Here is a 56,027-nt window from a genome sequence, read left to right on the forward strand (position 1 = left end):
GACGAGGCGACCGGCCAGTTCTACCTGCACATCTTCTTCAAGGAACAGCCCGACCTGAACTGGGAGAACGAGAAGGTTCGCGAGGACCTGTACTCCATGGTCCGCTGGTGGCTGGACAAGGGCGTTGACGGCTTCCGTCTGGACGCTATCAACATCATCTCCAAGCCCGAGGGCTTCCCGGATGACCCCTCCACCGACTTTGAGAAGCACACCTCCTCGATTCCGTTCGTCATCTCCAACGGCACCATGGTGCACCCGTGGATGAAGGAGCTCACCCGCGAGACCTTCAGCCGCTACGATGTGATGACCGTGGGCGAGACCAGCGCAACCAGCCCCGAGGACGCTAAGCTGTGGGCTGGCTACCACACCGGTGAGCTGAACATGATCTTCCACTTCGATCACATGGGCGTGGATAACGACCCGAACGGCAAGCTGGGCGGCAAGTGGTCCTACGCGCCGTACAAGCTGACCGAGCTCAAGCGCATCCTGAACGACTGGCAGACCACCCTGGAGGGTAACGCCTGGGGTTCGCTGTACTGGAACAACCACGACCAGCCGCGCGTTGTCTCCCGCTTCGGTAACGATTCGGATGAGTTCCGTACCCTGTCCGCTAAGCAGCTGGCGACCACCCTGCACTTCATGCAGGGCACCCCGTACATTTACCAGGGTGAAGAGCTGGGCATGACCAACGTGAAGTTTGATTCGATTGAGGATTACCGCGATGGTGACTCGATCCGCTTCTACGAGGACATGCACGTTGACCACAAGCGTCTGAGCCACGAAGAGGCGATGCAGGCTATCTACGTCAAGGGCCGCGACAACGCTCGTACCCCGGTTCAGTGGGATGCCTCCGCTAACGGCGGTTTCAGCCCCGAGGGTGTGACCCCGTGGATTGCTGTGAACCCGAACTACCCGACGATTAACGCTGAGGCTGTTCTGGCTGATGAGGATTCGATCTTCTACCACTACCAGCAGCTGGTGGCTCTGCGCCGCGGCAAGCTGAAGGACCTGATGGTTTACGCATCCTTCGCTCCGGTGGATTCGGTTCAGGTTCCGCACAACGAGGACGAGGCTGTGTACGCGTACACCCGTACCGGTGGTGCGGATGGCAGCCCCGCGAACGAGTCTTTGCTGGTTGTTTCGAACTTCACCGCTGAGGAGCAGGAGCGCGACTTTGCTGTGCTTTCTGAGACTCGTGAGGCTGGTGCTCGTGTTGAGCTGGTGAGCTCGAACTACAAGGACGACGCGGGTTCGACCCTGCGCCCCTACGAGGCGAAGGTGTACCACATCGTTCGCTAAGCGCTGTAGCTCGTTGAGTGCTACCGCGTGCCGATAAGGTGATAGACAGCAGAAGGAGGGTGAGGCTTATGCCCCGCCCTCCTTTTGTGTTGTCTCCTGTGTTCTCCCGGCGTGCTTTCTTGGCTCTGTTTAGCTGGCGAATACGAGCTGCAGAATCGGTACGGCGAGCGCAATCATTCCCACGCTGACGACCGCCCCGGCGGCAATGACGGGGGCCGCGGTTCCTTCGTGCCGGTAGTGGGTTTCTAAGATGACGATGTTGGCGGCTGGCGGCAGGACCGCAAGGATGAAGAGCACCTGCGGATGCGCCAGCAGCTGGTCGAAGTGCACGCCCGCCGTATCGTGTGCCCAGCGGGCGAACGCGAGCACGCCGACGCTGTAGACGCTCACGAGTACAGCGCGGAGGAGAGCCCATCCGGTAGCTCGGGTCAAATCGGTGCGGTGCAGTTTGGCGGCACCGAGCCACATGCCCAGAACGATCATTCCGATAAAGCTGAAAACCCAGGTCAGTACCCGGTAGAAGCCCGCCCCGTGCTGGCTCAGGAAGGGGCCGGCGGGTAGACAGAGCAGACCCACTGCCACGGCGATAACGGGCGGGCTGGTACGCAGACCCCGCAGCACCGTGCGGAGGGTTCCGCCACGGCTCCTAGTGGCTCGTGTATCCGGTGCATTGCCCTCCCCTGCCTCGGCATCTGTCTTGAATCCACTGCGTAGTAGCGAGGTGCCCAGGATATTGCCCATGATGGAGTTGCCGATGTACGCGCCAATGTACACGCGCACGGCTTCTTCACCCCAGAATCCGGCAACCACGGGGATGCCGAAGAGTCCCGCGTTCAGGTAGACGAAGGCGAGCTTCTGCACGGGGTCGCCGGTGATGCGCCCGGCACAGAGCACGCCGAGGAGCATCAGCACCATGGTGGAGGCGGCGACAAAGAACAGCTCGGGGCGGCTAGTGGCGACGGTGTAGATGATGACGGCAGGGATAATCCAGCGGGTCAGCAGGGTTGAGGCGCCTTCTTTGAGGCGGGTGCTCCAGCGTTCGGGCAGCAGTAGCGCAAGTCCCAGGCCTAGACCTAGGTAGATGAGTGGGAGGAGGATTCCCATGCTCGTTCCTTTCGCTGTTGCTCTGCTGTTTTTGCCGCGATGGGGCGTGTCTAATAACCCTACCCTGAACCTTCAAGTTGAGGTTGATTATTTTTTCTCTGCTCTTTTCGGATTTTTCGCGTCATATTGCATCATATTCCGCTAAATCCTCGTTTTTTATGCGGTTCGCTTCTAGTCTTGAAATATAGAAAGAATATGTCCTCACCGTATTCTTTCAATCTATCGCCGACACTCATTTTCTCGCATCATTAGACGCGCTGTTGTTTCTTCTCATGCGAGGTTATACGCTCAGGAGCCCGCAATGCAGCAACCGTATCTTTCTTCTCCTCCCGAATCTGGAGGCGTCCCCCACCGCTCCGCAAAGAACCCCGCGAATGCGCAGGGGCAGCACGCCGGTGTGCATATTCCGTGGCGCTCTTCTGCGGCTCCCTCAGCCTCGAATGTTTCGACCGTGGAAGCTGAACCTGTCGCCGTTGATAATGCGCCTGTAGCGCCTATGAGCGGTCCTGAACGTACGTTTAGGGTCCCGCACCCGGTGCTGAGTGCTATCTCATGGCTGATTGCGGCTGCGAGCGCTGCGTGGCTTGTGATTCTGGGCGTCTCTTTGGCGTTGAATGTCGCCTCGGGGGTGAGCCACGATTCTGAGTTCATGATGCTAACCTACGGCGTGTACATGGCGTGCGCATTTGGATTCTGCTGTTTTGGCACGTTTTTTGCTCTGCATTTTGGGTTGGGGTCGAGCGCTCATTGGCGTGATTCGATTCGTCACCCGAACCACCCGCACTAAAAAGGTTTATATCTGGGCGTAGTTTTTCGGCGTGTTTTTTCGGGTATTTTCGGAATGCATTTCTTTTATTTAGACCCCGCGTTTAAAAAATAAATGAGGATTTTTAATACGCCCCAAAACGCTTCTCCCCTTTTCTACACGACTTGATGCAAGAAGCCGCCCGGCGCATCCACAAACAGGATGCACCGGGCGGCTTACTTTTACAGGCCTTGCCTCCGCTATGTTGCGGGTTCGAAGGGGTTGAGGAGTCTAACCGGGAGGCGCTCAAAATCTTTAACGTTGCGCGTTACAAGGGTAAGGCCATGTGCCAGCGCGGTCGCAGCAATCCAGGCGTCATTCTCGGGTGCTTTATCCGGCACGTGAAGTCCTGCGCAACATTCAGCTACAGCTCCGTCAATCACAAGAGTCCGTTTCTGAAATTTCTCTCGGACTGTTGAAAACCACTCACGCAGATATGCGCCTTGCGCCGGATCCTTACGCTCCTTGGCGAGTACTCCACGCTCCAGCTCCATCAAGGTCACGACGCTAATATGGAGCGGCCTATCGGTGTAAACACGAAACCAAGATTCAAAGACGGGGTCAGCTTTACCTCGAGAGAGTTTCCACAGCTCAGAAATGATATTGGTATCTAGCAGATACATCGTTACCCCTAGAACTCTACGACGGGGCGCTGATGCTTGGAGCGTTCAGCCACAGGAAAATCTTCAGGCAGATCTACGTCCTCAGCAGGTTGAGGGTAGTTAGCGAAGAAGTCATAGAGAGAGGACTCCTCCTGCTGGCTACGCGAATACTCTTCGTAGGTCATGAGGACATACGTAGGTTCACCACGCTTAGTGATAATAACGGGTGATTGCTGGGCCTGCTTCTGAGCTTTGGCGAGATTCTGGTTGAACTCGCGGCTCGTCATAACGGTCATGTTTCCCCCTTCTGCTCAGGACGCAGAAAACATAAAGAATGTAACTACGTAGCTACATTATATTTTCCATCTGGTACTACGACAACCCCTCCATCTTCAGACCCGCTATATATCGTTAAGAAGATACAAAGAAGCCGCCCGGTGCATCCACAATCGGATGCACCGGGCGGCTCCTTCACAGGCTCCCAGCTACAAAGCTATGTAGCCCAACGCGGGATTACTCCCACTCAATGGTTCCCGGGGGCTTGGAGGTAACGTCCAGCACCACTCGGTTAACGTCCTTGACCTCGTTCGTAATACGGTTCGAAATCTTAGCCAGCAGGTCGTACGGCAGGCGCGACCAGTCAGCGGTCATTGCGTCTTCCGAAGAGACCGGGCGCAGAACAATCGGGTGGCCGTAGGTACGGCCGTCACCCTGAACACCCACGGAGCGAACGCCAGCCAGCAGAACCACGGGGCACTGCCAGATGTGCTCGTCCTGGCCAGCTGCGGTCAGCTCTTCACGCACGATAGCGTCAGCGGCACGCAGGGTCTCCAGGTTCTCACGGTTAACCTCGCCGACAATGCGGATGCCCAGGCCGGGGCCGGGGAAGGGCTGACGTGCCACGATCTTCTCGGGAACGCCGAGCTCACGACCGATAGCGCGAACCTCGTCCTTGAACAGGGTGCGCAGCGGCTCAACCAGTTCGAAGGTCAGGTCGTCGGGAAGGCCGCCAACGTTGTGGTGGCTCTTAATGTTTGCGGTGCCGTCGCCGCCGCCGGACTCGACAACGTCCGGGTACAGGGTGCCCTGAACCAGGAACTTGATGTCTGCGCCCTCTTCGCCAGCTTCGGCGATCAGCTTACGCTGTGCCTCTTCGAAGGAGCGGATGAACTCGCGGCCGATAGCCTTACGCTTCGCCTCAGGCTCGGTGACACCCTCGAGTGCGGAGAGGAAACGCTCCGACTCGTCAATGGTGATGACCTTAATGCCCATGGATGCTGCGTAGTCCTGCTCGACCTGTTCGCGCTCGCCTTCACGGAGCAGACCGTGGTCGATGAAGAAGCAGGTGAGCTGGTCTCCGACAGCCTTGTGCACGAGTGCAGCTGCCACGGAGGAGTCAACGCCGCCGGAGAGCGCGCAGATGACGCGGTCGCTACCGACCTGCTCGCGGATCTTTGCGACCTGCTCCTCAATAATGTTGTTGGTGGACCAGGTGGGCTTCAGGCCTGCCACATTGTAGAGGAAGTTCTCCAGGGCGACCTGGCCGTAGTCGGAGTGCTTCACCTCGGGGTGCCACTGCACGCCGCCGAGCTTACGGGACTCGTCCACGAATGCTGCCACGGATGCGCCGGGGGTCTTTGCCAGCACCTCGAAGCCTTCGGGGGCTTCGGTCACGGAGTCACCGTGAGACATCCACACGTTCTGGGTGGTGGGGGTGCCGGTGAGGAAGGAGGAGTTCTCAGCGCAGACCACAGCGTCGGTTGCGCCGTATTCGCGCAGACCGGTCTGGGCGACGGTGCCGCCGAGGGTCTGGGCCATCACCTGGAAGCCGTAGCAGATACCGAAGATCGGCACGCCAGCTTCGAAGAGGGCCTTGTCGCCCTTGGGTGCACCATCGGCGTAGACCGAGGAGGGGCCACCGGAGAGCACGATGGCTGCCGGGTTCTTGGCGAGCATCTTCTCGGTGCTCATGGAGTGGGGGACGATTTCGGAGTAGATGCCGGCTTCACGCACGCGACGAGCGATGAGCTGCGCATACTGTGCACCGTAATCTACCACCAGGACGGGACGCTCTTCGAGCTGGTCCAGGTTCACAGAGTTGGTCACGAAAATTACCTCAACGTGTTGGTACTAATCCGCGCACTTGCGCGGGGATATATCTATTTTACGCTATCGCTGTACGCCGCCGACGGCGCGTAGCCGCTCCCCCATCCGGAGGTGCCGCTACATGCTCTAACGAGGGTAGAGCGTGCGTATAGAAAGCACCGCCCGGCGACCGGCAGACCACAACCTGCCAACCGCCAAGCGGTGATTCATGAAGCTACATTAGCCGCGGTACGCGGGAACCACGGTCAGGTCCGCCTTCTGGAACTTCTTCAGGTCCAGGTAACCGCAGTTAGCCATTGCACGCTTGAGCGCACCGACAATGTTGCTGGTGCCGTTCACGTGGTGCGAAGGACCGTACAGGACCTCCTCCAGGGAGCCGACAACACCCAGCGGGGTGCGTACGCCGCGCGGGAAGTCCAGCGAGTGCGCCTCGTTGCCCCAGTACCAGCCCTGGCCGGGAGCCTCGGATGCGCGAGCCAGCGGAGCGCCCAGCATGACAGCGTCAGCGCCCAGTGCGAGCGCCTTCACCATGTCACCGGAGCGGCCCAGGGAGCCGTCAGCGATCACGTGTACGTAGCGGCCGCCGGACTCGTCCAGGTAGTCGGAACGTGCCGCAGCCACGTCGGCGATAGCGGTTGCCATGGGTGCGGAGATGCCCAGGCCCTGGCGGGTGGTCTGTGCGGAACCGCCGCCGAAGCCCACCAGCACGCCGGCTGCGCCGGTACGCATCAGGTGCTTAGCCTGCGAGTAGCCAGCAACGCCACCAACGATGACCGGAACGTCGAGCTCGTAGATGAACTTCTTCAGGTTCAGCGGCTCGTGCGAGGTGGAAATGTGCTCAGCAGAGACGGACGCACCGCGGATGACGAACAGCTCAACGCCCGCCTTCACTACGGTCTCGTAGTGCTCCTGGGTGTTCTGCGGGCTCAGGGAGCCTGCAACGACCACGCCGGAGTCACGGATCTCTTCCAAGCGTGCAGTGATCAGTTCCGGCTTAATCGGCTCGGAGTAAATCTGCTGCATGCGGGTGGTTGCGGAGGCGGGGTCCGCCTCGGGCAGCTCAACAATCTCGTCGAGCAGCGGCTGCGGGTCCTCGTAGCGGGTCCACAGGCCCTCGAGGTTCAGCACGCCCAGGCCACCCAGCTTACCCAGTGCAATGGCGGTCGCCGGGGACATGACCGAGTCCATGGGCGCACCAATGATGGGGGTGTCGAACTTGAAGGCGTCAATCTGCCAGGAGGTGTCGACGTCGCGGCGGTCGCGGGTACGGCGGGTAGGCACCAGCGCCACATCGTCCAGGGAGTAGGTGGGGCGGGCGTTCTTGGAGAGGCCAATCTGAATTTCAGACATGGGGTGAATCCTTTCGAATTCGGTTTGAGGGGTGCCGCTGGGCGTTATTCGCGCCGATGCCCGCCCGATACCTGAACGGGTATAGGGCGGGCTCAACGGCGCATGGTGTGCACACCATGCGGCGAATCATCGTTGGTGAGGCGTTTTAGCGGCGGTAGTTCGGTGCCTCAACGGTCATCATGATGTCGTGCGGGTGCGATTCCTTCAGACCTGCGGGGGTGATGCGCACGAACTGACCCTTGTACTTGAGCTCCTCGATGGTGCGGGAACCGACGTAGAACATGGTCTGGCGCAGGCCGCCTTCGAGCTGGTGAATCACTGCGGAGAGCGGGCCGCGGAAGGGAACCTGACCCTCAATACCCTCGGGGATCAGCTTCTCTTCGCTGGAGACGTCAGCCTGGAAGTAGCGGTCCTTGGAGAAGGACTTGTGGCGGCCGCGGGTCTGCATTGCGCCCAGCGAACCCATGCCGCGGTATGCCTTGTACTGCTTACCGTTCATGAAGATCAGCTCACCGGGGGACTCGGTGGTACCGGCCAGCAGGGAGCCGAGCATCACGGAGTCAGCGCCTGCAACCAGTGCCTTGCCGATCTCGCCGGAGTGCTGCATACCGCCGTCAGCGATCAGCGGCACACCTGCCGGGATTGCTGCCTTAGCGGACTCGTTGATAGCGGTCACCTGGGGAACACCAACACCGGCGATAATGCGGGTGGTGCAGATGGAGCCGGGGCCAACGCCGACCTTCACGCCGTCAGCGCCGGCGTCGATGATTGCCTGTGCACCCAGGCGGGTTGCAGCCTGGCCACCGATGACGTCCACGTGTGCTGCGGCGGGGTCCTTCTTCAGGCGGGCAATCATGTCGAGCACGCCCTGGGAGTGGCCGTTTGCGGTGTCCACGAACAGTGCGTCGACGCCTGCCTCAACCAGGGTCATTGCGCGCTCGTAGCCGTCGCCGAAGAAGCCGATAGCAGCGCCGGCACGCAGGCGGCCGTCCTCGTCCTTGGTGGCCTTGGGGTACTGCTCAGTCTTGACGAAGTCCTTGAGGGTAATCAGACCGGCGAGCTTGCCTGCGTCGTCGATCAGGGGCAGACGCTCAATCTTGTTGTGGGACAGCAGCGCGAATGCTTCGTCCTTGGTGACGCTGGGGTGCGCGGTGACCAGCGGCATGGGGGTCATGATGTCGCGGACGCGAATGCCCTCGTAGTCGGAGCGGGAGATGTAACGGATATCGCGGTTGGTGATGATACCTTCCAGCACGCCCTCTTCACTGACGACGGGCAGACCGGAGACCTTGTAGTAGCCACAGACCTCGTCGTATTCGGCGATGGTTGCGTCAGCACCAATGGTGACGGGGTTGATAATCATGCCGGACTCGGAGCGCTTGACGCGGTCCACGTGTGCAGCCTGGTCCTCGATGGAGAGGTTGCGGTGGATAACGCCCATACCGCCCAGACGTGCCATAGCAATTGCCATAGCGGAGTCGGTCACGGTGTCCATTGCGGCGGAGATGATGGGGGTGTTCAGGGTGATGCGCTTGGACAGGCGGGTGGAGGTGTCCGCATCGGAGGGGATGACGTCGGTGTTGCCGGGCAGCAGCAGCACGTCATCGTAGGTCAGGCCGGTGAAGCCGAAGGGATCCTCGGACAGAGCGGTGGGAATGGTCATTGTCTACCTTTCGGATGCTGGCTTCATCGGTGAGAAGCTCAGCCTATACGTTGCGTATGTCAAGATGCGGTACGACCCGTCTGCTCGCACCCCACAAGGTGGTTTGAGCGCAAACGGGAACAGCTTACCTTCTATAGTAAACCGCTAAAGGTTTCTTTGCTGAGAAGCACTCATAGTAAGCGCCCCCCAGCGGGAGGCTGTCGGCAGGTTCTAACGTCCCCACGAACGCGAGCGCATCCGAGCCTACCGACAGCGAGTGCCCGGTACCGCCTCCATGGTGGAGGGGGGGCGGCACCGGGCACACACACTATTTAGGCTTCTTCAGTTTCTTCGGGCTTCTCAACCACCAGGGTCTCGGTGGTCAGCACCAGAGCCGCGATGGAGGATGCGTTCTGCAGAGCCGAACGGGTCACCTTCACCGGGTCAATCACGCCGGCTTCGATGAGGTCCACGTACTCGCCGGTCTTGGCGTTGAAGCCGTGACCCACGGGCAACTCGGAGACCTTGGAGACGATGACGTAGCCGTCTTCGCCAGCGTTCTCAGCGATCCAGCGCAGCGGCTGAACCAGGGCTCGGCGAACGATCTGTACACCCACGTTTGCGTCGTGGTTGCCCAGGTCCATGCCGTCCAGTGCCTTCAGCGCGTGAACCAGTGCGGAACCGCCACCGGAGACGATGCCCTCTTCCAGAGCGGCACGGGTGGAGGACACAGCGTCCTCGATGCGGTGCTTGCGTTCCTTCGCCTCAACCTCGGTTGCGGCACCGACCTTGATGACGCCCACGCCGCCGGCGAGCTTAGCCAGGCGCTCCTTGAGCTTCTCGCGGTCCCATTCGGAATCCACGCGCTCAATTTCGCGGCGCAGCTGCTGCACGCGGTCCTCGATTGCCTCGGGGTCGCCGCCGTCCACGATGGTGGTGTGGGACTTGGTGACGGTCACGCGGCGTGCCGAGCCCAGGTGCTCCAGGGTGACCTGCGGCAGGTCGATGCCGAGCTCACCGGTCACGACGGTGCCGCCGGTCAGAATTGCCAGGTCCTGCATGATTGCCTTGCGGCGGTCACCGAAACCGGGAGCCTTCAGAGCGACCACGTTGATGGTGCCGCGTAGCTTGTTCACGACCAGTGCGGAGAGCGCCTCACCGTCAACGTCTTCTGCGATGATGGTCAGCGGCTTCTTCGCCTGAACGATCTTCTCGAGCACGGGCATGATTTCTGCGATGGTGGAAATCTTGCCCTGGTAGAGCAGCACGAGGCTGTTCTCCAGCACTGCTTCGCCGCGCTCAGCGTCGGTGACGAAGGATGGCGAGAGGTAGCCCTTGTCGAACTGCATACCTTCGGTGATGTCCAGTTCGATTTCGGTGGAGGAGCCGTCTTCGATGGTGATGACGCCGTCCTGGCCGACCTTCTCGAAGGCGCGAGCCAGCAGCTCACCGATCTGCTCGGACTGGGCGGAGATAGCGGCAACGTGCGCCACCTCGGGGCCCTGCACGGGGCGTGCGTTCTCGAGCAGGCGTGCGGAGACAGCCTCCACAGCAGCCTCAATGCCGCGCTTGACGTCGGCAGGTGCCGCGCCGCTGGTAACGTTGCGCAGGCCCTCGTTGACCAGTGCCTGTGCGAGCACGGTTGCGGTAGTGGTACCGTCACCGGCTACGTCGTTGGTCTTGGTGGCGACTTCCTTCGCCAGCTGGGCGCCCAGGTTCTCGTACGGGTCGTCCAGTTCAATTTCGCGGGCAATGGACACGCCGTCATTGGTGATGACGGGTGCGCCCCACTGCTTGTCGAGCACAACGTTGCGCCCGCGCGGGCCGAGGGTTACCTTGACCGCGTTTGCCAGCTTATCGACGCCAGCCTGCAGGGACTTGCGGGCGGCATCGTTGAATTCAAGCTGCTTAGCCATGTGTTCGCTACTCCTAGTGCGTCACAGAAAGGAAAATTTGAGGGGCAGATGATAGCTCATGCGCCGTACCGGATGAGCGGTACGGCGCATGAGCATCTGAAAGTATTAGTCGACGATTGCCAGAACGTCGCGTGCGGAGAGAATCAGGTACTCTTCGCCCTGGTACTTGACCTCGGTGCCACCGTAGCGGGAGAACACGACAACGTCGCCTTCCTTGATGTCTACGGGAATGCGGTTGCCCTTCTCATCCACGCGGCCCGGGCCAACGGCGACAACGCGTGCTTCCTGCGGCTTTTCCTTCGCAGTTTCGGGGATGACCAGACCGGATGCGGTGGTCTGCTCAGCCTGCTCGATCTTGATAACGACGCGGTCTTCCAGGGGCTTGATAGCCATAATCGGTTCCTCCGGGTTGTGGATTTACGTTTGATGCGAGACAGCGGCGCAGTGGCGCGCCCGATGACTGTCTCGAGTGCTACCTCAACTCTAGTTTCACCTGTGCTTTCGGTCAAGAAAAGCGCCCCTCTGCCGGGGTGTTTCACCGCAAGGCGAACGCTGAGCAAAAAGCTGGGCAAATCGGGCTCCTCACCTCTCAAAACCGGCACCCCGTAAAATGAGGAGCATGCCTATTCCCGCATCCCCTTTTACACCCGTCGCCGAGCTTCCGTTCAGCGCCGAAGCGCTCGCGGCAGCCGACGAGCTCTACCCGCTGGGCTCGGATACGCTCAGCGCCGTTACTTCTTTGCGTTCGCGAGGTTTTAGCCCCGAGGAGTCTGCACAGATTATTTCGCTGGCGCAGGCTCGTACCCGTGCGCGTGCCAAGTTCGGCGAGCGCGCCCGCACGCTCATGCTGACTCAGGAGGCTGCGGAGCAGGCGACCCGCCCGGTGATTGCGCACTATCGCGCTCAGCGTCTGCGCCCGGTTGCCGGCACGGTGGCTGATTTGGGTTGCGGTATCGCCTCGGATTCTGCCGTGTATGCGGCGGATCGCGGTGCCGTGGTCGCGGTGGAGCTGGACCCGTTGACCGCTTCTTTTGCGGCGAAGAACCTTGAGTTTTGCCCGCAGGCGCGCGTGTATTCGGGGGATGTGACCGATTATGTGCACGGTGAGCTTCTGGACGCTGCCGGTGAGCCGGTGGGCATTGTGTGGATGGACCCGGCACGCCGCGAGTTGCGCGGCGCTAAGAAGGCTCAGACGGAGCGTCTTTTTGATCCGGAGGCGTTCTCTCCCCCGTTCTCGTTCGTACTGAATCTGGCTCGTACGGGCGTGCCGATGGGCGTGAAGTTGGGCCCCGGTTTTCCGCATGAGGGCATCCCCTCCCCCGAGGATATTGCTTCGGAGGCGAACCCCACCCCGCGTGTTGAGGCGGAGTGGATCCAGTCGGAGGGTTCTCTCGCCGAGTTGGTGCTCTGGTTTAACGCGCTGGCTCAGGAGGGGGTGGCTCGCACGGCAACCTCTGTGCATGAAACCCCTGCGCGCGAGCTGCCCGCGGAAGAGGCTACCCCTAACGAAGGCTCCCACGGAGGCTCTGCCGAAACCAGCGCCCTGTTGCCGCCCTACGAGGCGGTGAGCTTCCGTAGCCCCCTGACGGCGGAAGAGGCGCAGCAGAGCGTTGAAGTTCCGGCGTCCTTGCCGCAGCCGGGTGAATACCTGTTGGAGCCTGCCCCGGCGATTGTGCGCTCGCATCTGGTCGCTGAGTTTGCGCAGAGTATTGGCGCGCATCTGCTGGATGAGCACCTGGCGTACCTATGTTCTGCCGAGCCGGTGGAGCATCCGCTGGTTGCCTGCTACGAGGTGCTGGAGGAGATTCCCCTGCAGGAGAAGCAGCTGAAGCGTTGGGTGCGTGAGCAGGGCTTTACGGCGCTGACGATTAAGAAGCGTGGCGTGGATATTGTTCCGGAGCAATTGCGTGCGCGTCTGCTGGGTTCTGCGGGTTCTAAGCCTTCCAAGAAGAAACAGAAAAAGAACGCTAATTCTTCTTTGAGTGCACAGGAGGGTACGCAGGAATCCTCGTACCGTCCGGCAACGCTGGTCTTTACCCGTATCGGTTCGGGTAGGGATTCACGCCGCGTCGGCTGGCATGTGCGCCCGCTCTAACCTCGCCAGCCCCGGCCACCCATCCCTAACTACCCAGCACTGACGGCCCAGACCCGACTGCCCAGACCCGAGGACGGGTTACCGTTCGTGACGATTCATGACGTTTCCCGTTCCGGATTCTGCACTCGACAGAGCACCGGGCACCGCAAGACCGTACACTAGATACGGTGCTTAGTAGAGGTACTCCCCCAAGGAGCTAGCTCTCACCGGCTAGCGCACAGCCGGGTAGAGCCCACCGATAATAACTTCCATAGTCGGCACCATGCACGACCCTATTTCCAGACGCAGGAAAGGCAATATGATCGACTTTGCTACCTCCCCGCAGTCCACTCTCGGCGTGGAATGGGAGATTGCGCTCATCGACCGTGAAAGCGGCGCACTGACCCAGCGCGCCAGCGAGGTGCTATCCATCCTGCGCGAGCGCCGCCCCGAACTGCTTGAGCCCGCCTCCGACCGGGCGCACGTGACCGGCGAATTCCTGGAGAACACCGTCGAGGTGGTGACCGGCATCTGCCGCACCGTCGCTGAGGCGTGCCGTCAGCTGCAGGATTTGACGGATACCCTGCGCGACATCACCGATGAGCTCGGCATTGAGTTCTACCCCGCCGGCACTCACCCCTTCTCCCACTGGGCTGACCAGCCGGTTGTGGCGAAGGAACGCTACCAGCGCGTGGTCGAGCGCGCCCAGTATTGGGGCCGCCACATGGTCATTTACGGTGTGCACGTGCACGTGGGTGTTGACTCCCGCGATAAGGTTCTGCCGCTTATTGACGCGCTGACCAACTATGGACCGCATCTGCTGGCGCTTTCGTGCTCTTCCCCGTACTGGGATGGAGTCGATACCGGTTACGCTTCGCACCGCACCCAGCTTTACCAGCAGCTGCCCACGAACGGTCTGCCCTTCCACTTTGACACCTGGGAGCAGTACAGCGAGTACCTGGAGTCGCTCGTGGCGACCGACGTGATCAACGACCCGAGCGAGGACCGTTGGGATGTTCGCCCGGTTCCGCGTTACGGCACTATTGAGATGCGCTATTGCGATGGCCTCGCGTCCCTGCCGGATGTTGCGGCAATCGTGGCGTTCACGCAGTGCCTGGTGGAGTACTTCTCCCGCCAGATTGAGGCGGGTGAAAGCATTGAGGTGCTCGCCCCATGGCATGCTCAGGAGAATAAGTGGCGCGTCGCCCGCTACGGCCTGGACGCTAAGATCGTGGTCTCTAACGAGCCGGCACAGCGTACCCTGCGTGAAGATTTTGAGCTGCTTCTGCCCAAGCTGGAGCCGGTAGCACGCGACCTTGACTGCGAGGTAGAGCTGGCGCAGGTACGCCGCATCCTCGCCGAGGGTACAGGTGCGGATCGTCAGCGTGCAGTCTTTGAGAAGGCCGGCTCTCTGCGTGAGGTAGTGCTGGATGTTGCCGCGCAGTCCCGTGCGCGAGCACTGCGTTAGAGCCGCTCCCCCGCCCCCCCCGTAGCTAAAGTTTGAATACAGAAAATGCCTCGGCGCAGTCCTTTGTGAGACTGTGCCGAGGCATTTCTATGAGCATTTTCGAGGCAAGCCGCATCAACGCGCTCGCGCTAGTGACCCCTGTAGAGGCAGCCTGTTTAGAAGTAGCCCGCTTAGAAACAAACCGTGGTCACCGGCAGCGAGGAGTCCGTCGTGAAGTCCACACCCGAGGGCTCACGACCGGCAGCGACCAGGCGGGCACCCAGCGCCGCAACCATCGCGCCGTTATCGGTGCACAGGGTGAACTTCGGGATAATCAGGCGCACCCCCTCGGAGGCGCATCGGGCGGCAAGCAGCTCACGCAGGCGCGAGTTAGCCGCCACGCCACCACCGAGCAACAGGGTCTTCATGCCCTGCTCACGGCAAGCCAGCATCGCCTTCTTGGTGATGACGTCCACGACAGCCTCCTGGAAGGACGCGGCGATATCGGCAACCGGGACCTCTTCACCGGCGGCCTCAAAGCTCTCAATCACGCGCGCCACGGCGGTCTTCAGGCCCGAGAAGGAGAAATCGTAGCGGTGCGCGCCGGGCTCCTCGGCGGTGCCCATAAACTTGCGGTTCGACAGGCCGCGCGGGAACACGAAGGCGTTGCGGTTACCCTCGGCGGCGGCGCGGTCAATCGCGGGGCCGCCCGGGTAGTCCAGGCCGAGCAGTCGGGCGACCTTGTCGTAGGCCTCGCCTGCGGCATCGTCGAGGGTCGCGCCGAGCAGGCGCACATCGGAGGTAATGTCTCGCACCTGCAGGATTTCGGTGTGACCGCCAGAGACCAGCAGCGCACCCAGACCACCGGAACCGGCATTCGCCAGCAGGTCGGAGCCGTCTTCGGTGCCGTTGTCCTCCAGCAGGCCAACGCCAACGTGGGCGACCAGGTGGTTAATGCCGTAGAGGGGCTTGCCGGTGGCAATAGCGAGCGCCTTCGCCGCGGAGACACCCACCATGAGTGCGCCCGCCAGGCCGGGGCCAGCGGTGACGGCGATAGCGTCCACCTGATCGAGGGTGATGTCCGCTTCGGCAAGTGCCGCTTTGAGGGCGGGAATCATGGCGTCCAGGTGAGCGCGGGAGGCGATTTCGGGGATCACGCCGCCAAAGCGCACGTGCTCTTCCATGGAGGAGGAGATGGTGTTGCTGAGCAGCTGTGCACCGTGCACAATGCCGATTCCGGTCTCGTCGCAGGAGGATTCGATGCCCAGAACGAGGGGTTCGCGAGTGCTCATAGTTCATCTTTCTGTTGCGCTGTCTGCGCGTAGTGCTTCTAGTTGCAGTGATGTAGGGATGCTGTGTTGTAGGGATACTGCGATGTAGAGGGCGGTGGAAGCTTGCCCCTAGTGCGGGGATTGCCGTTTAGCTCCACGGACTATTTAGAACGTGCATTCCATAATGATGGCGTCGGTTCCGTCATCGTAGTAGCCGCGGCGTACGTGAATCGCACGGTAGCCGTTGCGTTCGTAGAGGCGCTGGGCGCGCGGGTTGTCGGCACGCACCTCCAGCAGGATACGCTCGGCTCCCTGCTCGCGGGCGCGCTCGTGCATCTGCTCGAGCATGGCGCGACCGAAGCCGTGACCCTCGTACTCGGGGAGCACGCCGATGGTCTGAACGTCGGCGGTGTCGGCTACGACCATGGTTCCGCAGTAGCCGATGGCGCGCCAGCTGCCCTCGTTATCTTCCGAACCTTCTGCAGGCAGTTCGAGCATGTAGTAGGTTCGGGTCGGGTGGGTCAGCTCTTCGAGGAACATGTCGATGTGCCAGGCGTCGGCGGGGAACAGTGTGGTTTCCATGCGGTGCATGGTCTGCACGTCGGCAAGTTCGGCAATGCGCAGGCGGGCACCCTGTGCTAGGTCGTCTCGCACGATATTTTCGGTAGCGCTCATTTAGTTCTCCTTCTGCGCGGCAGTCTGTGCAGCTGCCTGTGCGCCCTGCTTCTGCTGGCGGGCGAGCATTGCGGCGGGGACCTTTGCGTCCGAGTCGCGCAGGTACTGGGCGGAGGTGTCCTCGCTCAGGTTCTCTACGCCCAGGCGTGCCGCGGCGGCAACCAGGTACTCGGCGTGGGGGTGAACCTGACGGGCAGAATCGACGATGGTCCAGCCGTGCTCTTCGAGGGCCTCGGAGTACAGGCCGGCGCCGTAGCCGTAGGCGTAGGAGGGATCCCCACCGGGCAGAATTTCGGAGGCGGGGCATACGTTCGGTCCGTCCACCAGGCTGTAGCCTTCGGCGTTCACGCGGTAGCGGGCGGAGTAGACTTCGCGGCGGCGCGCATCGGAGAGTACGAGCAGCTCAGCATCTTCGATAAGATCAGCAGAAGCGAACGCTCGTTCTACGTTCTCTTCCTCGGCAACTGCGCCTGCTTCCCCGGCAGCCGCACCGGATACAGCGCGCTCAGCCAGGGCGGTCAAGCTCATCATGCCGTACACCGGCACCGACCAGGCAAAACCCAGAGCGCGCGCAGTAACGATACCGGCACGCAGACCCGTAAAAGGTCCCGGACCGGTACCGGTCAGAATCGCATCCAAGTCTTCGCCGCGCACGCCAGCGTCCTGCAGGGCAGCCCGCGCGTAGGGTCCCATCACCTCGGCATGGGAGCGGGTATCTTCGCTCTCGTAGCGGGCGAGGATTTCGAAGGACGCACCGGCTTCGGAGCCGTGCACACGGGCGAGCGCCACAGATGCGGTGGCGGATGAATCAAGGGCAAGTACTAGCACCCTATCATTCTAACGCGCGGGCTCTAGGCGCTCTGCAGGGCCTCTTTCAGAGCGTCGAAAGCGTGCTCCCAGCGGGGGCCGAAGGCGCGCACCCGCAGCAGGCGAGGTTCGGGGGTGTCCGCGTCCTCGTCACTTTCGTCTTCGTCGTCCCAGCTGAACTCTTCGGCACCCGAGTAGGCAAAGCGCGCATCCGCACCAGTCAGACGGGTGAAGTCCAGCTCCAGGCGGGAATCGCTCAGATGCTCAGCCTTATCGCGGCCCCACTCGATGACGGTCACCGAGCGCGGCAGGGAGAACTCCAGGTCCAGGTCGTCGAGCTCTTCGGCACTGGAGAGGCGGTAGGCGTCCACGTGCACCAGGTCGGGGCCGCCGGGGCGGGGGCCGTCCGGCAGGTTTGGGTGCACGCGCGAGAGCACGAAGGTCGGTGAGATAACACCTTCGCGCACGCCCAGGCCTTCGCCCAGGGAGCGGGTGAACGTGGTCTTGCCCGCGCCGAGCTCGCCCGAGAGGAGTAGTACGTCCCCGGCGTTCAGGTGCTGCGCCAGGGTGAGCGCCAGGCGGCGCGTATGGTCGGGGCCGGTCACGTCCAGGTCGAGGGCGGCAGAAATGTATTCAGCGCTCATTAGCCCTCCTGTTCCTCGCCGGTGCCCCACAGCTCGTTCAGCTCAGCTTCAACCCAGGAGCCGCCGACGTAGAGGCGCTCCACACGGGGAGAAATACGGGTCACGATTTCGTAGTTAATAGTCTGCGCCGCTTCAGCCCACTCCTCTACGGGCGGGTTCTCGCCAGCGCCAAAAAGGATGGCGGGCGCGCCCAGGTACCCCAGGGCGGGATCGCTCAGGCCGGGTTCGCCCAGGTCAACGACCATCTGGTCCATGGCGACGCGGCCAACCACGCGGTAGGTCGTACCCTCCGCGTTATTAGGCACGGAGCCGTTCTCCACGTTCTGCGCGCCCGGGTAGATGCGCACCGGCGCGTTCTCCGCAATGCGCGGCACACCGTCAGCGTAGCCGAGCGGCACAAGCGCCAGGGTGGTTGCCTTGGGAGTGTGGTAGCGCAGACCGTAGGAAACACCCTGACCTGCAGGAACTTCCTTCACGGCGGCAATGTAGCTGCCCACCGTCATGACGGGCTTCAACCCCAGGTCTTCAGCGGTCACCTCCGGCAGCGGGGAAAGACCGTACAGCGCGAGGCCGCAACGCACGCCGTCACCGAGCAGACGCTCCTCAGTGTCCCAGCCCTCCAGCGAGGCGGTCAGGGTCGCCGGGGAGTTCGCCAAATGCACGATCTTCGGGGCCAGGCCAGCCTCACGAGCCTGAGCCACAAAAGTATCCAAAGTATCGACCTGCTGCGCAGTCTCGGCGCGGGTCGGCTCATCCGCAACCGCCAGGTGGCTAAAAATACCCTCAACCGTAATCAGACCGGCATCCTCCAGGGAAGCGGCGCGAGCCACCAGCGCAGGCCAATCCGCCGCGGTGGCACCGTTACGGCCCAGACCGGTATCAGCCTTCAGATGCACGATAGCGCGCTCGCCGGTGCATTCAGCGGCGGCGGCAACCGCCTCCAGGTCCCAACCGGAAACACCCAGACGAATCTTCTCCTGCAGTGCAGCCTCAAAATCGGTGGAGGGGGTGTGCAGCCACGCCATGAGCGGCGCATCAATACCGTCAGCACGCAGTTCCAGCGCCTCGTTCACGTGCACCACACCCAGCAGGTCAGCGCCGGCTGCAATAGCCGAACGTGCCACCGGGTACGCGCCGTGACCGTACGCATCCGCCTTAATCACTGCAATGAGCACGCGGTCGCCAATGAGTTCCTTGAGTCGGCGCACATTATGTTCCAGCGCGTCAAGATCAATCGTGGCGCTACGTTCCACCTGGCCGGGAGCGCAGGGCGGGCAGTAAAGCGGTTCGGCAGGCTGCTGAGGGTGAGTCATGGTCCTTCGTTTCTGACGGGCGGGTACTACAGGCTGTACTTGAGCAGCCTCTCTTCTACTAAATTCTAGACCTCCCGCTGTGCGAAAGTCCTGTCGCGCTACACTAGGTCAGGTACCCCTTTAGAGAGGAAAGCATCGATGAGCACTCTGCCGCCGGTTCGGACGGTTCACGTGTATTCCATGCACACCGACCCTTTTGCGCAGCCCGGTAGCGGAGATGCAGGCGGCATGAACGTCTATATTGCCCGGTCGGTGCATGCCATGCTGGAACTGGATCCGGAGCTGCGGGTTGAGGTTTTCACCCTGGATCGCGGTGAGGCGCTTCCGACCGATTCGCCGTTCCGTCAGCCTCCTCAGCCCGGCGAGCGCCTTGTGCGCCACAGTCTTGATCTGCCCTCCGCCCGTGGTCTTTCGAAGAATGAGCTGGCTGCGGTCACCGATGATTTTGCGCAGGCGTGCGTCGAGCAGGCACTGTACACCCCGGATATTATTCACGCCCACTATTGGCTGTCGGGTCAGGCTGCGGCTCGTGCATCCGACCTGTGGTCGGCTCAGGGCGTTGGCTTCCCGGTTCCTGTTCTTTTTACTCCGCATACGACGGCTGCTGCCAAGGATGCGCGCCGCGGCGAAGGTGAGGCGCCCGAACCCGAGGAGCGCTATGCCGCCGAGCGCCTGATGAGTAGCTCCGCGAGCCGGGTGATTGTGAATACTCCCCTGGAGGCGCAGCAGATGGGCGAGTATTACGGTACGGACGCGCAGAAGCTTGCCACTATCCCGCCGGGTGTTGACACCTCGATTTTCCATACGATTCCTGGCGTGCATCCGCTCAATGACACCTCTGAGACTCGTTGCCGCATTGTTTTTGCCGGTAGGCCTCAGCCGTTGAAGGGCCCGCATCTGCTGGTGGAGGCACTCGCGCTGCTCCCCGATGACTTGCAGGTGGACGTAGATATTATTGGTCGTTCCGATTCGGATTATGAGCGCCGCCTGTTGCAGCGTGCAGCTGAGCTGGGTGTGGCGGATCGGGTGCATTTGAAGGACCCGGTTCCGGCGTCTGAGTTGGCGAACATTTTCCGTGCCGCCGATATTGTGGCGTCCCCGTCCTCATCTGAGACGTTCGGTTTGGTGGCGCTGGAGGCGCAGGCATGCGGCGCGGCGGTGCTCGCTACGGATGCTGACGGTCTGCGCTATGCGGTGGAGAACCACCGTACGGGTCTGCTGGTGGCGCCTCGTACTCCGCAGCGTTGGGCTGCGGCTATTGAGCGTCTGGTGCGTGCCCCGTATCTGCGTCATTCGTTGGGTGCGAACGCCGCGGCGCGTGCCCGCACGATGGGTTGGGATCAGACGGCGCGCCGAACCCTTGAAGCTTATGCCGAGGTACGTCAGGGTATCTCGCAGTAATGTATTTTTCACGTTGTGAGGAGTTTTAATGTCTTTCTCCATGAGCCGCGATGAGTTCGCCGCGTACCTGGATTCGGTGCGTATTACCGGTGAGGTAGCGACCGCCCGAGAGAATAACCTGGACCATATTCAGGGTTTCCTGGATGGTAATGAGCACCTTGAGTTTGGTGTGCAGTGGACCCGCGAGTGGGATTACGATTCGGTGTTTGAGGTGATGGTCCGCCGCGCGGGTCTGAACCCGGACCGTTCGCATACTCACGGTCAGGACACTATTGGTGCCGAGCAGTGCATCAGCGCGCTGGAGGAGTACGCCCGTATCTTTGGCGAGGCGGTGCGTGCGGGTTCTCGTATTCTGTTTGCGACCGGTCACCCGGCGGGTCTGTTCCCCATGTACGCGGTGATGGCTGCGGCGGCGAAGGCTGCTGGTGCTGAGGTTCTTCAGATTGAGGAGGGCGAGCGTTTCCTGGACGGCGACGTCCGCCAGATTATGGATGTCGTGATGTTTGAGCAGTACGGCAACCTGCAGCATACGCATTTCCCCGGCCCGATGCGCATCGCTTTGGATCAGCTGGAGGCGCGTGGCGTGACCCCGGACCTGGTGGTTTCGGATCACGGTATGGGTGGTTATGCGGCGTCTACTCGTAAGCTGCTGACGATTGGCATTGCGGATTGTAATGATCCGGGTCTGTTTGTTGCGGCTGAGCAGGGAGATTTGCCGGTGTGCGTGCCGATGGACGATAACGTTCCGCCGCGCCGTTATGAGCCGATGATTGATTTCATTTTGGATCGTGCGGGGCTTGAGCGTCCTTAATGTCCCTTTTACGCCGTGTGCGTAGGGTTTGTTATTGAGCCTCCGGGGTTTGTCTTTTTATATGCCGGTTATTGTTTTTCTGCAGGTGCGTGAAACATACCGGTAGTTTTGGGAGTTTCTTAGCTCCACTAGGCATTCTTCCCGGAGGCTCTTATTCTCTTCTTTTTCTGTGATTGATTTCATCACACCGGAGCGACTTTGCCTCTTCATTCTTCGAGACGGAAGACCCCCGACCCCGTAGAATAGTTTACGGAACACGTTTATGCGCTCTGTGGGCTCATATAACGCTCCACTAGGCGTCTTACCAGCGCCTTTGCCGTAGTCTCTGCCATTATTTTCACTCAGTAAGATTAAGGGTTCACTCATTCATCAGGACAAAGACTAGGACACGATTCCCTATTCACCGATAATTAGGGGTAAATGTGCCTATTCGCCGCTCTCAGTCCACGACACAGGACAAATTTCCGGGGAAGATTACACCGTTGAAAGTACAAGATCGTCTTAAAAAAATGTGGGGTTCAGACTTCGTCGTCAAGCGAAGCTGGCATCCCAAGGTTCAGCGTGCCCTTTACTTTGGCGATTTTCTCGCCATTGCTATTGCGGTTGTCGCTGCGCATCTGATTCGTTTCGGGTGGGAGAATGCTGACCTGCCCTATGTGAACGTTTGGCCTATTAACGCCTTGGACGGCCGCATTCCCGCTATTGATTACATTTTCCTGGGCGTTGGTATGGTTGTCGGCTGGTGGTTTATCCTCCAGGTGAACGGCTCCCGCAGCCTGCGCATCATGGGGTTCGGCACTGAGGAGTACCGCCTCATTACTCGCGGTACTACTTACTTTTTCTGCCTGCTGATTATTGTGGCGTTCTTCCTTAAGGTTGACGTCACCCGTATGTACCTGCTGATTGCTTACCCGCTGGGTCTGTTCCTTCTGCTCGTTGAGCGTTGGCTGATTCGTCAGGGTCTGGTGCGTTCGCGTACTCGCGGTCGTGCGTTGACTCGCGTCATGATTATTTCTGATGTGACGACTGGTCAGCACCTGTACAAGAACCTGAAGGATGTGGTTGCTTCCGGCCTGTCCCCCGCTGCGTTCTACCTGCCCGGTTTCACCCCGGGTACTACTGTTGCTGGCGCTCCGATTCCGGTCCTTGGTTACAGCACTTCTCCGGCTGACATTATGGAGGCCATCCGCGAGAACGATATTCACATGGTCGCGGTTACGAATGGTCACCACTTGAGCCCGGATCAGGTTCGTCTGCTGGGTTGGAAGCTTGCTGACGCGCATATTTCGCTGATTATGGCTCCTGCGACGACCGATATTGCTGGTCCGCGTATGCACATGCAGCCGCTGAATGGTCTGCCGCTGGTGCACGTGTCGACGCCGCGTATTACCGGTCTGTCGGCGTTCTTCAAGCGCGCTGTGGATGTTGTGTCTTCGGGTCTGGGTTTGATTCTGCTGTCTCCGCTGTTCCTGGTGGTGGCGCTGCTGGTCAAGCGTGATGGCGGTCCGGTCTTCTTCCTGCAGAACCGTGTGGGTCTGAACGGTGAAATGTTCAAGATGGTGAAGTTCCGTTCGATGCGTACTGACGCCGAAGAGGTTAAGAAGCGCCTCCTGGAGCAGAACGAGGGTAATGGTGTGCTCTTCAAGATGAAGGACGACCCGCGTATTACCCCCATCGGCAAGTTCATCCGTAAGTACTCGATTGATGAGTTGCCTCAGCTGTGGAACGTGTTCATTGGCGATATGTCGCTGGTGGGTCCGCGTCCTCCGCTGGTTGAGGAAGTTGAGCAGTACGAGGACATTGCGTACCGCCGTCTGCTGGTGAAGCCCGGTATTACCGGTCTGTGGCAGGTTTCTGGCCGTAGTGACCTTTCTTGGGAAGAGTCGGTTCGTCTGGATCTCTACTATGTTGAGAACTGGTCGCTTACCGGTGACCTCATTATTCTTCTGCGTACTGTCCGTGCGGTTTTCGCTAAGGAAGGCGCGTACTAAGAAGAGTTGGGGGGTCTCTCGCTGGTATGTATGCCGTTTTTGAAGATGCTGTTCCGGCACAGGCAGCTTGGCATCATCCATTGATATAAACGCACAGAAGGGGCGTGAATCCATTTCCGGTGGATTCACGCCCCTTCCTTTGTGCCTTCTGCCTGGTTCATTGAGAGACGCTCTAGAATCTCTGGAGGGCGTTAGGCTGGAGGCGGCGTACTGGGCGCCTCTGCCCTATTCGGCGATGAGTCGCGCAATGACTTCGGGGAGCATCTCCGCGACGCGGGTTGCCGGGGCGGGGCCCAGCAGTGCGTCCTTGACGCTTCCGGTGGCGCTGGCGCGTGCGGCTTCACCGTGCAGGTAGACTGCGAGCGCACCGATGGAGGCGTAGGTGCAGTCTTCCAGGGTTTCTCCGCGGGCTTCGAAGGCGGCTACGGTCTGGGCGAGCAGGGCGCCGTAGATGCCGGTGAGGGTGTCTCCGCTGCCTGCGGTGGCGAGCCAGGGGCTTCCTCCGGCAACGCTGTAGGTGGCGCCGTTGGGTGCCGCAATGAGCGTGTAACCGCCCTTGAGCATGACGGTCGCGCCGGAGAGTTCGGAGGCGGCACGCACCCAGCGGAAGGGCTCTGCGTCAATGTCCTTGCGGCTGGGTACGATGGCTTCGCCCAGGTGCTTCTTCCAGGTTTCGGGGGCGAGCTCGTGTACGACCCGCAGGAATCGTTCGAGTTCTGCCGCGTGCGGGGTGAGAATCTTGTGGGATCCGAGGTGCTTACCGGTTGCCATGTATTCTGCCGCCAGGTCGCAGGCACCAGCGTCGAGGATTGCGGGTTCGGGCGAGTGGAGCAGGTAGCGGTTCTTGTCCAGCGAGTCGTAGCTGGAGCCGGAGCCGCCGGCCCAGACGGTGACCCTCTGCAGGGCGGGTGCGCCGCTGAAGTAGACGGTTTCGGGGTTGTGGGCGATCATGAGCTGGCGGAGCTCGTGGGAGTTGGCACCGAAGCGAACCATACCAACGCCGGTGTTGAGGGCAGCACGCACACTCATGAGGGCTGCGCCGGGGTATTCGAGGCTTCCAGTGAGCATGCCGAGTACGCCGCGAGTGTACTTGTGGGAGTGCTCGTCGGGGATTTCGATGAGTTCGCGGTAGTCTTCGCGGTCGAGAACACGCAGGGCGGGCTTGTGGGCGTCGAGGGCTTCGGGCACGCCCAGGTCGTAGAGTTTGATGTCTCCGGAGTGGACGCTGTGGCTGGTGCCTGCCGGCAGCTTGTGACCGATGAAGGTGACGGTGCGGTCGGCGCGCAGGGAGGGTTCATGCACGGTTCCGCGGTTGTTGTCGACTCCGGAGGGGGTGTCGACGGCGAGGACTGCGCCGAGCTTACCGTCGAGCTGCGCGGCGCGGAGTACGCCCAGGTATTCACCGGCGCTACCGCGTACGGCACCGCTGGAGCCGGTACCCAGGATGCCGTCGATGGTCAGGTCGTAGCCGGCAAGCTGTTCGAGGGCGTGTTCGGGGTCAAGCACGCGGGTGCCTTCGCCGCCTTCGCGGGCGATGAGTTCGAGGTTCTTTTCGCTGGAGTCGAAGATGACTGCATCAACGCTGTGCCCCTTGGCGCTGAGGCGGGCGCCGGCGTAGATGGTGTCTGCACCATTGTTGCCCGGGCCGATGAGCAGCAGGATTTTTGCTTTGTCTTTGCCGTGGAGCAGCTCCTGCGCTTCGGCTGCAACGGCGTCTGCGGCGCGTTGCATGAGGTAGCCGTCGTAGTCGGCGGCTTCAATGTAGGGCTTTTCTGCTTCGCGTACCTGGGAAGCAGTGTAGATGAGCTTCATTGCTGTCTCCTTGGGTGGCACCGTGCGGGCCTTAGGGGGGTCACCGGGGGTGGTGTTGATGTGGCTCTGCGTTTAATCGTCGGTGGCGTTAGTTTTCGTCGGTGTCGTCGCCGGTGATGACGCTGAGTCGGTAGCTTTCGGGGTTGAACTTTTGCAGGTGCGCCAGTTCTGCATCGCTGAGGTATTCGGCGGTTGCGATGGCGATGGCGATGGGTTCATCGTGGGTCAGCGAGAGGTGGATGCGGTTGATGCCGAGTTCTTTAGCACGGCGGGCGATGGTGCCCTGAATGATGAGGTAGGGTTGGCCGCTTTCGGCGGTGGCGACTTCGCAGTCTTGCCAGTTGAGTCCGGCGGGTGCTCCGAGTACTTTTGCGACGGCTTCTTTGGCGGCAAATCGTACGGCTTGGGAGCGTACATTCCGGGTACGTTCGTTGGGGGTGAAGACGCGGCGGACGAAGGCTGGTGTTTCGGTGACGATTCGTTCGAATCGTTCGATGTTGACGGTATCTACGCCGATTCCCATGATCATGAGCTTCACCTTCTGGGCTAGGGGTGGTGCCGCGTCCTGTTTGCGGTTTCTCTTGTTTTAAGTCTAGCGAGATTCGTTTCTTTTAGATGGGATAGCGGCAAATATGACGCATAGTTGATATCTGTTTCACAGCGTCTATTTTTGTTGGATCATCCACGAATAACCGCCTGAGTAAACGACAAGGGCGGTGGTTGAGTTCTTAGAGAACTCAACCACCGCCCTTGTCGTTATCGCCGAGGCGATTTCCGAGGATTACTCCAGAGGATTACCCTAGAGAATTACTCCACGGTCACGGACTTTGCGAGGTTACGCGGCTGGTCAACGTCCAGGCCCTTAGCTTCTGCCAGTGCGCATGCGAAGATCTGCAGGGGCACAGTTGCCAGCAGGGGCTGCAGCAGCGAGGGGCATGCCGGGACGGTGATGAGGCGGTCTGCGTAGGGCTTGACGGCCTCGTCGCCTTCCTCGGCGATGACGATGGTGAAGGCGCCGCGAGCGCGCACTTCCTGGATGTTGGAGACGACCTTGCCGTGCAGGGAGTCGCGACCGTTTGCGGAGGGAACCACTACGATGACCGGCTGGCCTTCATCGATCAGTGCGATGGGGCCGTGCTTGAGCTCGCCTGCTGCGAAGCCTTCAGCGTGGATGTAGGTGATTTCCTTGAGCTTGAGTGCGCCTTCCATTGCGACGGGGAAGCCCACGTGGCGGCCAAGGAAGATCACGGAGGAGGCATCCTTCATTTCGACGCCCAGTTCCTTGACCTGGGTGTCGTTGTCGAGGACCTTCTGGATCTTTGCGGGCATGTTCTGCAGCTCGGCAAGGATCGAAGCAATTTCGTCCTTGTACTTGTTGCCGCGCAGCTGTGCCAGGTACAGGCCAAGCAGGTATGCTGCGGTGATCTGTGCCAGGAATGCCTTGGTGGATGCCACTGCGATTTCGGGGCCTGCGTGGGTGTACAGCGCAGCGTCGGATTCGCGGGGCAGGGTCGAGCCGTGGGTGTTGCAGATGGAGATAACCTTTGCACCCTGTTCGCGTGCGTGGCGCACTGCCATCAGGGTGTCCATGGTTTCGCCGGACTGCGAGAGTGCCACGATGAGGGTCTTCTCGTTCACGATGGGGTCGCGGTAGCGGAACTCATGTGCGAGCTCAACCTCGGTGGGGATGCGGCACCAGTGCTCGATGGCGTAGCGTGCCACCTGGCCTGCGTATGCTGCGGTACCACATGCGACGACGATGATCTTGTCGATGGTGCGCAGCACCGAGTCGTCAATGTTCAGTTCGTCGAGGGTGAGGTTGCCGTTTTCGTCGAGGCGGCCCATGAGGGTCTGCTCAACTGCGGTGGGCTGCTCGTGGATTTCCTTCTCCATGAAGGAGTTGAAGCCGCCCTTTTCAGCTGCTGCGGCGTCCCATTCGATGTGGAAGGGCTTGCCCTCTGCGGGGTTGCCTTCGAAGTCGATGATGGAGTAGTCGCTGCCGGTGATGGTCACGATCTGGTCCTGACCCATTTCGACGGCTTCCTTGGTGTAGTCAATGAACGCGGAGACGTCAGAGCCGAGGAAGTTCTCGTTCTCGCCCAGGCCGATGACCAGCGGGGAGTTGCGGCGGGTTGCCACAACGCGGTCCGGGTGGTCGGCGTGGATAGCCAGGATGGTAAATGCACCTTCGAGGCGGTTGGATGCGACGCGTACTGCCTCGGTGAGGTCACCGGTACCGAGCTTGTTGTAGATGCTTGCAATGGTCGCTGCAGCTACCTCGGTGTCGGTCTGAGATGCGAACTCTACGCCTTCGGCGAGCAGTTCGGCACGCAGTTCGGCGAAGTTTTCGATAATACCGTTGTGAACGACGGCGAGGCGGCCGTTGTCGACAACGTGGGGGTGAGCGTTGTTGTCAGTGGGTCCACCGTGGGTAGCCCAACGGGTGTGACCGATACCAATCTGGGAGTCCGGCAGGGGGTGTTCCTTAACCTCGTTCTCAAGGTTCAGGAGCTTGCCTGCCTTCTTACGGAATACGATGCCGTCGGGGCTTACAACTGCCACGCCAGCAGAGTCATAGCCGCGGTATTCCTGGCGGCGCAGACCTTCGAGGACCACATCGTATGCGTTGTGATCAAACTTGTTACCGTCCGGAGCAGTGTCCAGACCTACATATCCTACGATTCCACACATGCTATAAGTTTATCCCACAAGTATCCAGATATGCGCACGGTGAAATACCGTTATACGTCACGTTTATTGTGGCTTTCCTAGCTTTATTGGGTTTTGTCCTTTTCTTCTCATAAATTTATTTCTTCAAACAAACCGTGAGGGCGGGTATTTTCCCCGCGGGCTGAAAGTTCGTACACTTAGATAAATGAGCACCGCACCGTATTTTTCTAGCGATGACCGCTTCATGCATCTAGACCGTTCCCGTTGGTCGCACCTAGCCGATGAGATTGCTGTTCCCCTCAGCGCTGAGGAAATTGAGTCTCTTCGAGGCCTGGGTGAAACTGTCGACCTTGAAGAGGTGCAGCGTATTTATCTGCCGGTTTCTCGTCTTCTGAATCTGTATGTGACTGCTGCTTCTTCACTGAACCATATGACGAATGATTTTCTACATGTGTCTCAGCGGCGTGTCCCGTTCATTATTGGTGTGGCGGGCTCTGTTGCTGTGGGTAAGTCGACCACGGCGCGTATTTTGCAGGCTCTTTTGAGTCGCTGGCCGTCTACTCCTAATGTTCAGCTAGTGACGACGGATGGTTTCTTGTACCCGAACGCGGAGCTTCAGCGTCGCGGCATTATGCACCGTAAGGGTTTCCCGGAGTCTTATGATCGCCGTGCTCTGTTGAATTTTGTGTCGCAGGTGAAGTCCGGTGCTGAGCGTGTGGTGGCGCCGAAGTATTCGCACCTGTATTACGACATCATGCCGGATGAGCATATTGAGGTCACGGCACCGGATGTGCTGATTCTTGAGGGTTTGAATGTTTTGGCGCCTTCTCAGGCTGAGGGGCCGGAGACTTCTGATCTGACGCTGAGTGATTTCTTTGATTTCTCTATTTATGTGGATGCCCGCACTGAAGATATTGAGCGCTGGTATGTGAATCGTTTCTTGACTCTGCGTTCTTCGGCTTTTGCGAATCCGGAGTCGTATTTCAAGCGTTATGCGGAGCTGAGCGATGAGCAGGCGGTTGAGGTTGCGACCGGCATTTGGAAGAGCGTGAATGAGCCGAATCTGTTGCAGAATGTTTTGCCTACTCGTGCTCGTGCGCATTTGATTCTGCAGAAGGGCGCCGAGCATACCGTGGAGCAGGTTCTTCTGCGTAAGAACTAGAGGTTCTTTAGGTTTTTATCGTTCGTGTGCGGCTTTTAGTTGCCTGTGTAGCGCGTTTGTGGTGCATTCTAGTAGAAGGCGCCGGAGGCTCCACTCCCTCGCGGGGTGGGTTTAGGCTTCTGGCGCTTTTTGTTTGCATCTACGCCATGATGAGGAGTTATTGTGAAGTCTCTGCACCGTACGTCTACCGCTCAGGAGTCTCTTAATAGTTCTGCGCTGAACCGCCGCACTCTCTTGGGTGCCGCTTTGGGGGTTGGCGGTACCGCCTTGTTGGCGGCTTGTGGCTCGCAGGGTCAGGGTGCGTCTTCTTCATCTTCTGCTGCGAGTGCTTCTGAGTCTGCGGCGGCTTCGGCGGCTTCTTCTAGCGCCTCTTCCGCTGCGTCGGCATCTTCTGCCGCGCCCTCCCCTGTTGCTTCTGCTACCAGTGCTTCTGCAAGTGCTTCGGCTTCTGCGAGCGTGTCTTCTTCCCCGTTGGCGCTTGCTCAGCCGAGTGTTGAGTCTCAGCCGGATTCTTTGCGTTGCCTCGTGAATAAGATGCGTCCCTTTGCGCAGCAGGATTGGGAGCCGAATGACCTGGTGGAGTTCTACGGTCATCAATTGCGCGCTGAGGCGGCTAAGGCAGCGGATACGATGATTGATGCGGCTGCTACTGATGGCGTGACTCTGCTTGTTTCTAGCGCGTATCGTTCGTATGCGGTGCAGCAGCAGACCTATCAGTATTGGGTTTCGGTGAACGGTCAACAGGTGGCGGACCAGTTATCGGCTCGTCCCGGCTATTCGGAGCATCAGACGGGCTTGGCGATTGATTTTGCTTCTCCTGAGGGTTGCCGTTTGGAGGAGTGTTATCGCGATACGCTGGCTGGTCAGTGGTTGGCGAAGAACGCTCCGCGTTACGGATATATTTTGCGCTTCCCTGATGGTCGTCAATCGGTGACCGGTTATCGTTTTGAGCCGTGGCATTACCGCTATGTGGGTGTGCAGATTGCCCAGGAGTATGTGTCTTCGGGTGCGAAGACTTTTGAGGAGTTTATCGGTACGGGTGCGGCACCCGATTATGCAAGTGCGAGCTAGGGTCGAGGCTAATCTTTCGGCTTTGGTCGGTGCGCCAAGTGGTGATGTGTATCGTCTTTCAAGCTTCCGTACCGGAGATAAATAGGCACAGTAGATGCATATTTTTTCGCATACACACCCCGTAAATCCGCGGTTTTTCGCAGGTTTTAGAGATTTTTGCTCAGGTTCATGTGAGCTAGACTTTAAGTATCGGGCGCCATAGGACCACTGTGAAGAAAAACACATGCTTTACAATGAAAATTTTCTCAGAATATGGCATTTTCTGAGGTGAAAAGGCGCTATTCTATATCTCATGCTTAAGGGTTTTAAAGATTTTCTGATCCGCGGTAACGTCATCGACCTCGCAGTTGGTCTGATTATGGGTACCGCCTTCACCGCTGTGGTGACCTCGCTTGTCCAGGCCGTCCTGATGCCGGCTATCTCCATGCTGGTTGGCTCCCCCAACTTCGACGAGTTCCTGGTCTTCGGCCAGATCAAGGTTGGCGTGTTCCTAACCGCTATTGTCAACTTCATCCTGATTGCAGCTGCTGTCTACTTCGCAGTTGTTGTGCCCACTCAGAAGCTGACTGAACTCGCACTGGCTAAGAAGAAGGCTGAAGACGAGGCTGCTGAAGAAGAGGAAGAGACCGAGCTTGACCTCCTGAAGGAGATCCGCGACGCTCTGGCAAAGAAGTAATTTCTCTGCTCTCTACCACTAATTTTTTAGACCCCCGTATCCCCTGTGGATACGGGGGTTTTCCGTATCCTCGTCCCCCCCCCCCTCCCCCGCCCAAGATAACGAAGAAGGGCTGGGAAGGTAACACCTTCCCAGCCCTTCTCTATCCTCCACTGCGGTCTTCGCACCGGAAGAATACGTTTAGAGTGCCAGTTCCTTAGCTACAACGTCAGCCAGCTGCTGAGCAACCTCATCAGCCTGCTCCTGGGTTGCAGCTTCAACCATGACGCGAACCAGAGGCTCGGTGCCGGATGCACGCAGCAGCACGCGGCCGCTCTCACCCAGTACACCTTCAGCCTCGCTCACAGCGGTAGCGAGCGCCTCATTGGTCTTCACAGCCGCACGGTCAACGCCCTTGACGTTAATCAGGCGCTGCGGGGTGGGCTGCATACGGGATGCCAGCTCCGAGAGGGTCTGACCGCTACGAGCCACCTCTGCAGCCAGCTGGATGCCGGTCAGAACGCCGTCACCGGTGGTTGCGTAGTCGCTCATGATAACGTGGCCGGACTGCTCGCCGCCAAGGTTGTAGCCGTGCTCGCGCATGGACTCGAGGACGTAACGGTCGCCCACAGCAGTACGGCCCAGGGTAATACCGTGCTCGCGCAGGTACAGTTCCAGACCCAGGCTGCTCATCACGGTTGCGACGAGAGTGTCCTTTGCGAGCTTACCTTCGCGCTTAGCGGCAACAGCCAGGATAGCCATGATCTGGTCGCCGTCTACCAGGTTGCCCTTTTCGTCAACTGCCTGGCAACGGTCGGAGTCGCCGTCGTGGGCGATGCCGAGGTCCGCGCCGTGCTCAACGACAGCCGCCTGCAGCTTCTCGGGGTGGGTGGAGCCCACACCGTCGTTGATGTTGGTGCCGTTGGGCTCTACAGCCAGTGCGATGACCTCTGCACCCAGTGCCTCGAAGGTTGCCGGGGACGCCGCGTAGGCTGCACCGTTTGCGCAGTCCAGAACAATCTTCATGCCGTCGAGGGGCTTGCCTTCGGGCAGGGTGGAGACCAGGTGCTTCACGTAAGCCTCGGTACCGTTCTCCAGGGGCTTGACGGTACCCACAGCACCACCGGTCGGGTAGCTGAAGGACTTCTCGCGGTAAACGCGCTCAATAGCGTCCTCAACGGAGTCTTCCAGCTTCTGGCCGCCACGAGCCAGGAACTTAATACCGTTGTCCGCTGCGGGGTTGTGCGATGCAGAAATCATCACGCCAAAGTCAGCACCGGTGTGTGCCACCAGGTAAGCTGCTGCGGGGGTGGGGACAATGCCGGCATCCAGCACGTCAACACCTGCGCTAGCGAAGCCAGCCTTCATCGCAGAGACAATAAAGTCTGCAGAGGATCGGGAGTCATTTGCAATCACGGCACGGGGGCGTACGCCCTCTTCTACCGTGTCAAAGCCCAGAACAATAGAAGCCGCCTGCGCGAGCTCCATAGCCAGGGCGGGAGTAATTACATCGTTTGCCAGACCGCGTACGCCGTCGGTTCCAAAAAGTCGTTCAGTCACCCTTTTATTTTACGTTGTGCGTAACTCTGCTTAGGCGCATACACCGTAAATTCTTCATAATCAGAAAGTGATTTTCAGCGGCTACATATCTGCTTCATAGCTAATATTTCTGCAGACGCGCAAAGGTGCCTGCTCTCCGTTCCCGGGGTTGGGAAAAGAGAGACAGGCACCTTCATAATGCAAGCTATTTGGCGGCTCTATCGCCGTAGGGTTGAGTTTTTATTCTCCCCTATTTATCCACGCTTACTTGACGACGGGGAAGCCGTCGGGGGAGTCACCGGACTCGTCCTCGAAGACGTGTGATGCGGAGCGAACGATCAGCGAGTCGAGCTCGCCCACGACTGCCTCGTCCTTGGAGGGGTAGTCGAACTGGGAGAGCACGTAACGCATTGCTTCCAGACGTGCGCGCTTCTTGTCGTTGGACTTGATAACGGTCCAGGGGGCGTCACCGGTGTGGGTGTAGAAGAACATTGCTTCCTTTGCCGCGGTGTAGTCGTCCCACTTGTCCAGAGATGCCAGGTCGGTGGGGGAAAGCTTCCACTGGCGGACCGGGTCGGTACGGCGGGAGGTGAAGCGTGCGAGCTGCTCTTCGCGGGTGACGGAGAACCAGAACTTGATGATATGGATACCGGAGTTCACCAGCATGCGCTCCAGGTCCGGAACTTCGCGCATGAACTCGAAGTACTGTGCCTGGGTGCAGTAGCCCATAACGCGCTCAACGCCGGCACGGTTGTACCAGGAGCGGTCCATCAGGACGATTTCGCCGCCGGAGGGCAGGTGCTTGATGTAGCGCTGGAAGTACCACTGGGTCTGCTCGATGTCGGTCGGCTTCTCCAGTGCCACAACGCGAGCGCCACGGGGGTTCAGGTGCTCGGTGAAGCGCTTGATGGAGCCGCCCTTACCTGCTGCGTCACGGCCTTCGAAGATGATGAGAATCTTCTGACCGGTGGACTTAGCCCAGAGCTGCAGCTTCAGCAGCTCAATCTGCAGGGCGCGCTTTTCCTTCTCGTATGCCTTACGGCTGAGCTTGGTGTCGTAGGGGTAACCCTTCTTCCATGCCTGCGAGGTTTCGTCGTCCTTCTTGTCCTTGCCGAGGGCGCGGGTGAGGGAAGCCATTTCGTCCAGCTCTGCCGAGTAGTCTTCAACGACGGAGGTACGGCGTGCCTGGGGCTTCAGGGCTTCCTTGATGGCTTGTTTCTTCTCAGAACCGGTGTGTGCGTGTGCGCCTCCAGCGGCGTGCTGGTGGGCTTCAGTCTGAGGAGCCTCCACTGCCTTCTCTTCGGGCTGGGTGGAGGGATTCTGCTCTGCCATGAGTACTCTTTTCTTCCTGTCTGCTTTGACTCTTTAACTCTACCGGTGTGCTCTTCGATGAACAAACGTAACAGTTATATGCACCCTATAACCTTGTAACGCTCACGGTGAGTAGATACGCAAAACGCCCCGACTCTCCCGAAGGAGAAGCGGGGCGTAACGCTTCGTGAAAACCAGCGATTAACGCTTGGAGAACTGCGAAGCCTTGCGTGCCTTCTTAAGACCAGCCTTCTTACGCTCGATGACGCGTGCGTCACGGGTCAGGTAACCAGCCTTCTTCAGTGCGGGGCGGTTGTTCTCGCGGTCAATCTCGTTCAGTGCACGAGCGATACCCAGGCGCAGAGCACCTGCCTGACCGGAGGGGCCACCACCGTTGATGCGTGCGATGACGTCGTATGCACCCTCGAGCTCCAGGAGCTTGAAGGGCTGGTTGACGTCCTGCTGGTGCAGCTTGTTGGGGAAGTAGTCTTCCAGGCTACGACCGTTGATGGTCCAGTTACCGGAACCGGGCACAACGCGAACGCGTGCCACTGCTTCCTTGCGGCGACCAACTGCTGCGCCTGCAACGGTCAGTGCCGGACGTGCTGCCTTAGCCGCTGCGGGGGCAGCGGACTCCGAGGTGTAGCTGGTCAGCTCTTCCTCGACTACGATCTGCTCTTCGTTCTGAGCCACGATTTCTCCTATTGTTTCTTCGTAGGCCCGAATTACTGGGCGACCTGGTTGAATTCGTAGGTCTTGGGCTGCTGTGCCGCGTGCGGGTGCTCGGGGCCAGCGTAGACCTTCAGCTTCTTGAGCTGCTGTGCAGCAAGCTTGTTCTTGGGCAGCATGCCCTTAACAGCCTTCTCAACCGCGCGAACGGGGTTGGTCTCAAGCAGCTCTGCGTAGTTCACGGACTTCAGACCGCCGGGGTAACCCGAGTGGCGGTATGCACGCTTCTGCTCGAGCTTTGCACCGGTCAGGGCGACCTTCTCAGCGTTCACGATGATAACGAAGTCACCGGTGTCAACGTGGGGAGCAAAAGTCGGCTTGTGCTTACCGCGCAGCAGGATAGCGGTCTGGCTTGCGAGGCGGCCGAGAACAACGTCGGTGGCGTCAATGACGTGCCACTGGCGCTCGACTTCGCCGGGCTTGGGAGTATAAGTGCGCAAAATATTGGCCTTTGTCTCGAAATGTACATACGGCGCTTAGTTGGGTATCGCGCCTTTTACTTACGTGCATGACGAACACCCGGGTGAGGACCGAGCTGCCGCCCGTTCTGCCCGTACTCTATACCGCCTTAACGTCCTGCAACTAGACAGCGATTTAGAGCGCGCTCGGGTAGAACACGCACAACATATCAAGACTATACAGGACGTCGAGTGCTTAATCCACCGCCAAAGCCTTAAAAATAGGGCTTTTTTGTCTTAAACACATTTTTAAATTCCATCCGTGTAATTCACCCTCGACGATTGCGCTCCTCCGTTGAGCCCCTCATCACTTCCGGCGTGTGACGGCGCTCAATATACACAGGGCGTTAAGCACTCTGTGCCTCGTGGTCTTCGCGCTTTGCTCGAGCACGCTCCGCCTGCACACCGTAGAGCTCCGATGCAGGGTAGTAAATCTCAGCCAGGGCGAGCGCATGCGGAGGTGCCAAAGTCAGCGAAGCCTCGCGTCCCGGGTTCTCAATCCGTTCACGCAGCCAGGCGGCGTCTCGCTTACCCGTACCGTAGAGCACCAGCGCACCCACGAGCGAACGCACCATGTGATGGCAGAAGGCGTCAGCCACCACGCGCACCTCAATCAGCCCGTTTTCAGTGCGGGTAACAGTGCGGGTAAAGCTGAGTTCCCGCAGTTCGCGAATCGTAGTCGCCCCTTCGCGCGGCTTGCAGAAGGAGAGGAAATCGCGCAGGCCGAGTAGCTGCTGTGCCGATTCGTTCAGATCAGCACAATCCAGGTGCTCGGGTACCGCCCAGGTGTAGGTACGGTGAAGGGGGTTAAGACCGTCCGCTGCACCATCTGCGATGCGGTAAACATAGCGGCGGCCGGTAGCTGAGAAGCGCGCATCAAAATCGAACGGCACTTCGCTCACGCGATGAATCTGAATAGCGCCCTGCAAAATGCCGCGAACGTTCTTCGGAAGGTTGAGTTGTTCTTCCGCATCGTAAAGGCAGCGTTGCAGAGCCCCGGTGAGGCGGCGCCCCAGGGCAGCCGTCGGGTCATCTTCCCCCGTTCGCCCCTGCAGGCGAGTCCAGTCCTCATCACTCAGATCGCAGTGCAAGGTTTGGGCTTCTGCGTGGACTCCCGCATCCGTTCGACCCGCAACCACCACACGGTGAGGCGCCCGCAGAATCAGCTCGAGGGCGTTCTCGATAACTCCCTGCACGGTGACCAGGTTCGGCTGGGCTGCCCACCCGCTGAAAAGAGAACCGTCGTAAGCACAATCAATTCGCACGCGGTGCGTAGCGGTGAAGGGCTGCTCTTCGTAATTCTCTAAAGAAGTAGCGTTATGCATTGGTGTGCCTTTCAGCGGTAAAGGACGATTGAAGACTACGGGCCGGCTCTTGGATAGCGAATGCGCAAAGAACCGTGTCCTCTTAAGTATGCAGATACACCAATCCGCCGCCCACAATAGTGGACGGCGGATTGACATATTTTAGGTTTAGCCTAAATCAGCTGAGATCCGTATTACTCGGAAACCTTCTGTGCTGCTGCGCCACCTGCGGGGGCGTAACCTGCAGCCTCTGCCGACTCAGCGGAGTCGAACCAGATTTCAGCCTTGGTGCTGGTGTACCAGCGGGAACCGGGCACGTGGTACTTCATGGAATCGGCGTTACCCTTAACCTCGAAGCCCTCGGGAGCCTCGCCGGACTCCAGGGGTGCGTGGGAACCTGCGGGCAGGCCCTCAGCTGCTTCAGCCTTGGGAGCCTCAGCTGCCTTCTCAGCAACCTTGGTTGCCTCAGCAACTGCACCCTGGGTTGCAACGGGCTCCATGACGAGCTCGATGACTGCCATGGGAGCGTTGTCACCCTTGCGGTTACCGATCTTGATGATGCGGGTGTAACCACCGGGGCGCTCTGCCATTGCCGGAGCAATAACGGTGAAGAGCTCGTGCACGACGGACTTGTCGGTGATGGAACGCAGCACGCGACGGCGAGCAGCCAGGTCGCCCTTCTTACCGAAGGTGATGAAGCGCTCTGCCACCGGACGCAGGCGCTTTGCCTTGGTCAGGGTGGTGGTGATGCGCTTGTGCTGGAACAGCTGCGCCGACAGGTTGTTGAGCATGTGGCGCTCGTGGGTCGGGGAACCGCCGAGGCGGGGACCCTTAGTGGGAGTAGGCATAGTTAAATCTCCATAGTTGCGTTCCCTAACGCCCCAGCAGCGGAGCCTCTTAGGGAATCAAGTTTGACTGATCCCGGTGGAACCGGGTGAACTATTCGGTCGAAATTATTCGCCGGAACCGTCTTCGTCATCAAGCGGGCGTGCAGCAGGCTCGAAACCGGGAGGGGAGTCCTTCAGAGACAGGCCGAGCTCGGTGAGCTTTGCCTTGACCTCGTCAATGGACTTAGCACCGAAGTTACGGATGTCCATCAGGTCAGCTTCACTGCGGGTCACGAGCTCACCCACGGTGTGGATGCCCTCGCGCTTGAGGCAGTTGTAGGAGCGGACGGACATGTTCAGGTCCTCGATCGGCAGTGCCAGATCAGCGGCCATGGACTCGTCGGCGGGCGACGGGCCAACTTCGATACCCTCAGCTGCAATGTTCAGCTCACGTGCCAGGCCGAAGAGCTCGACCAGGGTGCTGCCTGCAGAAGCAACAGCGTCACGCGGTGCGATGGCTTCCTTGGTTTCGACGTCCAGGGTCAGGCTGTCGAAGTCGGTGCGCTGCTCAACACGGGTCGCGTTCACGCTGAAGGTAACCTTCAGAACCGGGGAGTAGATGGAGTCAACCGGGATACGGCCAATCTCGCCATCGCCGACCTTGTTCTGAGCTGCAGTCACGTAGCCGCGACCGCGCTCGATAACCAGCTCAGCGTTGAAGTTTGCCGAGGCGTTCAGGGTTGCCAGGTGCAGTTCCGGGTTGTGGATCTCCACGCCAGCGGGAACCTCGATGTCGCCTGCGGTCAGTTCACCTTCGCCCTGCTTGCGCAGGTAGGCCACGACAGGCTCGTCGTTCTCAGAAGAGATGGAGAGCTTCTTGATGTTCAAGATGATCTCAGTGACGTCCTCGGTCACGCCGGGAACGGTGCTGAACTCGTGCAGTACGCCATCAATGCGGACGCTGGTAACAGCGGCGCCGGGGATGGAGGACAGCAGAGTACGGCGGAGGGAGTTACCCATGGTGTAGCCGAAACCGGGCTCCAGAGGCTCGATGGTGAAGCGCGAGCGGTTGGGCGCTACGACCTCTTCAGTCAGAGTGGGGCGCTGTGCAATAAGCACTTTGTTTCCTTTCGGTGAGCTCCGCTATATGAGCCCACAGGTTGGGGAAAACATATCTTAGGAAGCAGACGGGTGTCTGTACTCTCCGGGTACAGCTCCGTGGAGCGTACCCGTCGAGGGATTAGGTCAGGGACCTAATTAGACGCGGCGGCGCTTCGGGGGACGGCAACCGTTGTGTGCAACGGGGGTAACGTCCTGAATCGAACCGACCTCGAGGCCTGCAGCCTGCAGGGAGCGGATTGCGGTTTCGCGACCGGAACCGGGGCCCTTGACGAACACGTCAACCTTGCGGACGCCGTGCTCCTTGGCGCGGTTTGCAGCAGCCTCAGCAGCCAGCTGTGCGGCGTAGGGGGTGGACTTACGGGAGCCCTTGAAGCCCATGTCGCCAGCGGAGGACCAGGAGATCACTGCACCGGTGGGATCGGTGATGGAGACGATGGTGTTGTTGAAGGTCGACTTGATGTGAGCCTGACCAGCAACGATGTTCTTGCTAACCTTGCGGCGGTTGGTCTTACGAGCTGCCGCAGCGCGAGTCTTGGGAGGCATTTTTGATTCTCCTACAAAGGTTTTCTAATACGTTGGTCGGATAGAGATATCCAACAGAGCAACGTTGCTTACTTCTTCTTACCTGCGACGGTACGCTTCGGACCCTTGCGGGTACGTGCGTTAGTCTTGGTGCGCTGACCGTGAACCGGCAGGCCGCGGCGGTGGCGCAGGCCCTGGTAGGAACCGATTTCAACCTTACGGCGGATGTCAGCTGCAACCTCGCGGCGAAGATCACCTTCAACCTTGTAGTTGCCTTCGATGAAGTCACGAAGTGCCACGAGCTCCTGGTCGGTCAGGTCCTTGACGCGGGTGTCAGGGTTGACGCCGGTAGCAGCGAGGGTTTCGTGTGCACGGGTCTTGCCCACGCCGTAGATGTAAGTGAGAGCAACTTCCACGCGCTTTTCGCGGGGAATATCAACTCCAGCGAGACGTGCCATACTGGCTTCTCCTTGTTGTTTTCCAGAGGTCTATAGCATCACTGCCCGAGTTATTCTGGCTCGGTCCCCGGCCTCTGAGTCCGGAGGTATCCGAAGGCGCCTCTTGGGGCGTTGCTTCGGAGCGGTGCCTATGACAATTCCACCCTCTTATAGGGCGGCTATGAAGTCAGCTGCTAGGGATTAGCCCTGGCGCTGCTTGTGGCGCGGGTTTTCGCAGATCACCATGACCACACCGTGACGGCGGATCACCTTGCACTTATCGCAGATCGGCTTAACGCTCGGCTTGACCTTCATCGCATTCCTTTTGATTGCAACTTGATTACTGGCGAGATAAGAGGTTCCCTCACTTACGTTGGGGAACTGCGTTATCCCTTTGAACACGATTTAAACGCCGCCAGAGGCGACGTTTATCTCGGGTTTACTTGTAACGGTAGACGATACGACCTCGGGAAAGGTCGTAGGGGCTCAGTTCCACTACTACTCGGTCCTCAGGCAGGATGCGAATGTAGTGCTGACGCATCTTGCCCGAGATGTGTGCGAGAACCTTGTGGCCGTTATCCAGCTCAACACGGAACATCGCGTTGGGCAGAGCTTCAACCACAGAGCCTTCAATCTCGATGACGCCGTCTTTCTTAGCCATATCCTCCGCTAACGTCGGTGCCCGTCGCAGGTGCGGCGGGCAAATGTATCTTCTGTTTGTGAGCTCACCGCGGTGAGGTGCTGGGGCGTTTTAAGGCGCACTTAACACTGGCACAAACAACCAACTGTTAACTCTACGGCAAAGACCCTGGAAAAACAACCGTGATTTTTATGACATCAGGCACTTAAGGTTTAAAAGGAAGAAGCCCCTCCCCCACGCTCCAGAAAGCCTTGAGGATTTCCATCCGCAGGAAAGGGGCACCGCTTATCGGTCAAAGCTCAGCTACTTAGTCTTCCTTAGCGGCAAGCTGACCGCATGCACCATCAATATCTGAGCCTCGAGTATCACGAATAGTCGTCGGAATACCGTGGGCACGCAGACGCTCCACAAAGTTCTGCTCAACGCCCTTACGGGATGCCGTCCACTTCGAACCCGGGGTCGGGTTCAGCGGAATCGGGTTCACGTGCACCCAACCACGGCCGCGCTGCGCCAGCTTCTTACCGAGCAGATCCGCACGCCAGCCCTGATCGTTAATATCGCGAATCAGCGCGTACTCAATGGAGACGCGGCGGCCGGTCGTACGGTAGTAGTCGTACGCAGCGTCCAGAGTCTCGTCGACCTTCCAGCGCTGGTTAATCGGGATCAGCTCATCACGCAGCTCATCATCCGGAGCGTGCAGAGACAGCGCCAAAGTAATGGGCAGCTTCTCCAGCTCAAACTTACGAATACCCGGCACCAGGCCCACGGTCGACATGGTCAGACCGCGAGCAGAAATACCGAGGCCCTCGGGCGAAGGGTCAATCAGGCGGTGCACAGCACCCATGGTTGCCTTGTAGTTAGCAAGCGCCTCGCCCATACCCATGAAGACAATATTGGAAACACGCAGCGGACGAGTATCCTCAGAACCGCCTTCTGCTTCTTCCAGGCCCTTCATCTGCTTCAGGTAGCGGGCACCGGCAACGACCTGCTCCACAATTTCCGCGGTGGACAGGTTGCGAGTCAAACCCTGCTGACCGGTCGCACAGAAGGGGCAGTTCATACCGCAGCCAGCCTGCGAAGAGATGCACATGGTCACGCGGTTGTCATAACGCATGATGACAGACTCAATGAGCGCACCATCAAAGAGGCGGTGCACAACCTTCAGGGTGTCGCCACCGTCAGCCTCGAGGGTACGGACCGGGGTCAGAAGCTGAGGCATCGCCTGTGCAACCATCTGCTCGCGGTCCTTAGCCGGCAGGTCAGTCATCTCAGCGGGGTCAGTGACCAGACGCTCAAAATAGTGCTTGGACAGCTGGGATGCACGGAACGACTGGTAGCCAAGTTCCTTCAGAAATTCACGGCGGCCAGCCATGTCGAAGTCAGCGATATGCTTGGGCGGCTTCGCACGGCGCGGTGCTTTCAGGGCAATCTGGCCGGGTGCGGGGCGAACGTTCGAGATTTCAACCGGCACCTTGGTCGCAGCGGGTGCGGTTGCCTCGCCGCTATTGAGAGTTTCGCTCATGGAGCTTCTTCCTTGTGATGTGGATGCTTTCGGATGCGCTATCACGCACCGGACCGGATTCGCCGGTTTCTTCGGGTGGAGGTGGGGCAGCTAAAGGTGGATACCCCTCCCCTAGTGGTGGGACTTAGGCGGGGATCGGAACCGGGGTTACGCCAAAGCGAGCAAGTTCGCTTGCACCACCGTCTTCTGCAGTCAGGACCCAGATACCTTCGCTATGCACAGCAACGGAGTGCTCCCACTGGCAGGCATCGGAGCCGTCAACGGTTACAACGGTCCAGTCGTCGGAGAGCACCTTGGTCTCGATGGAACCAGTCACAAGCATCGGCTCAATAGCGAAAGCCATGCCGGGCTTGATCTTCGGCCCCATGTCACGCACTGCGTAGTTCAGTACGTCCGGTGCCATATGCATCTGGGAACCGATGCCGTGGCCCACGTAGTCTTCAATAATGCCGTACTTATCGCCGTATTCTTCGGTCACATATGCTTCGATGGCAAGGCCGATTTCGCCGACCTTCTTTGCGGTTGCCAGAGCGGCGATGCCGTGCCACATTGCCTCGCGAGTGACGGCGGAGAGCTCTGCGCGTGCTTCGCTCACATTGTCACCGACCAGCACAGTACGTGCCGAGTCGCCGTGCCACTGGCGGTTGGTTGCGGGGTCGATAACGTATGCGCCACCGTCGATAGAAAGGATGTCGCCGTCCTTGAGCACGTAGTCGCCGGGGATGCCGTGAACGACCTCATGGTTGACGGAGGTGCATACGGTTGCCGGGTAGTCGTAGTAGCCGTAGAAGTTGGAGGTGCCACCCAGTTCCAGCATGGTGCGTTCAAAAGCGGCGTTCACCTCTGCGGTGGTTGCGCCGGGGCGAGCTGCCGCCACTGCCGCATCGAGCGCGCGGCTGGTGATGACTCCTGCACGAGCCATCTGCTGAAGCTGTGCATTGGTTTTAATTTCGACTCGTGCCATTCTGGCTCCTTAGGTATAGGGGCGGTGCGCCCAAGCTTAGAACTCTACAGACAGCACTGTACCCCCGCAAGTCTTTGTGATGCATCATGCACCTCAAATTGCGGGGGTACAGCAGAAGATTACTTCAGAGCGTCGAGGATGCGCTCGGTGACTTCAGCAATCTCGCCGAGGCCGTTAACTTCCTTGACGATGCCGCGTTCGCGGTAGATTGCGATCAGCGGTGCGGTCTCTTCTTCGTAGACCTTCAGGCGGTGACGAATGACCTCTTCGTTGTCATCGGTACGACCCTGCTCTGCTGCGCGGTTGAGCAGACGCTCAACGAGTTCGTCGTTGTCTGCAACCAGCAGGAGAACTCGATCGATCTTCTCACCCTTGGCTTCGAGGATGGAGTCTAGCTCGTGCACCTGGGAGGTGTTGCGGGGGTAGCCGTCGAGCAGGAAGCCGTTGACGACGTCGCTTTCCTCCAGACGTGCGCGCACCATGTTGTTGGTGACAGAGTCGGGAACCAGGTTGCCGGAGTCGATGTACGACTTCGCTTCCTTGCCCAGCTCGGTCTCTTCCTTGATGTTCTTACGGAAGATATCACCGGTGGAAATCGCGGGAATCTTCAGCGCTTCAGCGATCTTGACGGCCTGGGTGCCCTTACCTGCACCGGGAGGGCCGACGATGAGCAGACGGTTCATCGGAGCAGTCCTTCGTAGTTTCGTTGTTGGAGCTGAGCGTTGATCTGCTTGAGAGTATCAAGACCAACACCCACCACGATCAGCAGCGAGGCGCCGCCGAACGGGAAATTCTGGTTTGCGTTGAATAGGATAAGCGCTACCAGGGGAATCATGGAAATTACACCCAGGTAAAGTGCGCCAGGCAACGTAATTCGGTTGAGTACGTAGCTGAGGTAACGCGCGGTGGGCTTACCCGCACGGATGCCGGGAATGAAGCCACCGTACTTCTTCATATTGTCCGCTACTTCTACCGGGTCGAAGGTGACCGCCACGTAGAAGTACGCGAAGCCAATAATCATGAAGAAGTAGAGAGCAATGTACAGCGGGTGATCGCCGCGCACCAGGTATGCGTTAATCCAGTTGACCCAGTCCGGCGGGGTGGAGCCGTCGGTGGGGGTGTTGAACTGGGCAATCAGGCCGGGCAGGGTCAGCAGGGAGGACGCGAAGATCAGCGGGATCACGCCGGCCATGTTGACCTTCAGCGGGATGTAGGTGCTGGTGCCGCCAATGGTGCGTCGACCAATCATGCGCTTTGCATACTGCACGGGGATACGGCGAACGGACTGTTCCACGTAGACCACGGCAAGCATGACCAGCAGGCCAATACCGCAGACAGCCGCGAAGATACCCCAACCGTGGGTGCGCTGGATGGAGCCCAGAGCGCTCGGGAAGGAGGAAGCGATGGAGGTGAAGATCAGCAGGGACATACCGTTGCCGACGCCACGCTCGGTAATCTGCTCACCCATCCACATGATGACGGTGGTACCTGCACACAGGGTGACGATAATCAGCAGGATGTGCAGTACGTCGTCCTGGGGGATGATGCCCGGGCAGTTACCCAGCAGAACGCCAGAGCGTGCCATCGAGACGATGGTGGTTGCATTCAGCAGAGCAAGAGCGATGGTCAGGTAGCGGGTGTACTGGGTGAGCTTTGCCTGACCCTGCGCGCCCTCATCGTGCAGCTCCTGGAATCGCGGGATGACCACGCGTAGCAGCTGGATGATAATGGACGCGGTAATGTACGGCATCACGCCGAGGGCAAAGATCGAAAGCTGCAGCAGTGCGCCACCACTGAAGAGGTTGACGATATCGTAGACGCCACCGCTTGTAACATTGGCGTTCAGACACTGCTGTACATTTCCGTAGGAAACGCCTGGCGCGGGGATGAAAGTGCCCACGCGGTACAGCACAATCATTGCCAGGGTAAACAGCAGCTTACGCCGCAAATCGGCGGTCTTGACGACTCGCCCGAATGCGCTCAGCACATGTCCTCCTGTAAGTCTATGGGGCGCCCATCCCTCTCAAAGAGTTTTAGGGCGCAGTAAACACATCTTCCAGTCTATCGTGTTTGGAGCGGGTAACGATAACTCCCTAGCAGATTATGTAGCTTTTATATTCTCTTAGCGTGATTTTTGAACGCCAAATGTGGCGCACACCAAGCGTTCAAATATACGAATACAGGAATATATCCCGTTGTGAGTCTTTCCGAGCAGCAAAAAGCCCCCGCCGTACAGTGTACGGACGGGGGCTTTCTCGTCTTGAAGACTACTTAACGGTTACAGAACCGCCAGCGGCCTCGATCTTCTCAATAGCGGAAGCCGATGCCTTGTCAACAACAACGTTCACCTTGACGGAGATTTCGCCGTTGCCCAGAACCTTCACGAGCTCGTTCTTGCGAACGGCACCCTTAGCAACCAGTGCCTCGACGGTGACGTCGCCACCGTTGGGGAACAGTTCCTGGATGCGGTCCAGGTTAACAACCTGGTACTCGGTGCGGAAGGGGTTCTTGAAGCCGCGCAGCTTCGGCAGGCGCATGTGCAGCGGCAGCTGGCCGCCTTCGAAGCCTGCACGAACCTGGTAACGTGCCTTGGTACCCTTGGTACCGCGACCTGCGGTCTTACCCTTGGAGCCTTCACCGCGGCCAACGCGGGTCTTTGCCTTGTGGGCACCCGGTGCCGGGCGCAGATCGTGAATCTTGATAGCTTCTGCCATCTTTACTTGACCTCCTCAACCTTCACCAGGTGAGCAACGGTGTTAACCATGCCAACGGTGACGGGGTCAGCAGTGCGGACTACCTTGTTGCCGGGGCGCTTGAGGCCCAGGGAACGCAGGGTGTCGCGCATGTTCTGCTTCTGACCAACATAGGACTTGACCTGGGTGATTTCCAGCTTTGCGTCGCTGGGCTGAATACGCTTGGCCATTACTACGCACCTGCCTTTTCAGACTTGGTGTTGCGCAGGTAGCTGGGGATAACCTCATCGGTGGGCAGGCCACGGCGGGCTGCCACTGCCAGGGGCTCCTCGAGCTCCTTGAGTGCTGCAACAGTTGCGTGAACGATGTTGATCTGGTTGGAGGAACCGAGCGACTTGGACAGCACGTCGTGAATGCCTGCGCACTCGAGTACTGCACGCACGGGGCCACCTGCGATAACACCGGTACCAGCGGTTGCCGGGCGGAGCATCACAACGCCTGCAGCTGCCTCACCCTGCACACGGTGCGGGATGGTGCGGCCTTCGATGCGGGGAACGCGGAAGAAGTTCTTCTTTGCTTCCTCGACACCCTTGGAGATTGCTGCGGGAACTTCCTTAGCCTTACCGTAGCCAACGCCGACCAGGCCGTTACCGTCACCAACGACGACCAGTGCGGTGAAGCTGAAGCGACGACCACCCTTGACGACCTTGGAAACGCGGTTGATGGTCACAACGCGCTCGATGTACTTGTCCTTCTCCTCCTCGCGAGCGCGGTTGTTACGGCGCTCACCACGGCCACGACGCTCGCCGCGGTTGTTGCGGCGCTCCTCGCGCTGGTTGGAGGTCTCAGCGGTTTCAGCTACTACTGCTTCGCTCACCTGAGTTTCCTTTACGTTCTGCTCGCTCATTAGAGTGCAAGACCTCCCTCGCGTGCACCGTCAGCAACGGCTGCAACACGGCCGTGGTACTTGTTACCACCGCGGTCGAACACGACTGCCTCAACACCAGCTGCCTTGGCGCGCTCTGCTACGAGCTCACCAACGCGCTTTGCCTTAGCGGTCTTGTCCAGGTCAGCTGCACGCAGCTCTGCTTCCATGGTGGAAGCGGATGCCAGGGTTACGCCCTTGACATCGTCGATAACCTGAACGAACATGTGACGGGTCGAACGGGTGACGCACAGGCGCGGACGCGCAGCGGTACCCGAAACGTACTTGCGGATGCGAGCGTGACGACGTGCACGCTGCGCTGCCTTCGACTTGATAGCCATGTTTACTTACCAGCCTTTCCGACCTTGCGGCGGATGTGCTCACCTGCGTAGCGAACACCCTTACCCTTGTAGGGATCGGGCTTACGCAGACCACGAATGTTTGCTGCAACCTGACCAACGAGCTGCTTGTCGATACCCGACACGGTCAGCTTGTTAGCACCCTCCACTGCGAAGGTAATACCCTCGGGAGCGGTGATGTTGATCGGGTGGGAGTAGCCCAGAGCGAACTCCAGGTCGTTACCCTTCGGGGTCACACGGTAACCGGTACCAACGATTTCCAGCTTCTTTTCGTAGCCGGAGGTAACGCCGATAATCAGGTTCTGAATCAGGGTACGAGTCAGACCGTGCAGCGAGCGAGACAGGCGCTCGTCGTTCGGACGAGATACAACGATCTCGTTTTCGTTCAGAGCCACGGTGATGGGGGAAGCTACCTTGTGGGAGAGCTCGCCCTTCGGGCCCTTAACGGTAACCAGGTTGCCATCGACCTTAACCTCAACGCCGGCGGGAACCGAGATGGGGAGACGTCCAATACGTGACATTATTCTCTTCCTTTCTCTTCTAACCGACTACCAGATGTAAGCGATGACTTCGCCGCCCACGCCCTTCTTCGCAGCCTGCTTGTCAGTGAGCAGACCCGAAGAGGTGGACAGGATTGCGATGCCGAGGCCACCCAGAACCTGGGGCAGGTTGGTGGACTTTGCGTAGGTACGCAGGCCCGGCTTGGAAATACGACGCACGCCAGCGATGGAACGCTCGCGGGACGGACCGTACTTGAGGACGAGGGTCAGGGTCTTGCCGACCTTTGCATCCTCAACCTTCACGTCGGCGATGTAGCCCTCAGCCTTCAGGATCTCAGCAATGCGAGCCTTCAGCTTGGAGTAGGGCATGGATACGGTGTCGTGGTATGCGGAGTTTGCGTTACGCAAACGGGTCAGCATATCTGCGACCGGATCAGTCATAGTCATTGTGGGCTTTAGCCCTTCCTCGTTGTGGTTTCCCTACCCCGCGGTAACGGGGTCTGGACCTACAACGTAGTCGTTAGTTGGTCTTGAACGGGAAGCCCAGTGCCTTCAAGATTGCACGGCCTTCTTCGTCGGTCTTCGCGGAGGTCACCACGGTGATGTCCATACCACGCACGCGGTCGATCGAGTCCTGATCGATTTCGTGGAACATGGACTGCTCGGTCAGACCGAAGGTGTAGTTACCATTACCGTCGAACTGGCGGTCCGAGAGGCCGCGGAAGTCGCGGATTCGGGGCAGTGCCAGGGTGACGAGGCGGTCCAGGAATTCCCACATGCGGTCGCCACGCAGGGTGACGTGTGCGCCGATGGGCATACCTTCGCGCAGCTTGAACTGTGCGATGGACTTCTTAGCGCGGGTAACAATCGGCTTCTGACCGGTGATTGCGGTGAGATCGCGGATTGCGCCGTCCATGAGCTTTGCGTCGCGAGCTGCCTCGCCAACACCCATGTTTACGACGACCTTAACGATCTTCGGGGTCTGCATGACGTTCTCGTACTTGAACTCTTCCTGCAGAGCGGGAACGACGACCTCAGCGTACTTGGTCTTGAAGCGGGGGGTGATCTTGGTTTCGGTCATTAGATGTCCTTACCCGAACGCTTAGCAACGCGCACGCGAACGGTGCGCTCCTTGCCGTCACGCTCTACAGTCTCGAGGCGGAAACCAACACGGGTCGGCTTCTTGGTCTCGGGGTCAACAATCGCAACGTTAGAAACGTGGATCGGTGCCTCAACCTTCTGAATGCCGCCTGCTGCGCCGGTCAGGGGGTTAGCCTTGGTGTGCTTGGTGACGACCTTGACGCCCTCAACAATCACGCGGTTTTCCTTGGGGAGAACCTTCAGAACCTTGCCCTGCTTGCCCTTATCTGCACCGGAAATAACCTGAACCAGGTCGCCGGACTTGATCTTAGCCATGAATTAGAGCACCTCCGGAGCCAGCGAAACGATCTTCATGAACTTCTTGTCGCGAAGCTCACGACCCACGGGGCCGAAGATACGGGTACCACGGGGATCACCATCAGTGTTCTTCAGGATCACTGCGGAGTTCTCGTCGAACTTGATGTAGGAGCCGTCGGGACGACGGGTTTCCTTCTTGGTGCGGACGACGACTGCCTTGACAACGTCACCCTTCTTTACGGTACCGCCGGGGATTGCATCCTTGACGGTTGCGACAATGATGTCGCCAATGCCTGCGTAGCGACGCGAGGAACCACCGAGAACACGGATGGTCAGGATTTCCTTCGCACCAGTGTTGTCGGCGACCTTCAGTCGCGACTCCTGCTGAATCATATTTCTCCTGTCGTCTCGCCGGTTCCGACTCGCTTTAGGCGCGAGCCAGCCTTGCGGAACATTTTTACGGGATTGGTTGACGCCCCGGGCCCCAACTCTATGGAAGGGGTTAGCGGAAACGCCTGGGGCAAACCCATGCCAGAAGCATTTGGACCCGCGTGAAGCGGGCGTATCCCACCCGTAAATAGCGGCATTATGCACTGGCACGAGAAGCCCGTGGTTGTGCGGCTATTTGGATACAGCCACACAGTCTTAACACTGTACAGGAAGCAGGTATGTAGCGCAAGAGTTTGCCGACTATGATTTCAGTCTCTTCCACCCTATCTCTGGGGATAGCCGGGCTTAGAGAGCAAAAACCCCATACCCCACATCACCATCGATTGAGAAGGCCCCTTATTTGACACTTAAAGCAGGAGGCCCCTTCGTGTAGTTCCTGACGCATAAGAAACTGAAGGGGCCTCGAGAAATCTATCAAACAATGTGTCAAACAAAGAAGATAGATATTAATATTTTACTACGCTTTAATGTCCCTCCACGACAGACTTGCCGCAGTACTGGCAAGAGACCACCCCGGTCCTACTCCCCACCTCTCAGACATACGCACAGTGCTAGAGCGCGGCTAGAGCGCGGCACGCACTACGTTGATATATCAGCTGCTCTCAGTCGCTCTTCACTCATCAGCTAGGGCATATATACTTTCGCGATACCGTCACGAACGATAGGGCGAGGAGGTTCTCCCGGTCGAGTCTCTTCTGCAGCCTCGTAGTATTCGCCAGAGTTTGCATCCAGCACGTAGGGAACCTCAGCTGCGGGGTAGTCTCCTGCTTTATCGACAGCAATAACACTCCCGTCCTTCAACAGGACCTGGTGGTTAATGCGGGTGGGAGCCACCTGCACGGTGTCAATAATGGCTCGATTGAGCGTATTAATGACGGTAACAGTTCCGCCACCAGCAACTGCCGCCTCCCCCTTGCCACCGAAATCAGCAACATAGAGCAGGTGACGTTCTGCATCGAGCAAGATATCGGTGGGCATCTTTCCGAACGGAAGATAAGCGAGGTGCTCACCCTCAAAGCTCAGAACATACAGACCGCCATTCTTACCCTCGCGCCCTTGCGCAGAGACATATAGTTCACCGCGCGTCGAATCAATCTCCACACCGTGAACACCGACTGGAGTATTGGCGTCTTCCCCGCCAATTACGGGCAGCTTGCGTGCAAGCTCCCAGGTATTCATATCCACAACCCAGATTTCATCTCGCATAATATTCGGGATGTACAGGAGGCTACGGCTTTCGTCCGCTACGGGTCCTAGTAGCATGGCAGGGCCTTCCCCTTGAAGGGGGCTAACCCTACGTTCCCCCTCTGCGGTGGGTGCAGAAATCACCTGGTAGCCGCCCATTCCGGTAACGAGTACGGCACCGTTGGGTGCGACGTATAGCTCACGCGGAGTCAGCATCTCTACTTCTAGAACGAGAGAATCCCATACGCGCGATAGGTCCTTTTGGGAGTATGCGGTAACCGAGTTTGTGCGGGTTCCTCCGGTCCAGAGAAGCCCCCGTTCATTGTCTGCGGCTAACCCATAGGCAGCTTGAACCTGGAAGAGGTTTGCTAGTTCGGGGTTATTTTCCGGGATAACGGGCAGAGTAGCCGTCTGCTCAATCTGCAGGGTATCCGCGTTTATGCGAGCAATTGTGGCGCAGAGAGTGCCGTGGGTCTTTGTGTGGTTATAGCTTCCACTTACAAAAAGAACGTTCTCTTCAGGGTTGTATGCCACTTGATACTGGCCAGCAAGTCCCGCGGAACGATCCACGGAAAAACGCTTAGCATCCGGCACGTTCTTCTGCTCTTCTCCTGCGACAGGGGGAACCATAAGTATCTCCAGAGTTGTGTAGTTTGGAGGCTAGCTCACCTTATATTTTGCGGGCTTAGCATCCGGAGCTTTCTGCTGTATATCTTACGCTTTGCCCACCATTTTGAGGCTTTTCTAGTGCAGTCCATGCACTACGAAATTCATCCTCAAGAGGTCCTATATTGGCATCCGGAGCTGTTCTCCCCTCCGGCTCTGAGCGGGGCAAATTTACCCCATGAAAGCTTTACAATATAAACATAATTAGCATAAAAGACATATATCTAGAACTATCGGCATCTTCTAGAACTAAAAGACTTATATCGAGTCGACCAGAGCCATAGATTTTGTAATATTTCTTCACCTCTGACCCCCTCAAAACAGCGTTCTGAAAAAATCTGCTTAAAAATTTAGAAATTAAGGGTTGTTTTTTCAAAAATCAAGTTTTTTAGCAAAAATCGCGATTCAAGGTGCGAAAATCAGCGAGATGTACCATAATAGAAGAGACGCATGCGTCAAACAAGAGGTTCGGTCCTTATCGGACAGATTTCTTGGGTCCCTTTTTCCTCGCTAATCCGTTTGTCTAGGGACCGAACCTCGCTTTGACACTAAACCCGCACTTCGGTGCGGGTTTTCTTCGTATTTGAGGCGTTAGAATCCCGCACTTCATTCTTCAGGCTGTTAACTCGTCAAATAAGGGCGGGCGAGCGCAGAGGGTGCGCTTCACCCTTCCTCCGCTTCTCTTCCGCTCTCCCCCGCTACTACTTCTGATCCTGGTCTAGGCCTTCCGCTCGAATACAGACGTATAGGCAAAATGATAGGGGCGGTACCCATCGGTTCGATGGGTACCGCCCCTTTCAGCGCCTATCGGCAGTTTCAGAGAGTCAAGCGGGTTCTTGAATATCTAGCAGATCCCGCTCTACCTCTTTCGCTACCGCCAAGCGGTAGTATCGTGGGCTGCCGTGGGGTACGGGCTATGCCTTGCGGCGACGTGCTACCAGCACGGTTGCGCCAACGACCAGGGCAAGAACGCCGATTCCTGCAGCAACGACGACGCCCGAAGCACCGGTGTTAGCCAGCGAAGACTTCGAGGAGCTCGAAGCGGTGGAGCCGTTGTTGGAAGAGGTGACGTTCTGCGACGAAGAGCCGGAGGTCTTCGGTGCAGTGCTGTCCTTCTTCTGAGCATCAGACTTCAAAGAATCCGCGGGAGCCTTGGACTGATCCTTAGCGTTTTCCTTTACCTGTTCCTTGGAGTCTGCCGGTGCGGAAGGCGCCTCAGAGGGGTTAGTTACAGGTGCATTAGCCGATTCGGATGCCTTCGGTGCAGGTGCCTGGTTGTCAACGCTGAAGGTGTATTCTGCAGCCACACCACCGCGCACGTTATCGTTCTCGGTCAGGGAACCGGAGAGCAGGTAGATAGCAACGCTATCGCCGGTCTTCAGTTCTTCAGTCAGGTTAGAGTTTGCCACGGTGGGGCGGTCGATGGTTGCGGTGAAGTTACCGTTTTCGTCCGCCTTGATGTATGCCCAGATGCCTGCGCTATTGCCTTCAACGCCTGCGAGCTTAGGCTCTACCTTCGCAGAAATAGCGCCCTTGTTCAGCTTGACGGCGATAACGGAGCCCTTACCGTCCAGAGTCTTGAAGCCTTCACCGCGGAAGGTCAGCTTCTGGCCGTCCCAAGTCTTGGGGAAGTAGACCTTAGCGCCGTCCTTGTACTCGTGCACAACCTCATTGGAATTTGCGCTTTCGGAGGGTGCCGGGGTGCTCGGCTCGGGCTTAGCAGACTCGCTCGGAGCCGGAGTAGTCGGCTCAGGCTTAGCAGACTCGCTCGGAGCCGGAGTGGACTGTTCGCTATCCGGCAGGCTCAGCTTAGTGCCGGCAGGGTAAGTGGTAGTCACGCCAGAAGGAGTAGCAGCGACCTGGGTGGTTTCTGCCGGTGCGCAGGTCTCAGCGGTGTCTGCCTTCTTCTCTGCAACAGTTGCGGAGAGCGCTTCACCACCGCGAGGAGTGTCACCTTCAACAATGGAGCCGGAGAGCAGGAAGACCGATACCTTATCGCCACTCTTCAGATTTTCCGTCAGGTTGGAGTTCTCGGTGGTCGGGTACGGCAGTTCAGCGGTGAAGTTACCGTTTTCATCTGCCTGGATGTACGCCCAAACACCTGCGCTGTTGCCCTCAACGCCGTTGAACTTCGGCTCTTCCTTCGCGGAGATACGACCCTTGTTCAGCTTAACGGCGAGTACGGAGCCCTTCGAACCGTCCTGAGTCTTGAAACCTTCACCACGCAGCTTCAGGGTTTCACCGGTGGTCCAGTCCTTCACTGCGTAGAGCTTAGCGCCGTCGGCATAGGTCTTCACCAGCTCTTCAGAAGCAGTCTGCACTGCCGGCTTCGCGGCAGTTTCAACGGTGGTGTTGATCTTCACCATGACGCCGGGGGTAATCGGGGAATCTGCGTTGTCCTTGCCCTTAGGCTCGGTGCTAGAGGTGCGGTATTCACCGGTGGTCTTATCGATGGTGTAGTCGGTTTCGATAGCGGAAGCGCCTTCGACGCTACGTGCTACAGCGTATACGCTACCGTCTGCAGTGACCAGAACATCATTCGCACCGCTAGTTGCGCCGGTGGACACCTGAGACACAACGGTGCCGGTGCGTGCGTCAACAACGCCGACGTTGCCGGTACCGTAATCGGTCACGTACAGCAGGTCACGGGCTTCGTCGGAGGCAAGGGCGAGAGCCTGAGAGCCGAAAGGAATGGTCTTCTTGTAGGCGCCGGTTTCCAGGTCGTAGACGGTGATACCAGAGTTAGTGCCCTTACGGTCACCCTGGGAGCTGACGTAGATTTCCTTCAGAGACTTGTCGATGGTGACGTCAGAGGCGTTCAGGTCGGCTTCAGCATTGTCCTTGTGCAGCTGAATAGTCTTCTCAACCTCGTAGCTCTTGGTGTCGATTACCTTCACGGTGCCGGCACTCAAGGAGGGTACGTAGAGCTTGCCATCAGCGGAGTCCACGTGCATGTTCATTGCGATGTCAGATTCGCCCTTGGCGTCGGTGAATTCAATCTTCTTGACCAGGGCGTGCTGGGTGGTGTCGAAGACGCTAATGCCGCCGGAGCCAGATACAAAGACCTTGCCGCTGGAGGGATCGATGCGTACCTCGCGCGGGTGGTTGACCTCGCCTTCTGCGCTGCTCCAGATAATCTTGTTGGTCGCGGGATCGAAGACAGATACCTTGTTGACGCGGGTCTGGGTCACCCATACGTATCCGGTTGCTTCGTCGTAGGCAATACCGTAGGGAGATTCAATCTGCTTACCGGTCGGTGCGGTAGCGCCACGTGCGGTGAAGTCGGTGGTCGGGAACTGGTAGACAGTGGAGAGGCTCGGGGTGGATCCAACGTTCCAGGTGCCGACACCACCGGTCAGTACCGGCGGGCGGCCGGAGGGGAATGAGGTGTAGAGGGAGGAGGTTGCTGCCGAGTATGCCAGCTGGTACTGGCCGGGCAGGCCCTGGTACTGGGTAGCGCTCACTGCAATGTGGCGGCATTCCTCAGCAGAGGTCTGGGAGTTTCCTCCGGGGACGGAAGCGGAGACGTTTGCCGCAAAGGTAGCGGGAACCGCAGCGAAAGAACCTGCGACAACGGAAAGTGCGCCAGCAATGGCGAGCAGCTTACGTGAGGGCTTGGGTGAAGAAGTCATGCTGATCCTCGATGATGTGTAGTGGTACTTCTCCAAAGGTCGTGCAACCTCCGGAAGATGCGTAGCTAAGCCCCTATGGATGAAGCAAGGCTAGACTAAGCAACTATAAAGTTGATAATAAGTGCCTCGTTAGGTTATTTTCAAGCAGCTATTATCAGCGCCCACGCTTCTCACGACTCTTTTAGCCACCGTCGCTATCCTCCCTAAAGCCCCGCATACACGCTCCACAAGGGGATTTCTTCCTCCAGCTCAAGCTACGTGGCTCTTTGATAGCGTTGTCCGGTAAAAGTAACCACTTTTCTGTATGACATCTTCAAAAGTTTTATGACAAATATTTATTCGGCATTTCATGACTTCTATCGTTGATTCTGTAGCTCACAGAACTTCCCGCTGAGTTCTCCCGAATAAAGGTTAAACGCAAAGGAGCCCTCTCCTACCTAAGTAGGAGAGGGCTCCTTTTATTGCTCTAGCAGAGAGTCATTAGAGGGCTTACTTAGCCTTCTCGATGATCTCCACGATACGCCAGCGCTTGGAAGCGGACAGCGGACGGGTCTCTGCAATCAGAACGAGGTCACCGATACCAGCAGTGTTCTGCTCGTCGTGTGCCTTGATCTTGGAGCTACGGCGAACGACCTTGCCGTACAGTGCGTGCTTCACGTGGTCCTCGACCTCGACGACAACGGTCTTGTCCATCTTGTCGGAGACAACGTAGCCGCGGCGGGTCTTGCGGTAGCCGCGCTCTTCGTTCTTTACTTCACTCACTTGGACTCACCTTCAGTTGCGGGACGAATACCGAGCTCGCGCTCACGCAGCACGGTGTAGATACGTGCGATGTCGCGCTTGATAGTGCGGCGACGACCTGCGTTAGCCTGACCGGTGACTTCCTGGAAGCGGATGTTGAAGAGTTCCTTCTTCGCTTCGCTCAGCTTTGCAGCCAGCTCTTCGTTGGAGAGCTCTGCGAGCTTATCGATGCTCAGGTCCTTGGATCCTACTGCCATCTCGCTTATTCACCACCTTCGCGGCGACGCACAACACGTGCCTTCATCGGGAGCTTGTGGATTGCCAGGCGCATTGCCTCGCGAGCCACTTCTTCGGACACACCGGAGAGTTCAAACATGACTCGACCCGGCTTGACATTTGCGACCCACCACTCGGGCGAACCCTTACCGGAACCCATACGGGTTTCAGCAGGCTTCTTGGTCAGCGGACGGTCGGGATAAATGTTGATCCAGACCTTACCGCCACGCTTGATGTGACGGGTCATTGCGATACGTGCAGCCTCAATCTGGCGGTTGGTCACGTATGCGGGCGACAGGGCCTGAATGCCCCACTCACCGAAGCTAACCTCGGTGCCGCCCTTTGCGAGACCACTACGCTTGGGGTGGTGCTGCTTGCGGTACTTTACTCGACGGGGAATAAGCATTTATGCCTCACCGTTCTCTGCAGTCTTGGCCTCGACCTTTGCCGAAGCGTTCTCGTTGCGGCGCTCGCGACGAGGACCACGGTTGCCCTGGCGGCGGCGGTCACCATCGCGGCGGTTGCCACGGCGGTTGTTTGCTGCCTGCTGAGCTGCCAGCTCCTTGTCGGTCAGGTCGCCCTTGTAGATCCAGACCTTCACGCCGATGCGACCGAAGGTGGTCTTAGCCTCGAAGAAGCCGTAGTCGATGTTCGCACGCAGGGTGTGCAGGGGCACACGGCCTTCGCGGTAGAACTCGGAACGGGACATTTCAGCGCCACCCAGACGGCCGGAGCACTGGATACGGATACCCTTTGCGCCTGCACGCTGTGCGGACTGGATTGCCTTCTTCATTGCACGTCGGAATGCAACACGCGATGCGAGCTGCTCTGCGATGCTCTGTGCAACCAGCTGAGCGGAGAGGTCGGGGTTAGCAACCTCGAGGATGTTCAGCTGAATCTGCTTGTTGGTGAGCTTCTCGAGCTCGCCGCGGATGCGGTCTGCTTCTGCGCCACGGCGGCCAATCACGATACCGGGACGAGCGGTGTGGATGTCCACACGCACGCGGTCACGGGTACGCTCAATCTCGACCTTTGCAACGCCTGCGCGATCCAGGTTCTTTGCCAGCAGCTCGCGGATCTTTACGTCCTCGCGGACGAAGTCAGCGTAACGCTCGCCGGGCTTGTTGGAATCAGCGAACCACTTGGAGACGTGGTCAGTGGTGATGCCCAGTCGGAAACCGTTCGGGTGAATTTTCTGA

General features: G+C 58.9%; 56 protein-coding genes (1 of these 56 only partly in view). 10 read left to right on the forward strand and 46 right to left on the reverse strand.

The window, feature by feature from the left end:
• Positions 1 to 1,299, forward strand: a 1,299-nt coding sequence (locus HMPREF2971_RS01705; RefSeq protein WP_070690889.1) for an alpha-amylase family glycosyl hydrolase, incomplete at its 5' end; no start/stop codon positions are given.
• Between the two features lie 129 nt (positions 1,300 to 1,428).
• Here HMPREF2971_RS01705 and HMPREF2971_RS01710 read toward each other — a convergent pair.
• Positions 1,429 to 2,403, reverse strand: a complete 975-nt coding sequence (locus tag HMPREF2971_RS01710; RefSeq protein ID WP_070690892.1) for an AEC family transporter — start codon at positions 2,401 to 2,403, stop codon at positions 1,429 to 1,431.
• 301 nt (positions 2,404 to 2,704) lie between these two features.
• Between HMPREF2971_RS01710 and HMPREF2971_RS09195 the strand changes: the two genes are divergently transcribed.
• On the forward strand, positions 2,705 to 3,190 hold the full coding sequence (locus tag HMPREF2971_RS09195; protein ID WP_141755846.1) for a hypothetical protein: 486 nt from the start codon (positions 2,705 to 2,707) through the stop codon (positions 3,188 to 3,190).
• Positions 3,191 to 3,408: 218 nt separating this feature from the next.
• On the opposite strand, the gene HMPREF2971_RS01715 is transcribed toward HMPREF2971_RS09195, so the two are convergent.
• From HMPREF2971_RS01715 to groES, 7 genes are all read right to left on the reverse strand, one after another.
• Complete coding sequence (locus HMPREF2971_RS01715) at positions 3,409 to 3,831, reverse strand: type II toxin-antitoxin system VapC family toxin (RefSeq protein WP_070690896.1); 423 nt, start codon at positions 3,829 to 3,831, stop codon at positions 3,409 to 3,411.
• Positions 3,832 to 3,839: 8 nt separating this feature from the next.
• Positions 3,840 to 4,106 (reverse strand): type II toxin-antitoxin system Phd/YefM family antitoxin, encoded by a 267-nt coding sequence (locus HMPREF2971_RS01720; protein WP_070690898.1) that lies wholly within the window; start codon positions 4,104 to 4,106, stop codon positions 3,840 to 3,842.
• Positions 4,107 to 4,323: 217 nt separating this feature from the next.
• Positions 4,324 to 5,916, reverse strand: a complete 1,593-nt coding sequence (gene guaA, locus HMPREF2971_RS01725; RefSeq protein ID WP_049331985.1) for a glutamine-hydrolyzing GMP synthase — start codon at positions 5,914 to 5,916, stop codon at positions 4,324 to 4,326.
• Between the two features lie 219 nt (positions 5,917 to 6,135).
• Positions 6,136 to 7,266, reverse strand: a complete 1,131-nt coding sequence (locus tag HMPREF2971_RS01730) for a GuaB3 family IMP dehydrogenase-related protein (protein WP_005505070.1) — start codon at positions 7,264 to 7,266, stop codon at positions 6,136 to 6,138.
• A 145-nt stretch (positions 7,267 to 7,411) separates the two neighbouring features.
• On the reverse strand, positions 7,412 to 8,929 hold the full coding sequence (guaB, locus tag HMPREF2971_RS01735; protein WP_070690901.1) for an IMP dehydrogenase: 1,518 nt from the start codon (positions 8,927 to 8,929) through the stop codon (positions 7,412 to 7,414).
• 311 nt (positions 8,930 to 9,240) lie between these two features.
• Positions 9,241 to 10,824 (reverse strand): chaperonin GroEL, encoded by a 1,584-nt coding sequence (gene groL / locus HMPREF2971_RS01740; protein ID WP_070690905.1) that lies wholly within the window; start codon positions 10,822 to 10,824, stop codon positions 9,241 to 9,243.
• 105 nt (positions 10,825 to 10,929) lie between these two features.
• Positions 10,930 to 11,217 (reverse strand): co-chaperone GroES, encoded by a 288-nt coding sequence (gene groES / locus HMPREF2971_RS01745; RefSeq protein WP_005505066.1) that lies wholly within the window; start codon positions 11,215 to 11,217, stop codon positions 10,930 to 10,932.
• A gap of 226 nt (positions 11,218 to 11,443) precedes the next feature.
• Between groES and HMPREF2971_RS01750 the strand changes: the two genes are divergently transcribed.
• On the forward strand, positions 11,444 to 12,919 hold the full coding sequence (locus HMPREF2971_RS01750) for a class I SAM-dependent methyltransferase (protein ID WP_246825014.1): 1,476 nt from the start codon (positions 11,444 to 11,446) through the stop codon (positions 12,917 to 12,919).
• A 298-nt stretch (positions 12,920 to 13,217) separates the two neighbouring features.
• A complete protein-coding gene (locus HMPREF2971_RS01755; protein WP_070690912.1) occupies positions 13,218 to 14,366 on the forward strand; it encodes a glutamate--cysteine ligase in 1,149 nt (382 codons plus the stop codon).
• Positions 14,367 to 14,536: 170 nt separating this feature from the next.
• Here HMPREF2971_RS01755 and tsaD read toward each other — a convergent pair whose 3' ends face one another.
• From tsaD to alr, 5 genes are all read right to left on the reverse strand, one after another.
• Positions 14,537 to 15,637: a tRNA (adenosine(37)-N6)-threonylcarbamoyltransferase complex transferase subunit TsaD gene (gene tsaD, locus HMPREF2971_RS01760; protein ID WP_049341808.1), complete on the reverse strand. Its 1,101-nt coding sequence runs from the start codon at positions 15,635 to 15,637 to the stop codon at positions 14,537 to 14,539.
• 144 nt (positions 15,638 to 15,781) lie between these two features.
• On the reverse strand, positions 15,782 to 16,291 hold the full coding sequence (gene rimI / locus HMPREF2971_RS01765) for a ribosomal protein S18-alanine N-acetyltransferase (protein WP_049341807.1): 510 nt from the start codon (positions 16,289 to 16,291) through the stop codon (positions 15,782 to 15,784).
• Entirely contained in the window at positions 16,292 to 17,119 is an 828-nt protein-coding gene (gene tsaB / locus HMPREF2971_RS01770; protein WP_049341806.1) for a tRNA (adenosine(37)-N6)-threonylcarbamoyltransferase complex dimerization subunit type 1 TsaB, read from the reverse strand. It lies immediately after the preceding gene.
• 23 nt (positions 17,120 to 17,142) lie between these two features.
• Positions 17,143 to 17,742: a tRNA (adenosine(37)-N6)-threonylcarbamoyltransferase complex ATPase subunit type 1 TsaE gene (gene tsaE / locus HMPREF2971_RS01775; protein WP_049358743.1), complete on the reverse strand. Its 600-nt coding sequence runs from the start codon at positions 17,740 to 17,742 to the stop codon at positions 17,143 to 17,145.
• Positions 17,742 to 19,055, reverse strand: coding sequence for an alanine racemase (gene alr / locus HMPREF2971_RS01780; RefSeq protein WP_049363217.1), 1,314 nt, complete (start codon positions 19,053 to 19,055; stop codon positions 17,742 to 17,744). The genes tsaE and alr overlap by 1 nt, the downstream gene beginning before the upstream one ends.
• A gap of 138 nt (positions 19,056 to 19,193) precedes the next feature.
• Between alr and HMPREF2971_RS01785 the strand changes: the two genes are divergently transcribed.
• The 3 genes from HMPREF2971_RS01785 (at position 19,194) to HMPREF2971_RS01795 (ending at position 23,258) form a co-directional block, all read left to right on the forward strand.
• Positions 19,194 to 20,456, forward strand: coding sequence for a glycosyltransferase (locus HMPREF2971_RS01785; RefSeq protein ID WP_049363214.1), 1,263 nt, complete (start codon positions 19,194 to 19,196; stop codon positions 20,454 to 20,456).
• 28 nt (positions 20,457 to 20,484) lie between these two features.
• Positions 20,485 to 21,267, forward strand: coding sequence for a phosphatase (locus tag HMPREF2971_RS01790; RefSeq protein ID WP_049341800.1), 783 nt, complete (start codon positions 20,485 to 20,487; stop codon positions 21,265 to 21,267).
• 509 nt (positions 21,268 to 21,776) lie between these two features.
• Positions 21,777 to 23,258 (forward strand): sugar transferase, encoded by a 1,482-nt coding sequence (locus tag HMPREF2971_RS01795; protein ID WP_044150222.1) that lies wholly within the window; start codon positions 21,777 to 21,779, stop codon positions 23,256 to 23,258.
• A gap of 225 nt (positions 23,259 to 23,483) precedes the next feature.
• On the opposite strand, the gene HMPREF2971_RS01800 is transcribed toward HMPREF2971_RS01795, so the two are convergent.
• The 3 genes from HMPREF2971_RS01800 to glmS all read right to left on the reverse strand — a co-directional run bounded on the left by HMPREF2971_RS01800 (position 23,484) and on the right by glmS (position 27,761).
• Positions 23,484 to 25,070, reverse strand: coding sequence for a bifunctional ADP-dependent NAD(P)H-hydrate dehydratase/NAD(P)H-hydrate epimerase (locus tag HMPREF2971_RS01800; RefSeq protein ID WP_049341797.1), 1,587 nt, complete (start codon positions 25,068 to 25,070; stop codon positions 23,484 to 23,486).
• An 88-nt stretch (positions 25,071 to 25,158) separates the two neighbouring features.
• Entirely contained in the window at positions 25,159 to 25,599 is a 441-nt protein-coding gene (locus tag HMPREF2971_RS01805) for a holo-ACP synthase (protein WP_070690916.1), read from the reverse strand.
• Positions 25,600 to 25,877: 278 nt separating this feature from the next.
• On the reverse strand, positions 25,878 to 27,761 hold the full coding sequence (glmS, locus tag HMPREF2971_RS01810) for a glutamine--fructose-6-phosphate transaminase (isomerizing) (protein ID WP_012903071.1): 1,884 nt from the start codon (positions 27,759 to 27,761) through the stop codon (positions 25,878 to 25,880).
• 184 nt (positions 27,762 to 27,945) lie between these two features.
• On the opposite strand from glmS, the gene coaA reads away from it, so the two are divergent.
• The 3 genes from coaA to mscL all read left to right on the forward strand — a co-directional run bounded on the left by coaA (position 27,946) and on the right by mscL (position 30,649).
• Positions 27,946 to 28,902, forward strand: a complete 957-nt coding sequence (coaA, locus tag HMPREF2971_RS01815; protein WP_049356361.1) for a type I pantothenate kinase — start codon at positions 27,946 to 27,948, stop codon at positions 28,900 to 28,902.
• Between the two features lie 162 nt (positions 28,903 to 29,064).
• Positions 29,065 to 29,973, forward strand: a complete 909-nt coding sequence (locus HMPREF2971_RS01820) for a M15 family metallopeptidase (protein ID WP_049341787.1) — start codon at positions 29,065 to 29,067, stop codon at positions 29,971 to 29,973.
• Between the two features lie 292 nt (positions 29,974 to 30,265).
• The gene (mscL, locus tag HMPREF2971_RS01825; RefSeq protein ID WP_049341785.1) at positions 30,266 to 30,649 is read left to right on the forward strand and encodes a large conductance mechanosensitive channel protein MscL; all 384 of its coding nucleotides are present in this window, start codon (positions 30,266 to 30,268) and stop codon (positions 30,647 to 30,649) included.
• A 180-nt stretch (positions 30,650 to 30,829) separates the two neighbouring features.
• Here the strand turns inward: mscL and glmM are convergent, their stop codons facing one another.
• The 30 genes from glmM to rpsC all read right to left on the reverse strand — a co-directional run.
• Entirely contained in the window at positions 30,830 to 32,188 is a 1,359-nt protein-coding gene (gene glmM, locus HMPREF2971_RS01830) for a phosphoglucosamine mutase (RefSeq protein ID WP_070690919.1), read from the reverse strand.
• Between the two features lie 243 nt (positions 32,189 to 32,431).
• Positions 32,432 to 33,499 carry a polyphosphate kinase 2 gene (gene ppk2, locus HMPREF2971_RS01835; protein WP_049346444.1) on the reverse strand — a complete coding sequence of 356 codons (1,068 nt, stop codon included), beginning with the start codon at positions 33,497 to 33,499 and terminating at the stop codon, positions 32,432 to 32,434.
• A gap of 180 nt (positions 33,500 to 33,679) precedes the next feature.
• Complete coding sequence (gene rpsI, locus HMPREF2971_RS01840) at positions 33,680 to 34,171, reverse strand: 30S ribosomal protein S9 (RefSeq protein ID WP_005505036.1); 492 nt, start codon at positions 34,169 to 34,171, stop codon at positions 33,680 to 33,682.
• A 32-nt stretch (positions 34,172 to 34,203) separates the two neighbouring features.
• Positions 34,204 to 34,647 carry a 50S ribosomal protein L13 gene (gene rplM / locus HMPREF2971_RS01845; RefSeq protein WP_005505035.1) on the reverse strand — a complete coding sequence of 148 codons (444 nt, stop codon included), beginning with the start codon at positions 34,645 to 34,647 and terminating at the stop codon, positions 34,204 to 34,206.
• 365 nt (positions 34,648 to 35,012) lie between these two features.
• A complete protein-coding gene (gene truA / locus HMPREF2971_RS01850; protein WP_070690922.1) occupies positions 35,013 to 35,990 on the reverse strand; it encodes a tRNA pseudouridine(38-40) synthase TruA in 978 nt (325 codons plus the stop codon).
• Between the two features lie 173 nt (positions 35,991 to 36,163).
• A complete protein-coding gene (rplQ, locus tag HMPREF2971_RS01855) occupies positions 36,164 to 36,817 on the reverse strand; it encodes a 50S ribosomal protein L17 (RefSeq protein ID WP_012903064.1) in 654 nt (217 codons plus the stop codon).
• 105 nt (positions 36,818 to 36,922) lie between these two features.
• Positions 36,923 to 37,915, reverse strand: coding sequence for a DNA-directed RNA polymerase subunit alpha (locus tag HMPREF2971_RS01860; RefSeq protein WP_070690925.1), 993 nt, complete (start codon positions 37,913 to 37,915; stop codon positions 36,923 to 36,925).
• A gap of 138 nt (positions 37,916 to 38,053) precedes the next feature.
• Complete coding sequence (rpsK, locus tag HMPREF2971_RS01865; protein ID WP_005505028.1) at positions 38,054 to 38,461, reverse strand: 30S ribosomal protein S11; 408 nt, start codon at positions 38,459 to 38,461, stop codon at positions 38,054 to 38,056.
• A 68-nt stretch (positions 38,462 to 38,529) separates the two neighbouring features.
• Complete coding sequence (gene rpsM, locus HMPREF2971_RS01870) at positions 38,530 to 38,898, reverse strand: 30S ribosomal protein S13 (protein ID WP_005505026.1); 369 nt, start codon at positions 38,896 to 38,898, stop codon at positions 38,530 to 38,532.
• 180 nt (positions 38,899 to 39,078) lie between these two features.
• Entirely contained in the window at positions 39,079 to 39,192 is a 114-nt protein-coding gene (gene rpmJ / locus HMPREF2971_RS01875) for a 50S ribosomal protein L36 (RefSeq protein ID WP_004005257.1), read from the reverse strand.
• 124 nt (positions 39,193 to 39,316) lie between these two features.
• Positions 39,317 to 39,538 carry a translation initiation factor IF-1 gene (infA, locus tag HMPREF2971_RS01880; RefSeq protein ID WP_005505018.1) on the reverse strand — a complete coding sequence of 74 codons (222 nt, stop codon included), beginning with the start codon at positions 39,536 to 39,538 and terminating at the stop codon, positions 39,317 to 39,319.
• A gap of 286 nt (positions 39,539 to 39,824) precedes the next feature.
• The gene (gene rlmN, locus HMPREF2971_RS01885; RefSeq protein WP_044150213.1) at positions 39,825 to 41,039 is read right to left on the reverse strand and encodes a dual-specificity RNA methyltransferase RlmN; all 1,215 of its coding nucleotides are present in this window, start codon (positions 41,037 to 41,039) and stop codon (positions 39,825 to 39,827) included.
• 124 nt (positions 41,040 to 41,163) lie between these two features.
• A complete protein-coding gene (gene map / locus HMPREF2971_RS01890; RefSeq protein ID WP_049341779.1) occupies positions 41,164 to 42,003 on the reverse strand; it encodes a type I methionyl aminopeptidase in 840 nt (279 codons plus the stop codon).
• Between the two features lie 119 nt (positions 42,004 to 42,122).
• Positions 42,123 to 42,686: an adenylate kinase gene (locus tag HMPREF2971_RS01895; RefSeq protein ID WP_005505015.1), complete on the reverse strand. Its 564-nt coding sequence runs from the start codon at positions 42,684 to 42,686 to the stop codon at positions 42,123 to 42,125.
• On the reverse strand, positions 42,683 to 43,990 hold the full coding sequence (secY, locus tag HMPREF2971_RS01900; RefSeq protein WP_012903060.1) for a preprotein translocase subunit SecY: 1,308 nt from the start codon (positions 43,988 to 43,990) through the stop codon (positions 42,683 to 42,685). The genes HMPREF2971_RS01895 and secY overlap by 4 nt, the downstream gene beginning before the upstream one ends.
• Positions 43,991 to 44,270: 280 nt before the next feature.
• Entirely contained in the window at positions 44,271 to 44,717 is a 447-nt protein-coding gene (gene rplO / locus HMPREF2971_RS01905) for a 50S ribosomal protein L15 (protein ID WP_005505008.1), read from the reverse strand.
• A 2-nt stretch (positions 44,718 to 44,719) separates the two neighbouring features.
• Complete coding sequence (rpmD, locus tag HMPREF2971_RS01910; RefSeq protein WP_004005265.1) at positions 44,720 to 44,926, reverse strand: 50S ribosomal protein L30; 207 nt, start codon at positions 44,924 to 44,926, stop codon at positions 44,720 to 44,722.
• Between the two features lie 2 nt (positions 44,927 to 44,928).
• On the reverse strand, positions 44,929 to 45,573 hold the full coding sequence (gene rpsE, locus HMPREF2971_RS01915; RefSeq protein WP_171840195.1) for a 30S ribosomal protein S5: 645 nt from the start codon (positions 45,571 to 45,573) through the stop codon (positions 44,929 to 44,931).
• A 29-nt stretch (positions 45,574 to 45,602) separates the two neighbouring features.
• Positions 45,603 to 45,962 carry a 50S ribosomal protein L18 gene (rplR, locus tag HMPREF2971_RS01920; protein ID WP_005505006.1) on the reverse strand — a complete coding sequence of 120 codons (360 nt, stop codon included), beginning with the start codon at positions 45,960 to 45,962 and terminating at the stop codon, positions 45,603 to 45,605.
• Positions 45,963 to 45,964: 2 nt separating this feature from the next.
• Positions 45,965 to 46,501: a 50S ribosomal protein L6 gene (rplF, locus tag HMPREF2971_RS01925; protein WP_005505004.1), complete on the reverse strand. Its 537-nt coding sequence runs from the start codon at positions 46,499 to 46,501 to the stop codon at positions 45,965 to 45,967.
• 27 nt (positions 46,502 to 46,528) lie between these two features.
• A complete protein-coding gene (gene rpsH, locus HMPREF2971_RS01930; protein WP_005505003.1) occupies positions 46,529 to 46,927 on the reverse strand; it encodes a 30S ribosomal protein S8 in 399 nt (132 codons plus the stop codon).
• A gap of 73 nt (positions 46,928 to 47,000) precedes the next feature.
• Positions 47,001 to 47,561: a 50S ribosomal protein L5 gene (gene rplE, locus HMPREF2971_RS01935; RefSeq protein ID WP_005505001.1), complete on the reverse strand. Its 561-nt coding sequence runs from the start codon at positions 47,559 to 47,561 to the stop codon at positions 47,001 to 47,003.
• Positions 47,561 to 47,896: a 50S ribosomal protein L24 gene (rplX, locus tag HMPREF2971_RS01940; protein WP_005504988.1), complete on the reverse strand. Its 336-nt coding sequence runs from the start codon at positions 47,894 to 47,896 to the stop codon at positions 47,561 to 47,563. Before rplX ends, rplE begins: the two co-directional genes overlap by 1 nt.
• A 3-nt stretch (positions 47,897 to 47,899) precedes the next feature.
• Positions 47,900 to 48,271, reverse strand: coding sequence for a 50S ribosomal protein L14 (rplN, locus tag HMPREF2971_RS01945; protein WP_005504986.1), 372 nt, complete (start codon positions 48,269 to 48,271; stop codon positions 47,900 to 47,902).
• Between the two features lie 681 nt (positions 48,272 to 48,952).
• The gene (locus tag HMPREF2971_RS01950) at positions 48,953 to 49,729 is read right to left on the reverse strand and encodes a YncE family protein (RefSeq protein ID WP_239669209.1); all 777 of its coding nucleotides are present in this window, start codon (positions 49,727 to 49,729) and stop codon (positions 48,953 to 48,955) included.
• A gap of 1,364 nt (positions 49,730 to 51,093) precedes the next feature.
• On the reverse strand, positions 51,094 to 53,811 hold the full coding sequence (locus HMPREF2971_RS01955; protein WP_070690928.1) for an LPXTG cell wall anchor domain-containing protein: 2,718 nt from the start codon (positions 53,809 to 53,811) through the stop codon (positions 51,094 to 51,096).
• 489 nt (positions 53,812 to 54,300) lie between these two features.
• Complete coding sequence (gene rpsQ, locus HMPREF2971_RS01960) at positions 54,301 to 54,573, reverse strand: 30S ribosomal protein S17 (RefSeq protein WP_012903053.1); 273 nt, start codon at positions 54,571 to 54,573, stop codon at positions 54,301 to 54,303.
• The gene (gene rpmC / locus HMPREF2971_RS01965) at positions 54,570 to 54,809 is read right to left on the reverse strand and encodes a 50S ribosomal protein L29 (RefSeq protein ID WP_005504969.1); all 240 of its coding nucleotides are present in this window, start codon (positions 54,807 to 54,809) and stop codon (positions 54,570 to 54,572) included. The genes rpsQ and rpmC overlap by 4 nt, the downstream gene beginning before the upstream one ends.
• A 5-nt stretch (positions 54,810 to 54,814) precedes the next feature.
• Positions 54,815 to 55,234, reverse strand: a complete 420-nt coding sequence (gene rplP / locus HMPREF2971_RS01970) for a 50S ribosomal protein L16 (RefSeq protein ID WP_005504968.1) — start codon at positions 55,232 to 55,234, stop codon at positions 54,815 to 54,817.
• On the reverse strand, positions 55,235 to 56,027 hold the 3' portion of the coding sequence (gene rpsC, locus HMPREF2971_RS01975) for a 30S ribosomal protein S3 (protein WP_005504966.1). It continues 5 nt past the right edge of the window; only the last 793 of its 798 coding nucleotides appear in the window; its start codon lies beyond the right edge, outside the window; it ends in the stop codon at positions 55,235 to 55,237. It lies immediately after the preceding gene.

This window comes from Rothia sp. HMSC066G07, assembly GCF_001814485.1.
Classification (GTDB): domain Bacteria; phylum Actinomycetota; class Actinomycetes; order Actinomycetales; family Micrococcaceae; genus Rothia.

What these genes read in the sequence shown, in the direction of transcription:
- HMPREF2971_RS01710 (WP_070690892.1), bottom strand. Translation starts at nt 2,403, where the DNA reads ATGGGAATCCTCCTCCCACTCATCTACCTAGGTCTAGGCCTGGGACTT.
- HMPREF2971_RS09195 (WP_141755846.1), top strand. Translation starts at nt 2,705, where the DNA reads ATGCAGCAACCGTATCTTTCTTCTCCTCCCGAATCTGGAGGCGTCCCC.
- HMPREF2971_RS01715 (WP_070690896.1), bottom strand. Translation starts at nt 3,831, where the DNA reads ATGTATCTGCTAGATACCAATATCATTTCTGAGCTGTGGAAACTCTCT.
- HMPREF2971_RS01720 (WP_070690898.1), bottom strand. Translation starts at nt 4,106, where the DNA reads ATGACCGTTATGACGAGCCGCGAGTTCAACCAGAATCTCGCCAAAGCT.
- HMPREF2971_RS01730 (WP_005505070.1), bottom strand. Translation starts at nt 7,266, where the DNA reads ATGTCTGAAATTCAGATTGGCCTCTCCAAGAACGCCCGCCCCACCTAC.
- guaB (WP_070690901.1), bottom strand. Translation starts at nt 8,929, where the DNA reads ATGACCATTCCCACCGCTCTGTCCGAGGATCCCTTCGGCTTCACCGGC.
- groL (WP_070690905.1), bottom strand. Translation starts at nt 10,824, where the DNA reads ATGGCTAAGCAGCTTGAATTCAACGATGCCGCCCGCAAGTCCCTGCAG.
- groES (WP_005505066.1), bottom strand. Translation starts at nt 11,217, where the DNA reads ATGGCTATCAAGCCCCTGGAAGACCGCGTCGTTATCAAGATCGAGCAG.
- HMPREF2971_RS01750 (WP_246825014.1), top strand. Translation starts at nt 11,444, where the DNA reads ATGCCTATTCCCGCATCCCCTTTTACACCCGTCGCCGAGCTTCCGTTC.
- HMPREF2971_RS01755 (WP_070690912.1), top strand. Translation starts at nt 13,218, where the DNA reads ATGATCGACTTTGCTACCTCCCCGCAGTCCACTCTCGGCGTGGAATGG.
- tsaD (WP_049341808.1), bottom strand. Translation starts at nt 15,637, where the DNA reads ATGAGCACTCGCGAACCCCTCGTTCTGGGCATCGAATCCTCCTGCGAC.
- rimI (WP_049341807.1), bottom strand. Translation starts at nt 16,291, where the DNA reads ATGAGCGCTACCGAAAATATCGTGCGAGACGACCTAGCACAGGGTGCC.
- tsaE (WP_049358743.1), bottom strand. Translation starts at nt 17,742, where the DNA reads ATGAGCGCTGAATACATTTCTGCCGCCCTCGACCTGGACGTGACCGGC.
- alr (WP_049363217.1), bottom strand. Translation starts at nt 19,055, where the DNA reads ATGACTCACCCTCAGCAGCCTGCCGAACCGCTTTACTGCCCGCCCTGC.
- HMPREF2971_RS01785 (WP_049363214.1), top strand. Translation starts at nt 19,194, where the DNA reads ATGAGCACTCTGCCGCCGGTTCGGACGGTTCACGTGTATTCCATGCAC.
- HMPREF2971_RS01790 (WP_049341800.1), top strand. Translation starts at nt 20,485, where the DNA reads ATGTCTTTCTCCATGAGCCGCGATGAGTTCGCCGCGTACCTGGATTCG.
- HMPREF2971_RS01795 (WP_044150222.1), top strand. Translation starts at nt 21,777, where the DNA reads ATGTGGGGTTCAGACTTCGTCGTCAAGCGAAGCTGGCATCCCAAGGTT.
- HMPREF2971_RS01800 (WP_049341797.1), bottom strand. Translation starts at nt 25,070, where the DNA reads ATGAAGCTCATCTACACTGCTTCCCAGGTACGCGAAGCAGAAAAGCCC.
- HMPREF2971_RS01805 (WP_070690916.1), bottom strand. Translation starts at nt 25,599, where the DNA reads ATGATCATGGGAATCGGCGTAGATACCGTCAACATCGAACGATTCGAA.
- glmS (WP_012903071.1), bottom strand. Translation starts at nt 27,761, where the DNA reads ATGTGTGGAATCGTAGGATATGTAGGTCTGGACACTGCTCCGGACGGT.
- coaA (WP_049356361.1), top strand. Translation starts at nt 27,946, where the DNA reads ATGAGCACCGCACCGTATTTTTCTAGCGATGACCGCTTCATGCATCTA.
- mscL (WP_049341785.1), top strand. Translation starts at nt 30,266, where the DNA reads ATGCTTAAGGGTTTTAAAGATTTTCTGATCCGCGGTAACGTCATCGAC.
- ppk2 (WP_049346444.1), bottom strand. Translation starts at nt 33,499, where the DNA reads ATGGCAGAGCAGAATCCCTCCACCCAGCCCGAAGAGAAGGCAGTGGAG.
- truA (WP_070690922.1), bottom strand. Translation starts at nt 35,990, where the DNA reads ATGCATAACGCTACTTCTTTAGAGAATTACGAAGAGCAGCCCTTCACC.
- rplQ (WP_012903064.1), bottom strand. Translation starts at nt 36,817, where the DNA reads ATGCCTACTCCCACTAAGGGTCCCCGCCTCGGCGGTTCCCCGACCCAC.
- rpsK (WP_005505028.1), bottom strand. Translation starts at nt 38,461, where the DNA reads ATGCCTCCCAAGACTCGCGCTGCGGCAGCTCGTAAGACCAACCGCCGC.
- rpsM (WP_005505026.1), bottom strand. Translation starts at nt 38,898, where the DNA reads ATGGCACGTCTCGCTGGAGTTGATATTCCCCGCGAAAAGCGCGTGGAA.
- rpmJ (WP_004005257.1), bottom strand. Translation starts at nt 39,192, where the DNA reads ATGAAGGTCAAGCCGAGCGTTAAGCCGATCTGCGATAAGTGCAAGGTG.
- infA (WP_005505018.1), bottom strand. Translation starts at nt 39,538, where the DNA reads ATGGCTAAGAAAGACGGCGTCATCGAGATTGAAGGCTCTGTGGTTGAA.
- rlmN (WP_044150213.1), bottom strand. Translation starts at nt 41,039, where the DNA reads ATGAGCGAAACTCTCAATAGCGGCGAGGCAACCGCACCCGCTGCGACC.
- map (WP_049341779.1), bottom strand. Translation starts at nt 42,003, where the DNA reads ATGGCACGAGTCGAAATTAAAACCAATGCACAGCTTCAGCAGATGGCT.
- HMPREF2971_RS01895 (WP_005505015.1), bottom strand. Translation starts at nt 42,686, where the DNA reads ATGAACCGTCTGCTCATCGTCGGCCCTCCCGGTGCAGGTAAGGGCACC.
- rplO (WP_005505008.1), bottom strand. Translation starts at nt 44,717, where the DNA reads ATGGCAGAAGCTATCAAGATTCACGATCTGCGCCCGGCACCGGGTGCC.
- rpmD (WP_004005265.1), bottom strand. Translation starts at nt 44,926, where the DNA reads ATGGCCAAGCGTATTCAGCCCAGCGACGCAAAGCTGGAAATCACCCAG.
- rplR (WP_005505006.1), bottom strand. Translation starts at nt 45,962, where the DNA reads ATGGCTATCAAGTCGAAGGCAGCGCAGCGTGCACGTCGTCACGCTCGC.
- rplF (WP_005505004.1), bottom strand. Translation starts at nt 46,501, where the DNA reads ATGTCACGTATTGGACGTCTCCCCATCTCGGTTCCCGCCGGCGTTGAG.
- rpsH (WP_005505003.1), bottom strand. Translation starts at nt 46,927, where the DNA reads ATGACTATGACTGATCCGGTCGCAGATATGCTGACCCGTTTGCGTAAC.
- rplE (WP_005505001.1), bottom strand. Translation starts at nt 47,561, where the DNA reads ATGACCGAAACCAAGATCACCCCCCGCTTCAAGACCAAGTACGCTGAG.
- rplX (WP_005504988.1), bottom strand. Translation starts at nt 47,896, where the DNA reads ATGGCTAAGATCAAGTCCGGCGACCTGGTTCAGGTTATTTCCGGTGCA.
- rplN (WP_005504986.1), bottom strand. Translation starts at nt 48,271, where the DNA reads ATGATTCAGCAGGAGTCGCGACTGAAGGTCGCCGACAACACTGGTGCG.
- HMPREF2971_RS01950 (WP_239669209.1), bottom strand. Translation starts at nt 49,729, where the DNA reads ATGCTGACTCCGCGTGAGCTATACGTCGCACCCAACGGTGCCGTACTC.
- HMPREF2971_RS01955 (WP_070690928.1), bottom strand. Translation starts at nt 53,811, where the DNA reads ATGACTTCTTCACCCAAGCCCTCACGTAAGCTGCTCGCCATTGCTGGC.
- rpmC (WP_005504969.1), bottom strand. Translation starts at nt 54,809, where the DNA reads ATGGCAGTAGGATCCAAGGACCTGAGCATCGATAAGCTCGCAGAGCTC.
- rplP (WP_005504968.1), bottom strand. Translation starts at nt 55,234, where the DNA reads ATGCTTATTCCCCGTCGAGTAAAGTACCGCAAGCAGCACCACCCCAAG.